This window comes from Chitinimonas sp. BJB300 (genome assembly GCF_002735695.1).
Lineage (GTDB): Bacteria > Pseudomonadota > Gammaproteobacteria > Burkholderiales > Chitinimonadaceae > Chitinimonas.
Genome location: NZ_PDZH01000016.1, coordinates 1 through 48854, shown reverse-complemented (window position 1 = coordinate 48854; position 48854 = coordinate 1). Strand labels below are relative to the sequence as shown.

Here is a 48854-nt window from a genome sequence, read left to right as displayed (position 1 = left end):
CCATCGCCGACAAGCCCGTTGCTGTCGCCGCACCAAACGTGCTCAGCAAATAGTCGGTGTACAAATCGAGTTCTTTGTTCTTCATGGCGACAGGTTATCGTATGCACTGCGTAACATCAGTTATTAATAGAACGCCGATTGCTCCTGGGAGAATCCCATGCGTCTCATATCGTTTCTAATGCTGTTAATGCTTGGTACCGCATTGGCAGATGACCTTGCTGATATCAAACAACATGGCAGCATCAGAATAGGCGTAAAGGATTCATCTCCTCCCTTTTCCCAATACGACCCTGCCACCAAAACAGTTACAGGCTATGACATCGAATTCGCAATGGGTATTGCCAAGCGACTTGGGGTAAAACCCGTACTGCATACTATCGAATCGTCGGATCGCATACCGATGCTCAACAATAAAACCATTGATATCATTGTTGCCGACTTTTCCAAGACACCCGAACGTACAAAGCAAGTTGATTTCAGTGTTGGCTATTACATTGCTGAAGAACGAGTATTGGGCAAAATTGGCCGCTTTAAAGCAGAAGAAGACATGAAAGGTGCTGTCGTAGGTATTACAAACGGATCAAGCCTAGCAACGGGGATGCCCAAAGACTTCCCTGACACAAAGTTAGTTTTGGTCTCCGACAAGCCTGACTTGGTTAAGCAGTTAAACGCTGGTTTGGTGGATGGAATTGCATCTTCTACACCCGTATTAAACAGTCTTATATCCCAGCTACAGCCGACTAATGCCTATGAATTGTCTAGCTTTCCGCTCTACGTCAAAGCCAGCGCAGTGGGTATCCGGTTGGGGCAAAAAAACCTAGTAAACGCGGTCAATGACGCGTTAATTGACATGGAAAAATCAGGCGAAGCCGTACGTATTTACGAGCGCTGGTTTGGAGCAAATAGCAAAAACCCTATGCCACGTATTTTCAAAATACAGCCATAAACCTACTTGGCTTGAAAAAAGAAAAGCTTACTCATCTCGCTTTGTCTCAAGCACCTTTTCAATACAAACATATGCAAACGCCCCACTTAGCGTGGGTCGTTTCATGTGAAACCTTTACCGTAGATTACTTAACCACAGCAGCCAGTTCCCCCTTCTTGTACTGGTCCGACATTTTTTCCATGCTGATTGGCTTGATCTTGCCGGCTTGGTCTGCCGAGCCGAAAGCCTCGAATCGCAGCTTGCAGATATCCTTGGCTGCCACAGTGGCTTCCTTGAGGAATTTACGCGGGTCGAACTCACTCTTTTGCGTCGCCAGGAAACGGCGGATAGACCCGGTCATGGCCAAGCGAATATCGGTATCGATATTGATCTTACGTACACCATGCTTGATACCGGTCACAATCTCTTCCACCGGCACGCCATAGGTTTCCTTCATCTCGCCACCATACTGGCGGATGATTTCCAGCCATTCCTGCGGTACAGAACTGGAACCGTGCATGACCAAGTGCGTGTTTGGAATACGTGCGTGAATGGCCTTGATGCGGTCAATCGCCAGAATATCGCCCGTAGGCTTGCGGGTGAACTTATAAGCGCCATGGCTGGTGCCAATGGCAATGGCCAACGCATCCACCTGGGTCTTTTTGACAAAGTCAGCCGCTTCGTTGGGGTCGGTTAGCAACTGGTCGTGGCTCAACACGCCTTCAGCACCGTGGCCGTCTTCCTTTTCGCCCATGCCGCTTTCCAAGCTACCCAGGCAGCCCAGTTCTCCCTCTACGCTCACGCCTATCGCATGAGCCATCTCGACCACTTTACGCGTTACATCCACGTTGTATTCGTAGCTGGATGGTGTCTTTGCATCTTCCATCAACGAGCCATCCATCATCACACTGGAAAAGCCCGAACGCATGGCCTGTATGCAAACAGCCGGCGAAGCACCATGATCCTGATGCATGACCACCGGGATATGCGGATAGGCTTCGGTCGCCGCCAGAATAATGTGGCGCAAAAAGGCTTCGCCAGCATACTTACGGGCGCCGGCCGAGCCTTGCATGATCACCGGACTATTGCACTCGTCGGCCGCCTGCATGATGGCAAGGACCTGCTCCAGGTTGTTCACGTTAAAGGCAGGCAAGCCATAGCCATTTTCGGCGGCGTGATCGAGCAACTGGCGCATTGAAACGAGGGACATAGTAAGAACTCCGGGAATTTGTTATTAAGCCTGCGGAATTTTAAACGAAATGTAGTGGTGTAATCCTTACTACATTTCGTTTGGCCGGTGCTTGCCTGCTATTCATCGACAAAAGACATACACCGGCGGCAACAACTTATGCGTGCTGACCAAGTATTTCCACCGCAGGCAGTGTCTTGCCTTCCAGGAATTCCAAGAAGGCACCCCCACCGGTAGAGATATAACCAATCTGCTCGGTGATCCCATACTTGGATACAGCTGCCAGCGTGTCGCCCCCACCAGCAATGCTGAAGGCAGGGCTGGCAGCAATGGCACGGGCCAAAGTCTCGGTGCCTTTACCGAATTGGTCAAACTCGAACACACCAACCGGACCATTCCAGACAATGGTGCCGGCCTTGGCAACCACCTCTGCCAGCACCTTGGCTGAATCAGGCCCGATGTCGAAAATCATGTCGCTGTTGGTTACCGCGGCCAAAGGCTTGATAACCGCTGGCTCATTCGAATCAAACTTTTGGCCCACCACCACATCGGTAGGCAATGGCACATCCCCACCACGCGCACGTATCTTGGCGATTACGCTGCGTGCCTGGTCCAGCAAGTCAGGCTCGGCCAACGATTTGCCAATCTGACGACCTTCGGCCAGCAAGAAGGTATTGGCGATACCGCCACCGACTATCAACTGGTCGACCTTGTCGGCCAGCGACTCAAGAATGGTCAACTTGGTTGAGACCTTCGAGCCCGCCACAATGGCCACCAACGGTCTTGCCGGCTGCGCCAACGCTTTGCCCAATGCATCCAGCTCGGCAGCCATCAATAAGCCCGCACAAGCCGCTGGGGCAAACTTGGCAACGGCATGGGTAGAGGCTTCCGCACGGTGTGCCGTGCCAAAGGCATCGTTGACGAACACATCGCACAGCGCTGCATAGCGCTGGCCCAGCTCATCGCTATTCTTCTTCTCGCCCACGTTGGTACGGATATTTTCCAGCAGCACCAATTCGCCCGCCTTGATTTGAAACCCGGTCCAATCGGTAATCACTGGCACATCACGCCCAATCAGCTCACCCAGGCGCTTGGCAACCGGAGCCAATCTGTCTTCCTCGGCAACCGTACCTTCGGTCGGGCGACCCAGGTGCGTCATCAGAATCACGCCTGCACCGGCCTTAAGGCAGTGTTCGATCGTGGCAAGCGATGCACGAATACGGGTGTCGTCACCGATCTTGCCATCCTTGACCGGCACATTCATATCAACGCGAATCAGGACTTTCTTTCCAACAAGGGCAAGGTCGGTGAGTTTCTTGAAGTTCATGGTGGGCTTGAGTAGGAAGTGGAAAAACAGAAGTCTAGCGTGCAGCGTAGATGTAAGCAGGCTCCTGCTACTACAGAAGCGCCTATTCACTCGTGCATTGGCATTTCAAACACAAACGCCACGGCAAATCACCATGGCGTTGTGTAGGATAAGCCCGCGTTACTGGGCTTTCATCATGGCGCGCGCAGTATTAAGCATCTGCACCGAAAACCCCCATTCGTTGTCATACCATGCGCTGACCTTGACCAGATCGCTGCCACTCACTTTGGTCAGCGTCGCATCAAAAATCGAGGCCTCGCTCGTATGGTTGAAGTCGATCGACACCAAGGGCAAATCGTTGTAACCCAGTACCCCCTTCAATGGTCCACCACCAGCAGCATCACGCATTACGGCATTGATCTCTTCCTTGCTGGTGTTACGCGCCGCATTAAAGGTCAGGTCAACCATCGAGACATTGATGATGGGCACACGCACCGCAAATCCATCGAGCTTGCCGTTCAGTTCCGGCAATACCAAGCCAACAGCTGCTGCTGCGCCCGTCTTGGTCGGAATCAGGCTTTGTGTGGCCGAACGCGCACGACGCAGGTCTTTGTGGCGTACATCGGTCAGAACTTGGTCATTTGTGTAGGCATGAATGGTGGTCATCAAGCCTTTTTCAATACCAATGCAGTCATTCAATACTTTGGCGACTGGCGCCAGGCAATTGGTGGTGCAAGAAGCATTCGAGACTACGGTCATATCACGTGTCAGCACACCATGATTGACACCATAAACAACCGTCGCATCCACATCCTTGTCGCCTGGAGCAGAGATCAAAACCTTCTTTGCACCCGCATCAAGATGTGCCTGGCACTTGGCCTTGCTGGTGAAAGCGCCGGTACATTCCAAAACCAGGTCAATGCCTAAATCACCCCAAGGCAATTCAGCCGGGTTGCGCGTGGAAAAGAAACGGATGTTTTCATCGTTGATGCGCAGCCAGTCTCCATCAGCGCGCACATCGGCGTTGAATCTGCCATGTACCGTATCGAAGCGCGTGAGGTGTGCATTGGTATCGATATCACCTGAAGCATTGATAGCGACGACTTTGAAATCCTGGCCGCGGTTCAGTTCATAAATTGCACGCAGAACATTGCGGCCGATGCGTCCGTAGCCATTGATGGCGATGCGGATGGACATACTAGGATTCTCCTTACTGGGCAGCCAGATGTAGTCGGCGCCAATTAAACTACAAAGGGCGCGATTGTAACCGTCTGCTTATATGAAAGGGGACTACAAACGAGGCAGGAACGGCATTATGGCATTACGGCATGCGGGAAATCCTGATTCCCTATCGCAAGATAAAGCCCCACAGAACCCCTATACACAAGCAAATGAAAAGCCCTGCAAATTGCAGGGCTTTCTATTGCAGTAAAACTAAAAGATGGTTACAGCACTAACTTAGCAGCAGCCACCACATTCTCGACTGTGAAGCCGAACTCCTTGAACAGCAGCGGAGCAGGGGCAGATTCACCAAAGGTATCCATGCCTACCACAGCACCTTCCAAGCCAACATACTTACGCCAGAAGTCTGAAACTCCCGCCTCCACTGCCACTCGTGGCACACCATGAGTCAACACCGATGCCTTGTAAGCTGAATCCTGGCGGTCGAACACATTGGTCGAAGGCATAGAGACAACGCGGGCACGAATCCCTTCGCTGGCCAGCTGCGTTTGCGCCTTCAGCACCAACTCCACTTCAGAACCGGTAGCAATCAATATCACCTGCGCAGCACCACGATCAGCATCGCGCAGCACATAGCCACCCTTGGCAATGTTGGCGATCTGTTCTGCGCTACGTGGTACGAACGCGAGATTCTGACGGCTCAGCACCAAGCTGCTCGGGCGGGTCTTCTGCTCAACAGCCATCGCCCAAGCCACCGCCGTCTCAGTGGTATCGCAGGTACGCCACACGTCCATATTGGGGATGTAACGAAGGGTAGCGGTCTGCTCCACTGGCTGGTGGGTCGGGCCATCCTCGCCCAAGCCAATCGAATCGTGCGTGAATACAAAGATCGGATTGATCTTCATCAGCGCGGCCATACGCAAAGCATTACGGGCATATTCACTGAACATCAGGAAAGTACCACCGTAAGGGCGCAATCCACCATGCAAGGTCATGCCATTCATGATGGCGGCCATGCCAAATTCGCGCACACCGTAGCTGATGTAATTGCCATTGCCTTGGCCATCGATCCACTTGCTGCCTGACCAGTTGGTCAGATTAGAACCCGTCAAGTCGGCAGAGCCCGCCAAGAATTCCGGCAATTTGGGGGAATAGGCTTCCAGGGCAATCTGGCTAGCCTTACGAGTAGCCACGGTTTGAGCCGCATCATTGATCTTGGCAATAGCAGCAGCCTTGAACTCGGCCCAGTCAGCCGGCAAATCACCCGCCATACGGCGTTCAAATTCAGCTGCCAATTCAGGGTGGGCAGCGCGGTAAGCAGCAAAACGATTGTTCCAATTGCCTTCAGCTTCGGCACCCTTCGCCTTTGCATCCCAACCGGCATAAACCTCGGCTGGCAGTTCGAACGGTGTATGAGGCCAATTCAGCGCTTCGCGGGTAGCGGCTACTTCGGGGGCACCAAGCGCGGCGCCATGCACATCATGGGTACCAGCCTTGTTGGGCGAGCCCTTGCCAATCACCGTCTTGCAGCAGATCAACGTTGGCTTGCTGGTCTCGGCCTTGGCAGCAGCAATCGCCCCCAATACGGCATCGACATCATGTCCATCCACACCGGCAATCACATGCCAGCCATAAGCTTCAAAGCGTTTCGGAGTGTCATCGGTAAACCAACCTTCGACATGCCCGTCGATAGAGATGCCGTTGTCGTCCCAAAACGCCACCAGCTTGCCCAGCCCCCACGTACCTGCCAGCGAGCAAGCCTCGTGCGAAATCCCTTCCATCAAGCAGCCATCACCCATAAAGGCATAGGTGTAGTGGTCAACAATCTCATGGCCCGGCTTGTTGAATTGCGCTGCCAACAGCTTCTCTGCCATGGCCATGCCGACTGCGTTGGCAATACCCTGACCCAAAGGGCCCGTAGTGGTCTCAATGCCCGGCGCGTAACCATATTCAGGATGGCCCGGCGTCTTGCTATGCAATTGGCGGAAGTTCTTCAGTTCTGCAATCGGCAAGTCGTAGCCGGTCAGATGCAGCAGCGAATAAATCAGCATCGAACCATGCCCATTGGACAACACAAAGCGGTCGCGATCGGCCCACTTGGGATTCTGCGGATTGTGCTTCAAATGGCTGCCCCACAAGGCCAATGCGATTTCAGCCATACCCATCGGCGCACCAGGGTGGCCTGAGTTGGCTTGTTGCACAGCATCCATGGATAGGGCGCGAATTGCGTTGGCGAGTTGGGTACGTGAGGCAGCCATTGGGATCTCTTTTCCAGTCAAACGAACACGCCATCGGCGCTAACCGCCCCCTCGCCCACCTTGAAAACCAACGTAGAGAAGGAGCCAGTGTGAAGAAAACAAACGACCCTTAGTTAGAGAGTAGGTCGTACAAAATCGGCCGCATTATCGCTTCTCATGCCAACACGGGCAAGGCAAACCGTTGATAATGCGTTGGAATTCCCCAAAGGCTCGTAACTTTACTACGCAAGAATTCGCCTTGGGATGATAGTGCACTACACACCCATCACCACCTATCCAATCTAAGGGACGCATAATTATAGCTAATAGCGTTAGTGCCTTTACGCAGAGGCTAGGGCAGCCCTAATTAACAGCATATGTACGGACAAGGTTTATGGTGAGTTATCTGTGTAAACCCTGTCACATACACGTGTATCAACATGGAAAATGGGTTTGCGATTACTAAATCTGACGAGTATCATGCGCGCCCACTTCTTAATAATATAAGAAGTTAATAACTATTGACTTTGGGATGCTGCTAATGAAAAAAATGTTACTGGTTGCGAGTGCTTCCGCTGTTGTGCTGTTGTCTGGTTGCGCTTCGATTTTGAACGAAGAGACTCAAAAAATTAATGTAGCAACATCGAATGGCCAACCGGCTAAAGTTTCGATCGATGGTAAAACTTTCGATGCGCCAGGTGTAGTTACAGTTAAGCGCCAGAAATTGGACAAAGTTCTGGTAGCCGAAACACCCAACTGCACCAAAGAAACATCGCTGGAAAAGAAGGTTGATTCCAAATTCTTTATTAATATCTTGAGTGGTGGCGTATTTGGCTCTACCACTGACTATGCCACAGAGAAAATGTGGTCATACCAAGACAGCGTGGTTGTATCCTGTAAGTAATGAGACAGGCCATGTTTTGGAAAAGCGGCTTACTAGCCGCTTTTTTTTCCTCACTGATCTGGTTATCTTTCCCTGCCCTGGCGCGAGGAGAAGATACGGTTGTTCAGCGTTTGCAGACCAATGCCATTACGTTACATCTTGATCAAGATCCGACCTGGCTTGCGCTACTGCATATAAGCGGCGGCAAAACTCGCATCTTTGACAAGAGCTTTGTGCTTAGTCACCCCAATTTTTCAGCTAAGCAAGAACTATTACAGACACTCGCTTTGCTGTACGACCCTAATGTAGAAAATACAGGCAGTCAGTGCCGCTTCCCCGCGCGTTATACATGGCTGAAACAAAAACTCAATGCACCTAACCTACCTCTCGAATCCTGTGAAGCATTGCAGCACTTTCGCAAACGCGCGCCAGTAGATTCAGTTGCCGTTGTATTTGCCTCCGAAAATCTTACCCAGCCGTCAAGCATGATGGGGCATTTACTTCTAAAGATAGCGGGAATGAATGAGGAACAGATACCTGTAGAACACGCTATTTCTTTTTTTACGGATACAGGCACGTTTAATTTACCCAAGCTGTTCTATGACAGCTTAGTGATAGGAAAACGAGGCTATTACACGCTCTCTCCATATCAAGAAAAAACAGAGCGATATGTACTCGGTGAACAGCGAAATATATGGGAATACGGGCTCAACCTCTCACCCGAGGTACGTAATCTGGTTCAGCTGCACCTGTATGAACTCAAACAAACTGAATTGACTTATTTTTTTGATAGCTATAACTGCGCCACACTGGTGAATTTTATCCTTGCCGTAGCAGCACCATCGTTACGCGAGCCGAAAGGTTGGTGGTTAACTCCTAATGATGTGATCAAGTCGGTATCTGAACAAGGCTTGGTGCAGCAAACCACCGTCCGTGCATCAAGTCGCTGGATAGTGCGTATGCTCAACGAAAATATGCCTAGCGACAGGACAGCGCTTGTACGCCACGCCGTAGAGCAACGAGAGGTAAATAGCTTTACCGAATCCGAAATAGTAGTACCAAGCTTCTTTGATCTAGAACTTGCTAATGCTTATAACAACTACCTGTTCGAGCAATCTCAGATGCCACGCCAGGATTGGCTTTCTTATGCCAATAAACTGGATAAAGTAAAACATCGGCTATTTCCAGGCCAAACACTAGATGCAAGTGAGTATAAAAAACCAACTGCTACGCCTCAAGACGCTCAAGTCTATGCCGGTTTTTTATATGGAAAACACGCTCGTATTTTGAAGTTTGGGATATTGCCGACATCTCATCAAATTGAAGATGATAATCGACAGTATTTCAGCGAAAACGAGCTACGCTTGTTTGAACTAAATTTAAGCTATGACATTGATCGCCGCCGAATAAAGCTGGATGAACTAACAATCTATGCCGTGCAATCGCTCATTCCATATGATACTTTCACGAAAGGTTGGTCTGGGCGGTTCAGGCTAGGATTATTACCACAGTATAATCAGCAGCTAGAAAGTAAAGCTGTTCCAATCGCTACTGGGGGGCTTGGACTTACTACGCGTATTAACCGCGATATTGATGTATATGGCTTGCTAAGCGTAGGTGCCGGATATGCAAACCAGGCATTCTATGGTTACCTGAATCCAGAAATTGGTTTCATCGCCCGTGAAGTGCATGGTATGAAGTCGCTTATCTCTTATACGCAAAATCATAACCAGCGTAACAGTGGCGAAAGATTTGATGAGTGGGCCTTTCAACAATATTTTCCCATGGGTAAAAATCATGCTGCCAGCGTTAAATATATAGAGCGTAAAGGTACCAGTCTTATCAAACGGGAAGCCGAATTACGATTAAAGTATTACTTTTAACTCAATGCAGAAACCTCTTTAAAATATCTCAAAATATTGCTGTAGTAGACTATTTTTCTTACATTTCCCTTCCTTAGCCGCACCCTAAGATTTACTGGGATGCGGGCATCTACTTGTCGGATTTCTTTACATGCTCAAGAGACAAAAACCGTTCGTCAGACATAAGGCGCTGACTTTAATAAGAAAATATTTTCCGGCATAGATAATGCTTTTTACATTGAAATGACTTCAATTAAAAAGGCTTTTCTTTAAAATGAGACTGTTTACACACCTATTTACCGTGGCGCTTACACTTGTTTGCGCAAGCACCAATGCAGCCGCCATTCGTGATAGCAACTTATTTAATGACGTTGCACTAGCTGCCAACGACGACAATTCTACCGGCCTGGTGGATATTGGATTTAATGTTGACTTCTATTCAATGAAAAATATGGGTCAACTGTATGTTAATAATAATGGAAATGTTACCTTCCTCAACAAATTAAGTGCATTTAGCCCATCTGGTTTAGGCAACATAAGCTTCCCTATTCTTGCGCCATTCTTTGCCGATGTCGATACACGCGCAACAAACTCTGGGGTAGTACGATATGGCACAGATACTATTGCGGGCCATAAAGTATTTGGTGTTAATTGGATTGACGTTGGTTATTTTAATAGGCAAGGCAATAAACTCAATTCCTTCCAGCTGATTTTGACGGATCGATCAGAAACGGGTTTAGGGAATTTCGATATCGAATTCAATTACGATAAAATCCTCTGGGAAACAGGTAGTGCAAGCGATGGTATCAATGGAATTGGCGGTAAACCGGCTACGGTGGGGTATACCGATGGGGGAACTAACAATTACGAATTCTTTGGCTCGCGTACTACTCGGGCGTTCTTGGATGATAATCCAACCGGCCTAATTCATGGCAGCTTGAATTCTGATGTGAACGGTCGTTATATTTTCAATGTACGAGACGGCCAAGTAACTCATGTTCCGGAGCCAACGACCGCGGCGCTATTAGGCTTGGGTTTACTGGCAGGTTTTGCATTTCGCCGCAAAAGATCTTAATTCGTTTCTGCATTGAAAAAAGACGCCTTATTAGGCGTCGTTTTAGTGTTTTTCACAGATACGCTTAGAACCTGTCTAAAGTCTCGCGAGCTAGGGCAAGATAAGGCGAAAACAGCCGAGGAAGCGGAGTTTACAAGTGGTAAATGAGCATGCCGAGGGTGTTTTCAACGCCATATTGCCGACGCACAGCAGACTTTAGACAGGTTCTTAGATGTTCATTCCCGGCAATTGCTGGTTTGGATCGACCTTGAACCTTTCAGGCTCGGTTACAGGCAATCAATAGGGCACCTCGAATAACTATGCTTTTTGATGATAGTTGGCACACAAGTTATTGATATCATTGAGCATGGATTTGTAAAAATGGGGTTTTTCGAGGTGCCCAATAGTACTTCATTCTATTCCGGAGACAGGATTGAACCATTAATTTCTAGGACTGAACATATAAGTACAAAAGCAGTAATTCCGAAAGGCGAAACCAGTCAAACAGCGATTGGTTTCGCCCAATCCAGCAAGTTACGTCAACAATACCTAGCCATCAATACGAGTGGTCTAGATGATGGCAGCGAGGCGGGAGCCCTGGTTGATGGCGCGTTTGGCGTCCAACTCAGCCGCGACATCCGCGCCGCCGATCAGGTGTACCGTCTTACCTGCGTTCTTCAACGCGGCCTCCAATTCGCGTAGTGGCTCCTGCCCTGCGCAAATCACCACATTGTCTACCGGCAACAGCTGGGCCAGGTCTTTGATACGGATATGCAAGCCAGCGTCGTCGATTTTCTCGTACGTCACGCTGGAGAGCATTTCGACCTTCTTCATTTTCAGACTCTGGCGGTGAATCCAGCCTGTCGTCTTACCCAGACCATCGCCAACCTTTGATGCCTTACGCTGCAAGAGCCATACCTCGCGTGGCGAGCCATGGGGCCGTGGGCCGGCTGCCGCCAAGCCGCCTTTCTCGGTCAGTGTATTGTCGATGCCCCATTCGCGTAGGAATGCATCAGTGTCGAGGCTGGTGGGTGTGCCTTCGTGAGTCAGGTATTCAGCTGCATCGAAACCAATACCGCCTGCGCCAATGATGGCTACCCGCTTGCCCACCGGTTTGTCATGCCGCATTACATCCAGATAACTCAGCACTTTGGGGTGGTCGATGCCCGGAATATCGAGCCTGCGCGGTTGGATGCCGGTGGCGAGCACCACTTCGTCGAAGGTGCCCAGGTCGGCAGAGGTGGCGCGGTGGTTCAGGCGAATCTTCACCCCGGTCTGGTCGAGCTTGCGCTTGAAGTAGCGCAGCGTCTCGTGGAACTCTTCCTTGCCCGGTACTTTCTTGGCCACATTGAACTGGCCGCCTAGCTCATGGCTGGCTTCAAACAAAGTGACATCATGTCCACGCTCGGCCGCTACCGAAGCGAACGCCATGCCCGCCGGGCCAGCACCGACCACGGCCAGTTTTTTCTTCTGTGCAGTTGGGGTGTAGTTCAGCTCTGTCTCGTGGCAAGCACGCGGATTAACGAGGCAGGTGGTCATCTTGGCTTGGAAGATATGGTCCAGGCAGGCTTGGTTGCAGCCAATACAGGTATTGATGTCCAGCGCACGGTCTTCCGCCGCTTTCTTCACCCATTCGCTGTCGGCGAGGAATGGGCGGGCCATGGAGATCATGTCGGCATCGCCACGGGCCAGTACCTCTTCAGCGACATCCGGCATATTGATACGGTTGGTCGTGATCAGCGGGATATTGACGTGACCCTTGAGCTTCTTCGTTACCCAAGTGAACCCTGCGCGCGGCACCATGGTGGCGATGGTGGGAATACGCGCTTCATGCCAGCCAATGCCGGTATTGATGATGGTGGCGCCTACGGCTTCGACCGCCTTGGCCAGCTGAATGGTTTCCGCCAGTACTGATCCATTGTCGACCAAGTCCAGCATCGATAGCCGATAGATGATGATGAAGTCGGTGCCGACCCGCTCACGCACCGCTTTCACGGTTTCGACCGGGAAGCGCATACGGTTTTCGAAGCTACCCCCCCAGCGGTCAGTACGCTTGTTGGTCTTTTCGGCGATGAACTGGTTGATCAGATAGCCTTCGCTACCCATCACTTCCACACCGTCGTAGCCAGCCTCTTTGGCCAAGACAGCGCAACGGGCGAATTCGTCTATCGTCTGCAGGATTTGTTCGTCGGTCAGCTCAAGTGGCTCGTAGAAGGCAATGGGCGAAGTGATGGGTGACGGCGCAACCGGCTTGGGTTGAAAGCTATAGCGGCCTGTGTGCAGCACTTGCAGGCAGATCTTGCTGCCGGCGGCATGCACGGCATCGGTGACGATCTTGTGATGTGCCACTTCATCGGCGTTATGCAGCATTGCGCCGCCTTCGTATACCCGACCCGCTTCATTTGGCGCGACACCGCCGGTCACGATCAATCCCACGCCACCTGCCGCACGTTCGGCATAAAAGGCTGCCATGCGCTCAAACCCATTGGGGGATTCTTCCAGGCCGGTGTGCATCGAACCCATCAACACTCGGTTCTTCAGTGTGGTGAAGCCAAGGTCGAGCGGGGCGAGCAGATGTGGGTAGGGTGCGTGAGGCATGTCGGGCTCCAGTACGGTAAGGTTGTCGCCGGTACATAGCCGGCGTATGTCATTGCAAGATTTGTTTACTGCTACGGCTGTTACGCGTTGACTTGTCTCAGGAATTGGCTCGATGCGACTGCACTCCGTGCATCCACAGCATGTTTGGTCGTTTTCAGCTGTGGACTTATGAGCGGCTGCCAAAGTGTGTCGCGGTTGGTGGCCTTGAAAAAGCCGAAATGGCCGATGCGACCAAGCCCCATATCCTGTGGTTTTATCTGCTGTATCTGCACCTCGCTGCGTTTGTAAAAGCTATGCAGCGAGGCGATATTACGTGCCGACATCATCTCGTCATCGCTAAAGCTGAATGCGGTGATGGATACCTCCACAGCGGCAAAACGTTGACGGATAGGTTCACCTTCCACACCAACCGCGTAGTCGCGATGCAGGCACCAACGCCGCCATTGTTGCATCACCCGGGCGGGTAAATCACCCACCATCCCCAGACGGCGACCGGGGAAGTAACCAAACAGAGGGGTGAGCAGCGGGGCAAAACCAAACCACAATAACCAAGCTTTGCGTTTGAGGGTTAGGGCATTTTCGCGCCAATACCCACTGCCCGCTGCGATGGTTAGGATGCGATCAACCAAGCCGATATTGGGTGTCAGACCAGGCAATTGACCTCCCAGACTATGGCCGATCCATATTACCGGTTTGCCTGGGGCTTGCTGGGCTGCCCAATCGACCATGGCGGCGCAGTCATGTTCCGCCCAGCCAACTACATCGATATCCAGCGCGTTCAGCGGCCCCTGCCGCGAATCGCCCATGCCGCGGTAGTCAAAACTCAGCGTAAGCCAGCCTTGCTCCGCCAGCCATTGGGCAAATGGCGCATAAAAGCGCTGTGGTACCCCCATGGCCGAAACCAAAAGCACCGTTCCTTGGAGAGGACGAGTGGGTTGGTAACGACGTGCGGCCAGCGCATAGCCATCCGCTGTCAAAACCGTAAGTGTCGATACGTTATCCATCATATCTCCGTGCCAGAGTTGATTAGCCTGGGGTCAAGTCATTGATATACAAGATACTTACTAATCAGTAAGTAGTCAATCGAGCACTTGATTGATGCGTTATTGCCAATGATTGACGTTAACGTCAAATAAGCAGAGCATTTGCTCGACAATGCGCCTAAAATGCGCGCGCATTCCTGACAAAGCTTATTCGCCCTTCCTGCGCCCAGCCAAAAGCGACAACGCAGGACAAGCCACGACCGCTGCCAATAGAGCAGCGGCCTTCAGCCAAAGAAGGAGACACAATGGGAAACGCTATCTCCCTGAATGATAAATATGCGTTGGCCAAGGGCCTTGCATTCATGACGGGTACCCAGGCCTTGGTGCGCTTGCCGATGTTGCAACACCAGCGTGATCTGGCGGCGGGTTTGAATACCGCAGGTTTTATATCTGGCTACCGTGGTTCGCCATTGGGCGGGCTTGATCAAGAACTGACGCGGGCCAAGAAATACCTCGATCCACACAAGGTGGTCTTCCTTCCCGGTGTAAATGAAGACTTGGGTGCGACTGCTGTGTGGGGCTCACAGCAAGTCGGTTTGTTTCCAGGCGCGAAGTACGACGGTGTTTTCGCCATGTGGTACGGCAAAGGGCCTGGGGTCGATCGTTCCGGCGACGTAATTCGCCATGGCAACGCGGCGGGCTCTTCAGCCCTTGGTGGTGTACTGCTGATAGCGGGGGATGACCATGCGGCCAAGTCTTCCACCCTTCCACATCAGACCGACCACGCGTTTGATGCCTTTATGGTGCCGGTGCTAAACCCAGCTGGTGTGCAGGAATTCCTGGATTTTGGCATCCACGGTTGGGCCATGAGCCGCTATTCCGGCTGCTGGGTAACGCTGAAGGCCATCTCGGACACCGTTGAATCTTCCGCGATTGTCGAGATCGACCCGGATCGTGTCCAACCCATACTGCCTACCGATTTCAAGATGCCGGCTGGTGGGCTCAATATCCGCTGGCCCGACCCCCCTCTGGTGCAGGAAGAGCGTCTGCTGCACCACAAGCTGTATGCCGTATTGGCTTATGTGCGGGCCAATAAGCTGAACAAGATTGTTGTCGATTCGCCTAAACCGCGGCTGGGCATCATGACGGCGGGCAAGAGCTACCTCGACGTCATGCAGGCGTTGGACGACCTTGGCATTGATGAAGAGCTGGCTGCGGATATTGGCTTGCGCATATTCAAGGTGGGCTTGACCTGGCCCTTGGAAAGCGAGGGCACCCATGCTTTTGCCGAGGGGCTGGATGAAATCCTGGTGGTGGAAGAGAAACGTCAGGTGCTGGAATACCAGCTTAAGGAACAACTCTACAACTGGCAGGAAGATGTACGCCCGCGTGTGATCGGCAAGTTCGATGAAAAGGGCGAATGGACGTTGCCGGAGGGCAACTGGTTGCTACCGGCTGCCGGTGAGCTTACCCCGGCGATGATTGCGCGCGTCATTGCCGCCCGCATCTCCCGCTTCTACACCAGCCCGGTTATTGAAGAACGGCTGCGCTTTCTCGACGAAAAAGAAAATGCCCTGAAAAAGCCGCGCGACATCATTCTGCGTCAGCCTTACTTTTGTTCTGGCTGCCCGCATAACACATCCACCAAGTTGCCTGAAGGCTCGCTGGCTCTGGCCGGTATTGGCTGCCACTACATGGCGATGTGGGTGACGCCGGGCACCAAGATGTTCAGCCAGATGGGCGGCGAAGGCGTTACCTGGGCAGGCATACAGCCGTTTACCAATACCGAGCATGTCTTCGTCAACCTTGGTGATGGCACCTACTTCCATTCGGGCATTCTGGCGATACGCCAAGCCGTTGCCGCCAAGCTGCATATCACTTACAAACTGCTCTACAACGATGCGGTAGCTATGACGGGCGGCCAGCATGTAGATGGCACGTTGACGGTGCCGATGCTGACTCGCCAATTGGAAGCCGAAGGGGTGAGCAAGATCGTCATCACCTCGGACGAACCCGAGAAATACAACGGCGTGCAGGGCTTGGCTGCCGGCATTACGGTGCACCATCGCGACGAACTGGACCGCATCCAGCGCGAACTGCGCGAGACACCGGGCGTCACCATCCTGATCCATGACCAGACCTGCGCCGCAGAAAAGCGTCGTCGTCGCAAGCGCGGCAAGATGGTCGACCCACCACGGCGTGTGGTGATCAATGAGCGTGTTTGTGAGGGGTGCGGCGATTGCTCCAAGCAGTCCAACTGCTTGTCGGTGATTCCGGTCGAAACCGAATACGGCCGTAAGCGCAAGATCGACCAGTCCAGTTGCAACAAGGATTTCAGCTGCCTCAAAGGCTATTGCCCCAGCTTCGTGACCCTTGAAGGTGAAGTTAAACCCAAGCGGTCGAAACTGGGTGCAGAAGCCTTCGCCAGCCTACCGGCCCTGCCAGAACCCAGGCTGCCTGGACTGGAGCGGCCTTGGAGTGTGCTGGTGACGGGTGTTGGTGGTACCGGTGTGGTGACCATTGGTGGCGTATTGGGTATGGCGGCGCGTATTGATGAGATTGGTACGACGGTGTTGGACCAAACGGGCTTGGCGCAAAAGGGCGGGGCAGTAACGACACACCTGCGTTTTGCGCAGGAACAGGACAAGCTGCATGCCGTGCGGATATCGGCAGGCGACGCCAATGTGGTGCTGGGGTGCGACATGGTGGTGACAGCCACCAATGACTGCTTAGCCAAGATGCGGCGCGATTTCACCTTTGCATTGCTCAATGGCTTTGAGGCGTCGACGGGTGACTTCACCAAAAACCCGGACATGAAGTTCCCCTCGCATTCGATGCTCGATACAGTCAAACAGGCAGTCGGGGAGGGACATTTTGATCAAGTTGACGCCACGCAAATTGCTACAGCATTGATGGGGGATTCTATCGCCACCAATATGTTTATGCTTGGTTATGCTTGGCAAAAAGGGCTGATCCCGGTGTCGGGCGAGGCCATCATGCATGCAATCGAACTTAACGGGGCGGCTGTGCAAATGAACCAGCAAGCGTTTGTCTGGGGACGCCATACAGCCGTGGACAGGATACGGGTCGAGAAGATTGCCTTCCCGCAGGTACGTCAGGCAATCAAGCTGGCCAACCAGACGTTGGATGAATTTATTGCCCGTCGGGTTGCCGATCTGACGCAGTACCAGGATTCGGCGTACGCCTCCCGTTACAGTTCAATGATAGATAAGGTGCGATTGGCGGAGCGCCGTGCTGCGCCGGAGTCTGAACTATTGACCTGGGCTGCCGCCCGCGCGTACTTCAAGGTATTGGCGTACAAGGACGAGTATGAAGTGGCACGTCTTTATACCGATGGCGAGTTCCATAAGCAGCTGGCCGAACAGTTTGACGGTAATTACAAATTGAACTTCAGCCTGGGACCTACTTGGTTACAGTGGCTGGCCAAGAATGGCCAAGCCAAGAAGTTCAAGCTGGGTAGCTGGATAATGGGCGCTTTTGGTATGCTGTCTCAGATGAAAGCCTTGCGTGGGACTGCGCTGGATGTATTTGGCTACGCCGAAGACCGTAAAATGGAGCGTCGCCTGATCGGTGAATTTGAGCAGAGCCTGGATGCAGTACTGGCGGGCTTGAATAGTGAGAAATTGCCGGCTGCTGCTGAAATTCTGAGCTTCGTCCAACAGATTCGTGGCTATGGCCATATCAAGTTGGCCGCCTATGGAACTGTGAAACGGGAGTGGGAGGACAAGCTCAAGCAGTACCAAAGCAATGCTGCCTCGGTAGCAAGTGTAGTTAAGCCTGTGCCAATCCGGTTGTAGTCATCTTTCGTAAACAAACAAACGCCACCCAATTTCTCGGGTGGCGTTTTAACCTTTACTACACTGTTCTCTTATAAAACAAATTTGAGATCGTCATCGGCCTGGGTTGTTACCTTTGGCTATTTTCGAATGAGCAAGGCTATCCTGCATATCGCGGCGGTAATTAATGAAGTCCATGTCGACAGTTGGTGCGCCAAGACGTACCGCTAAGCCTGCTATCTGGCCGCGATAATGGGCGCAGTCGGTCGCAAAGTGAGTCAACACGTCGTGAATCCAATTGTGCTGTTCAACACCGGCCGATGTTTTGAAGTGCAATTCTCCGACGAAGTACGACTCTGGCTGGGCTTCTACCCAATGCTGGGTTTGCCGCATTGTTTGTTTTAACGCCAACTTTAACTCTCGCCACTCATCAAAAAGCTGCTGGTCGAGTTTGTAGTCCTTGGGTTCGCCTTGTAATCGCCCTAGCCATTTCAAATTGATCACCAAAAGGTGATTCACTGTGCCATGAATGCTTCGGAAGGGTAGCCCTTCTTCGTGTTTGCGTACTTCATCCGACAGCTTGTCACAACTCGCAAGCAGTTTGTCATTGGCCCAGTGTTGATAATCAACCTGGTAAAGAAAGTGGTTTTTCCATGAAATCATCGGCGCTTCCTCCTCGAAGCTGGTTACAGCTTAGGCTGTTCTTTGAAATGCTGCTAAAAAACGCATGTCCATATAAAAGCGGCCGTTGCATCAGTGCAAATATGAGGAAGTAGGGTCGACAAATGCCCTTTGAAGCTGTTCAAAGTCTTGCGAGCTAGGGCGAGACAAGGCGAAAACGACGGAGGAGGCGGAGTTTACGAGTGGTAAATGAGCATGCAGAGGCTGTTTTTAATGCCGTATCGCTGACGCGCAGCAGACTTTGAACAGATTCTTACGTTTCCCTGAGCTTCTCTTCTATGAGGGCATGCAGCTGAGTGAAGTCGGGCTCTCCCAGATACCGTTGAACAATATTGCCCCGCTTGTCGATCAATACGGTGGTCGGGGTCAACTTTACATCGCCGAACTGCTTGGCCAGGCTGCCGTCCACATCAAGCGCCACGAAGAAGGGGAGTTTGGCTTTTTCGGTATAGGCCGCGACATAATTGGGTGGGTCATAGCTCATGGCGACTGCGATTGTCTCGAACCCCTGGGCGGCGTATTTATTGTGGGTTTCAATCAGCTTGGGCATTTCACCCATGCAGCCACCGCAGCTGGTGGCCCAGAAATTGACCAATACCACCTTGCCTTTCAGCGCAGCTTGCGTGGTTTGCTGGCCCTTGATCGAAGTGTATTGCACCGCGGGGGCTTGGGTCTGAGCGGTATTGCCAACATAAAGGATAGTGCCAAGCGCGGCGGCAATACCGGCGGCGACGAAGACTTTCAGCAGTGGTTTCATAGCGGGTCACCCAGGCGGGTAGCGGTTCGGCAGTAGTGCCTTAACCGGGGCAAAAGTTGCACAAGCGGCTATTGTATTGATTTTCCGATACTTTCGCTCTGAAGGTATAATCCGCGCCCCTTCCTGCTAGCGATAAAGCGGGTACACCTTTTTAGCGAGTACAGACGATGGCAATCCAATGGTTCCCCGGCCACATGAACAAGGCGAAGAAACAAATCGCCGACACCATGGCCAAAGTGGATATGGTCATCGAAGTACTCGACGCCCGCTTGCCACACATCACCACCAATCCACTAATCCACGAGTTGCGTGTACATCGCCAGCGCCCCAGCTTGAAAGTACTGAACAAAGCTGATTTGGCCGACCCGAATGTGACCGCCGCATGGGTGCAGCATTTCAAGCAGGAAGCCAATACGGCGGTGATTACGCTGGATGAAGCCGGCAAGGCGCGCGACATGGGTAAGTTGCTCAAGTTGTGCCGCGAGCTTGTGCCTCATCGCATTGGGGGCGAAAAGCCGGTGCGGGCGATGATTCTCGGTGTGCCCAATGTAGGGAAGTCCACGCTGATCAACAGCCTGGCCAAGCGCAAATTGGCCAAGGTGGCCGACACGCCCGGCGTAACGCAATCGCAGCAACGCATCGAACTGCCGGACGGCACCATTTTGGTGGATACCCCTGGCATGATGTGGCCGAAGATTGCTTCGAACAACGACGGCTACAAGTTGGCGCTCTCGGGCACTATCGGCCGTAATGCCTTCGATGCGGTGGATGTAGCCTGGTATGCCATGGGTTGGTTGGCGCTAAATGCCCCTGCCAGCATTGGCAGCCGCTATAAGCTCAAAGACTTGAGCGAACCCGGCGATGTGCTGTTCGAGCAGGTTGGGCGGGCGATGGGTTATATCCTGCCCGGCAATCGAGTTGATGACCAAAAAACTGCTGAACGCATCCTGACGGATTTTCGTGCCGCTACCCTCGGGCGCATTTCGCTGGAACGGCCTAACGACAGCCTGGATATGGATCTGGGTGAGGAAGTTGATGCACAAGCCGAAATCGGCACTGAATCAAGAGATGCCGAATGACATTATCTCGCTGGCCTAGTCGTCGAACGTTGGTCCAGTTATCGGTTGCGACGGTGCCGATAGCTGACGGACCACGGTTGCAAAAATCGACTAGAATCGGCTCATCCTTTACCGTCCTCGATTCCCGCTATGGAAGCTGAACTGCAGAATCTGGAAGACCGCATTAACAGCCTGGCCGCAATATGCCAGCAGCTGCGAACGGAGAATGTCGCCTTGCGCCAGGAAGTTCTGGTGCTGAAGGGGGACAATAAGCGCTTGGTTGATAAGGTGGAAATCGCAAAGTCCAAGGTCGATGCCCTGCTGGAACAACTGCCGGAGGAAGCTGAATGAGCGAGCTCAAGCAACTGGATGTCACAATCATGGGGCGCGAGTTCCGAGTGGCATGCCCGCCAGCGGAAGAGCCTGCCCTGATGGAGGCGGTGAACTATCTTGATATGAAGATGCGGCAACTGCGTGATAGCGGCAATGTGATGGGCATCGATAAGATCGCCATCATGGCTGCGTTGAATATCACCCATGAATTTATGAACACCCGTGTAGCGGGGGGTCTGGACATGGCCGACTTTAAGCGTAGAATCGGCCGCATGCAGCAGACTATCGATCAGTCGCTGAAGGAACAGCAGAAACTGTTCTGAATTTTTTGGCAGATTTACTGCCTTGCTCTTTCAAAGTTTCCCTGCGGCGTTCGTTCCGGTTCGATATTCTTTGAACCAATATATTGCCCTAGGTTGTATGGCTGGCCGCGCCTGTTGTGCGCATCGTTTATCCGATGTGCCTGATGGCGTGCCGCTTGCGACCACTTGAACCTTTGGTTCAAGATGTGAGCCGGGACGGCGCCCGCGGGGATCCCCACCCCGCAATCCTCCAAAAATTCCATGACCGATAAAGCTAACCTCCGCCGCGAACTACGCCGGAGACGTATGGCTGTGCCCGCCAGGCAGCGTAGGCTAGCCGAAAACAAGGTAGCTCGACGTGCGTTGCACTTTCTGCGGCCTGGGCAAGCGGTGGCGGCTTATGTAGCGATGGGCTCAGAACTATCGCTGGCTGCATTGATTCGGCTCGCCCTGGCGCGGGGTTGTTCGGTCTGGTTACCTGTACTGCCTAGTCGAGGCCGGTGCATGCGGTTTGCAGACGTGGCGGATTCCCGTGGGGTTTGGCGGCGCAATCGTTATGACATCAAAGAATTTCTTTCCACGCGCCGTTGTCTGCCACGCCAATTGGCAACGGTATTCCTGCCCCTGGTCGGATTTGATCTTCAGGGAGGGCGGCTTGGCCAAGGTGGCGGCTATTACGACACGACATTCGCTTTTCGCAACCAAGCGGTAGCGCTGCGAAAGCCCCGTATGGTAGGCGTTGCCTTTGAATGCCAGCGTGTGGTGCAGGTCCATCGAGAAGCGCACGATGTGCTATTGGATTGGGTGATCACTGAGAAGACAAGCTATCGTTGTGTACCCTCTAGACACTCGACCTGATTCGCGAGGCTTTGCGTTGGCGCAGCCAGAGGCATCCGCTACGATAACTGTTTTTACCCAGGGCCACGGTATGCGCTATTGGTTAATGAAGGCAGAGCCGGAAGAACTTGGTATTGCTGATTTGGCCGCACTGCCAACACAAACGGTGGGCTGGTGCGGCGTGCGCAATTATCAAGCGCGCAATTTCATGCGTGACCAGATGCAACAGGGTGATAGGGCGTTGTTCTACCATTCGGGGGTTAAGGAGCCGGGCGTAGCAGGCATCGTCGAAGTGTGTTCTTCGCCTTATCCCGATCCGACGCAGTTCGACCCCAAAAGTCATTATTACGACCCGAAGTCCAAACCAGAAGCCCCTCGCTGGCAGCAGGTTGATGTTCGATACATCAAGCGGACCCGTTATCTGCCGCTGAGCGCTATGCGTGCTGAACCCGATCTGGAAGGCATGCTGCTGCTGGTACGCGGTAACAGGTTGTCGATTACACCGGTCGAGCCGGCACATTGGAGGGCTGTCATGCGGTTGTTGGGGGAAGCCCCTTGAGCTGGTTGGCGATCAGTGCCTTTCTGGCGACGGGCTGTGCGGCTGGCTTTCTGGCAGGTCTCTTGGGAGTAGGCGGTGGTTTGATTATTGTGCCGGCACTGGTGGCGATTTTTGAGGCCAACCATTTTCCACCGGAACATACTTTGCATATTGCGCTGGGTACTTCATTGGCCAGCATCATTTTCACCTCTATCTCCAGCTTGCGGGCCCACCATGGCCGAGGTGCAGTGCAATGGACCACGGTAAAAGGCATGGCGGCTGGGTTGGCGTTGGGAACATTTGGTGGGGCTTGGTTGGCGGCAAAAATTCCCTCCTTGGGCTTGAAGTGGTTTTTTGTCTTCTTTGCCTACGTGGTTGCAGCGCAAATGTTGTCGGGTTTCAAGCCCAAGCCCAGCCGGCAACTGCCCGGTAGCAGTGGTTTGGCATGCGCAGGGGGTATTATCGGTACTGTCTCAGCCTTTGTAGGCATTGGGGGCGGCTCTATGTCGGTTCCATTCCTTACGCTGTGCAATATGCCTCTGCCAGCAGCCATTGGTACGTCTGCCGCGTTGGGGTTGCCTATCGCACTGGGTGGGTTGGCAGGCTATGCCTTCAATGGCGTTGGCTTAAGTCATCTACCCGCCTACAGCTTGGGTTTTGTCTACTTACCCGCCTTGATAGGCATTGTTGTAGCCAGCTCGCTAGTTGCCCCTCTGGGCGCGACCATGGCGCATCGATTACCGGTTGCCCGGCTCAAACAATGCTTTGCCGGTCTGTTGATATTGATCGCCAGCCGAATGCTCTACAGTCTGGTTGCTTGATATGTGTCTGATAGGTTTTGAATGGCAACCGGGTACAGACACACCCCTGAGGGTTGTAGCCAATCGTGATGAATTCTATGCTCGCCCTACTGCTGCGGCGGCTTGGTGGCCCAAGGGAGATATCCTGGCTGGGCGAGATCTGGAGGCTGGCGGCAGCTGGATGGGTGTCAGCCGCAATGGCCGTTTCGTGGCACTAACCAATTATCGCGAACCGAGCGCCACGCAGTTTGACGCACCATCCCGCGGCCAGCTGGTTGTGGATTTTCTGCGTGACCCGCGCAATGCCAGTCAATATTTGTCGGGATTGCGCGCGATAGCCAGCCGTTACAATGGCTTCAATTTGTTGGTTTACGATGGGCGGCAATTGCTGGGTTATGAGAGCCGTACGGATCGTGTGTTGCGTTTTGGTCGGGGCATCCATGCCCTATCAAATGCCTGTTTTGACACACCCTGGCCTAAGTTGAGCAAAATCAAAGCCGGCTTTGTCGAGGCTGACCACGATACCACGGCCTTGTTTGCGATATTGCAAGACGCCGAAGTGGCGCCAGATTCACAACTGCCGAGTACAGGCGTTCCTTTGGCTTTGGAGCGTGCGTTATCAGCAATTTTTATTCGAACGCCCTGCTATGGTACTCGTTGCTCCAGTTTGCTGATGCTGGGCCGGCAGCGCGCCGAATTTACCGAACGACGTTTTGAATATGGAGAGTTCGTGGAAGAAAATCGCTTTGAGTTTGCATTTTCCGGGTTGACCTAAACTGACTTCTGGTTGAATCTGCGTTGTATGTCGCACGAACATCATGATCACGCTCATCACCATCATGCTGCCAGCCGCAAGCGGATGCTGATCGCGCTTCTTTTGACCGCTGGCTATGCCGTTGTCGAAGCATTCGGTGGTCTTTATACCGGCTCGCTTGCCCTCTTGTCGGATGCTGGGCATATGTTGACGGATGCTGCGGCGCTGGGCTTGGCGTTATTCGCCCAATATGTTGCCCGCAGACCGGTGTCCGCCAGCAATTCGTATGGCTATGCGCGTGCGGAAGTCCTCGGTGCGCTGATCAATAGCCTGTTCATGCTGGCGATGGTGGGGTGGATCGCATTTGAGGCGCTGGGCCGTCTGTTTAACCCCAAGGATGTCGATGGGGTCGGCGTGATGGGAATCGCGAGCATTGGCCTGGTTGTGAATTTGATCGCAGCTTGGTTGTTATCGAGCGATAGCCACAATATGAATTCACGAGCTGCGCTGATGCATGTACTGGGCGATCTGCTTGGCTCGGTCGCGGCAATTTTGGCAGGCTTGGTGATATGGGCTACTGGCTACAAGCCGATTGATCCAATTCTGTCGCTCTTGGTCGTGCTGCTGATTTTGCGTTCAACCTGGGCATTGGTGCTTCAATCAAGCCATATGTTGATGGAAGGGGTGCCGGCCCATCTGGATATGCAGGCAATCGGACAGACACTGGCCGAACAGAAAGGCGTGCAGTCAATCCATGACCTGCATGTCTGGCACCTGGGGCCCACGCGGGTGGCATTGTCGGCGCATATGGTGATCGAGTCCCCTGAGAGTTGGCCTCGCCTGCTGGCAGCGATTCAGGGACTGTTGGCCAAAGACTACGGCATTGACCATGTCACGTTGCAGCCGTCCTGGCTTGGAATGCCGCCCCGCGGTAAGGTCATCCCCCTGGCCGCGCTGACGGGAGGGGATTCTGAACACGATGGGCATGGTCACGCTGAGCCCGTCAAATCCCACCAAGAAGGGCATGGTCACCATAAACATGATCATGGGCATACCCACTAGCGTCTTGTCCGACGCCCGGCGTTGCGGGCACCAGGAGACCCATCCCTGGGTTGCTCCAGCATAGCTTCTGTACCGTTATTCGACTTTAAGCTGCGTTAGCGATGCTTGACTCAATGTGGGCCAGTTATCCTCAATACGCTTTACCCCGCCCTTTGCACGCAGCTTGCCCCAGCCCCGTTCAAAGTGGGCTAGCGTTGTTTCGGCTTGTGGATGCGTCAACGAGAATACTGCGTAGATGGGCAGCGTGCTGATTTCACCGTAGTGCGCAACTTTATCCGCCAAGTCATGTTTATTGATCAGGATATGGGCCACTCGTGCATCAACCAAGGTGAAGGCAAGCCGTCCGGCAGCGACATTGCGTAGATTGGTTGCTTCGCTTTGGCTATGAACTTTGATGATATTCCTATCATTCAGTAATTCGGCTGGGTATTCATAACCCATCGCGACACCTACGCGTTGGCCACGCAGATCGGCATAATCGATTTTCTTCTGGGGTAGCCCGGCCGGGCCCCAGGTCAGCATGCGGATGTGGGTCAGGGGACGTGTCGACCATAGATAGTCTTGCTTACGGTCTGGTGTTTTGGCGGTATCGAAGGTCGCGACGTATTTACCTCGTTTGACGGATTCCAGGCAGCGATTGTAAGGCTCGGGCCTGAATTCGACATCAAGACCTGCTTCGGTGAAGGCAGCGCGCATCAATTCCACTGTCAACCCGACGGATTTTCCACGTTGCCCGGCTGAGTACGGGTAAAAATCATCTTCAGCGCATAACAAAACCTTGTTACTGCCCCAACAGGCGGTTGAGCAAAGCAACGCGCCAAGCGTCCATCTTGTTACAACTTGCACTGATTTCATCCTTCAGCGTTGATTTTTGAAACTAATTCCTTGAGTACTACTTCAGCGCGGTCATTGCTAACCTGACAAGTCCCCGCTGCATGGTGGCCGCCACCGCCATATTGCAAGCACAGTTCCCCGACATTGGTTTTGCAGGAGCGATCAAGAATGGACTTACCAATCGCGAATACGGTGTTCTGCTTTTCCCGGCCCCACATGACATGGATGGAGATATTTGTCTCAGGGTACAACGCATACACCATGAAGCGGTTGGCTGCGAAGATGGTTTCTTCATTGCGTAGGTCCAGCACCGCCAGATTAAGGCTGGTGGTAGTACAGCGCATGATTTGGTCCTTGGCACGCGGCTCGTGTTCAAAATACAGCTCTACGCGCTCGCGCACGTCCGGCAGGCTGAGAATGTCCTCAATGCCATGGGTGCGGCAGTACTGGATCAGGTCCATCATCAGCTGGTAGTTACTGACGCGGAATTCGCGAAACCGGCCCAGTCCTGTACGCGCATCCATCAGGTAATTCAGTAGCACCCAACCTTCGGGGCTCAAGATTTCGTCAGCCGTAAAGTCGGCTGAGTCCGCCTTGTCAACAGCCTCCATCATGTCATCACTGACTCTGGGAAACGCCTTTCTACCGCCATAGTATTCGTACACCACCCGGGCAGCAGAGGGGGCGGTAGGAATAATAATGTGATTATCGTGCTTTTCGTTGCGCAACGTTTCGGAGAGATGGTGATCGAAGGCCATGTGCAGGCCCGGAACATACGGCAGGTTGGTGCTGATATCGCGGGGTGTCACGGAGACCTTGCCATCCTGCATATCCTTTGGATGCACGAACAGTATGTCGTCGATCATATCGAGTTCGTTCAATAACACGGCACATACCAGGCCATCGAAGTCACTGCGGGTGATCAGGCGGAATTTGGATTCAGACATGTGCGCACTCCCTACCGTAAGTGAGACCGAGCCGGCCGATGCCGGCTGTTGAGATCAGCTGATTTGTTGCTGTTGCTTCACCACCGTCATGGCCGTTGCTACCAAACTACCGATATCAGCAGCATTGGCAGGCAAGATCATGGTGTTACCTTCTTTAGCGATATTGCCGAAGGCATCAATATAGCGCTCGGCTACCTTAAGATTAACCGCCTCATAGCCGCCGGGCTGACGAATTGTCTGTGCGACCATATGAATAGCCTCCGCCGTAGCCCGGGCAACCAGGCGAATGGATTCTGCTTCCCCTTCGGCACGGTTGATGGCAGCGGCTTTATCGCCCTCAGACTGGTTGATAGAAGCTTGGCGTTCCCCTTCTGAGTTCTGAATGGCTGCTTCGCGTTGGCCCGTTGCGATATTTATCTGCTCCTGCTTGCGACCTTCCGAGGCGGCAATAAGGGCGCGCTTTTCCCGCTCGGCGGTAATCTGTGCCTGCATGGCATGCAGAATTTCCTTTGGCGGGGTCAGGTCTTTGATCTCGTAGCGTAGTACTTTGACCCCCCAGTTGGAGGCGGCTTCGTCCAGTGCGGTGACTACCGTACGGTTGATATCGTCGCGCTCTTCGAAGGTCTTATCCAACTCCATCCGGCCTACGACTGACCGCAAAGTGGTCTGCGCCAGCTGGGTGATGGCCAACTCAAAATTGCTGGAACCATAAGAGGCTTGTTTTGGGTCGGTTACTTGAAAGTAGAGGATACCGTCCACTTGAAGCTGGGTATTGTCTTTGGTGATACAGATTTGACTCGGTACATCGAGCGGTACTTCACGTAGATCGTGCTTGTAGGCGACACGATCAACAAACGGCACCACCACATTCAGGCCTGGTTGCAGTGTGCCGTGAAAGCGCCCTAACCGTTCTACCACCCATGCATGTTGTTGTGGGACGACCTTGAGCGATTTCACTGCAAAAATCACGGCAACTACAAACAGGACCAGTGCTATTGTCGGCATCTACTTCTCCAGAAACTGCTTAAAATCTTAAAGCATCGTGTTATGCGGCAGGAGGCATAAGCGCCACCAGCAGTGTGTTTCCTCGTTGACCAATGATATACAGCTCCACGGGAAGATCCTGGTCTGTGATAGCGGTGGCCAACTCGGCATCCCAGCCTGCGCCACGATAGCGTACACGTAACTGGGTGGCTGACTTCCAGTGTTCCACTTCAACCCTTTGACCCAAATCCAGCGATTGCGGCCCAGTTGGGCGACTGATGGGATTACGGCGCAACCACAGTGTGCCCGCAACGGCGCACAACGCTGCTGCCAGCAACTGTATGGGCAAGCTAAAACCTGCAAGTGCAACAATGCCGCCTATACCCGCGGCGATGCCACATACCAAAAGGTAGAAGGTGCCAACCAACATTTCGGTGCCGGCCAGCGCCAAACCCAATACAAACCAGATGATGTAGTTATCCATGCCTTCATTCACTACGGTTAATGCTTGAAAACGCTCCTGTTATAGCTTGAGCAGCTCTTTCCAACCAGCCCCTGGCGCACCAGCTGGCCGTTTTAAACGGTTTTGTCGTACAATACAGCCCCTTTGCCTTTGATATTCAGTTACTTAACGACAGGTTTGATCATGCTGTACCCAGAACGTTTCGATGTAATCGTCATTGGCGGCGGTCATGCAGGCACTGAAGCCGCGCTTGCTGCTGCCCGGATGGGCAGTCGCACGCTGTTGCTTAGTCATAATATCGAGACATTGGGCCAGATGAGCTGTAACCCCTCGATTGGTGGAATCGGCAAGGGGCATCTGGTCAAGGAGGTCGATGCATTGGGTGGCGCAATGGCGCTTGCGACTGATATGAGCGGTATTCAGTTCCGTACCCTGAATGGTTCCAAGGGGCCGGCTGTGCGTGCTACCCGGGCCCAGGCTGACCGGGTAATGTACAAGGCTGCCATTCGTTCCATGTTGGAAAACCAGCCCAATCTGACGTTGTTTCAACAAGCCGTCGATGACCTTGTGGTTGAAGGTGATCGGGTAATTGGTGTCATCACCCAAATCGGCATTCGTTTTGAAGCCCCGACAGTTGTCTTGACGGTAGGTACATTCCTCGCCGGCAAGATTCATGTCGGGCTTGAGAATCATACAGGGGGCCGTGCGGGAGACCCAGCTTCGGTTACGCTGTCCTCACGGTTACGTGAGTTGCAGTTGCCGGTAGGGCGGCTCAAGACAGGTACGCCGCCCCGTATCGATGGCCGCAGTATCGACTTTTCGGTAATGGAGGCACAGCCGGGTGATGAGCCTACGCCGGTGTTCTCGGCGCGAGGCAGCCGGGCCATGCACCCGCAACAGCTGCCGTGCTGGATTACCCATACCAACCAGCGGACGCACGACATTATCCGATCGGGGTTTGATCGTTCACCCATGTTTACGGGCGTGATAGAAGGTGTTGGCCCGCGCTATTGCCCGTCGATTGAAGACAAGATTAACCGCTTTGCGGACAAGGATTCACACCAGATATTCCTCGAGCCAGAAGGCTTGCACACCCATGAGTTCTATCCGAACGGTATCTCCACAAGTTTGCCTTTCGACATTCAATTGGCTGCCGTGCGCTCCATCCGTGGTTTGGAGAATGCACATATTCTGCGGCCGGGCTATGCAATCGAATATGACTATTTCGACCCGCGTGCGCTGAAAGCCACTTTCGAGAGCAAAGCGATTTCTGGACTCTTTTTTGCTGGCCAGATCAATGGTACGACAGGTTATGAAGAGGCCGCCGCACAGGGCTTGTTTGCTGGCTTGAATGCCGCACTTCAGGTACAAGGCAAAGCGAGTTGGACGCCCGCGCGTGATCAAGCCTATCTCGGTGTATTGGTCGACGATCTGATTACCCGTGGTGTTTCCGAACCGTATCGGATGTTTACCAGCCGGGCAGAGTTCCGATTGCAGCTGCGAGAAGACAATGCCGATCTGCGTTTGACTGAGGCAGGCCGTCGGCTTGGTTTGGTTGGCGATGAGCAATGGGCATTGTTCAGCCGTAAGCGGGATGCTTTGGCGGCTGAGTTGGAGCGGCTCAAGGTGACCTGGGTCAATCCGCGTCTTATCACGCCAGAAGAGGCACAGCGTGTATTCGGCCAGCAGATTGAACGCGAATACACCTTGGAACAACTGCTACGCCGGCCAAACGTCGATTACGCCAGCCTGATGAGCTTGCCAGTTGTAGGTGAGGCCGTGGCAGACCCTCTGGTTGCGGAGCAGGTGGAAATCCAGATCAAGTACGCAGGCTATGTGGAGAGACAGAAGGATGAAGTCGCCCGCCGCAGCGATATCGAAGATGTGCGCTTGCCCTCGGAGATGGACTACGGCAAGGTGCCTGGACTTTCCAAAGAAGTACAGCAACGATTGATTCAAGCTCGCCCAGAGACCCTGGGTCAGGCATCCAGATTGCAAGGCATGACACCAGCCGCCATTGGCCTGCTGCTTGTGCATCTGAAACGCGGCTTCAAAGCCACCCCGGACAACGACACGACAAAAAAGACCGCATGATCGGGACAAAACAAGAACAGCAATTAAAAGAGGGCCTGGCAGTATTGGGCCTCACATTGGACGACGCTAAGGTCGCCCGCTTGCTTACCTACTTGGCGTTACTGCTGAAGTGGAACAAAACATATAGTTTGACGGCAATTACAGAGCCTGAGCGCATGGTTTCTCACCATTTGCTCGATAGCTTGGCTGCGCTAGCGCCTATTGCCGCTGTGCAACCACGGCGGCTGCTTGATGTGGGTAGCGGCGGCGGCCAGCCCGGCATCCCCTTTGCCATTTTGCAGCCGGATTGGAAGATTACCCTGCTGGACAGCAACCATAAAAAGACGACTTTCCTGCGTCAGGCAGTGATTGAACTTGACCTACAGAATGTGCAGGTTATCTGTGACAGGGTTGAGAATGTCCCGCTTGATGGCGGTTTCGACCTGATAACCTCGCGTGCGTTTGCCGACTTGACGGACTTTGTTCGTCTAACAAAACATTTACTGGCGAATAATGGCCGTTGGGCTGCCCTAAAAGGGGTGCAGCCATTTGAGGAAATCGCTTCTTTGCCTGCTGATATTAATAGCCATGTTATGCCGCTGGATGTGCCGGACCTGGGTGCCGAGCGCTGCATTGTCTGGATGGAGGTGCGCGCATGAGTCGCGTCATCGCAATCACCAACCAAAAAGGGGGAGTGGGTAAGACCACCACCACGGTAAATCTCTCTGCCGGCTTGGTCCTGAAGGGAAAGCGGGTACTGCTGATCGACCTTGACCCTCAAGGCAACGCCACCATGGGTTCTGGCGTGGATAAGCAGGAGTTGGGCCGCAGTGTTTATCATTTGCTGCTGGGGCATGCCGAGTTGGCGGATGTACGTATCAATACCGAGCACGGCTTTGATATTCTTCCTGCGAACCGTGAGCTTGGTGGTGCCGAGGTTGAACTGATTGAAGTCGATCGGCGCGAACTACGTTTGCGTGAAGCGTTGTTGGCGGTGCAGGCTGAATACGATTACATCCTGATTGACTGCCCACCTGCGCTTAATATGCTCACCGTAAATGGTTTGGCTGCTTCCGATGGAGTCATTATCCCCATGCAGTGCGAGTATTATGCGTTGGAAGGCTTGACTGACTTGATCAACACCATGCGGCGTGTTCGGCAGGCGCTCAATCCCAAGATCGAGATTGATGGCTTGTTGCGTACGCTGTATGACCCGCGTTCTACTTTGGCGCAGCAGGTTGTAGCTCAGCTGAATCAGCATTTCGGTTACAAGGTGTTTGAGACGGTGATTCCGCGCAATATCCGTCTCGCAGAAGCCCCCAGTTTTGGCCGCCCTATCTTTGCTTATGACAAGTCCTCGCGTGGGGCGCAAGCCTACCGTGCGCTTGCAGAAGAGCTGATCGCACGCTTTAAATAAACCCGCGCCGAAGGCGCAGCCTGCCCCTTGTTTACCAAACAGGGTTAAGTGTGAATGTGTGGTCATGAGTACGGTGACGCACTGATCCCAGGTATGACCCTTATGGAAGTCAAATACATGGCCAAGTTCAAAGGTCTCGGTCGCGGTCTGGATGCCCTGCTGGGTAGTGCCGCGGCATTGGAAGAGAAACTCCAGGCGTTGCCTGTCCACTATCTGCAGCCAGGTAAATACCAGCCGCGCACCCATATGGATGAGCATGCGCTGGCTGACTTGGCTGAAAGCATTCGTACGCAGGGCGTGATTCAGCCGATTCTGGTGCGTGAAATCGGTATCGATCGCTATGAAATCATTGCTGGAGAAAGGCGTTGGCGGGCAGCACAAAAAGCAGGGTTGACTGAACTTCCTGCCGTTATTCGGAAGGTCTCGGACGAAGTCGTGCTGGTGATGGCGCTGATTGAAAATATCCAGCGTGAGAACCTGAATCCGCTTGAAGAGGCCGTAGGTTTGCAACGGCTGATTGAGGAGTTTGGCATGACGCACGAGGCTTGCGCCCATGCAGTCGGCAAATCGCGCTCTGCTGTGACCAACCTGCTCCGCTTATTGAATTTGGCAGACCCTGTACGAGAAATGCTGATGTATGGGGCGCTTGATATGGGCCATGCACGGGCGTTACTGGCGCTGCCGGTGTTGAAGCAGATTGAGATAGCAAAATTAGTTGCCGGTAAGGGCCTGTCGGTACGCGAAACGGAGAAGCTGGTTCAAACTCTATTGGCAGGCCAAGCTACGCCTATTGTTGTCTTGCAAAAGCGGGTTGATCCGGATTTGGCGCGTTTGCAGGAGGATCTATCTGATAAGTTAGGTGCCAAGGTGCAGATTGCAACGGGGCGCAAAGGCCGTGGCAAGGTGACCATAGAATATGGTTCTTTGGACCAACTCGATACGCTTCTGGCTTTGTTGCGCCACTAGATTGCCAGTGTTGATATCAATTCTTATTGAGCGATCGCATACTGATCGCTCAATATCCCACCCGTTTGAACGCTAGAATTTTCAGAAAAAACAGATGATTACGCCCTGCTGTCGGGCGCTCGGCTTGACCTATGCACCAAGAGAACGCTAACATCCGCGAGTTTTCTCAACCCCTCTCTCCATCCGAGAAGTTGAGAAAGCAGATTCGCGCCGTGCTGCTCGTGATGTCGGCCCTGACCGGGGTTGTTGCTACGACAGCATTTTTTATCGTCGATATCAAAGCGATGCTCGCTGCCTTGTTTGGCGGCTTGAGCCAGATCGTAGCGGTATTTGCCTATGGCCGAGTCAGCCGATTCGAAGGAATTCCGGCCCCGAAGGCGCTCTTTGCCCAGTTCTTAATGGCAGAGATCGTCAAGATTGTAGTGTCTCTGGCGCTATTGCTTGCCGGCTACATCATCTTTGGGGCGAATGCACTGTGGTTTGCCGGTGCATTCGTGGCCGCTCTGGCGGCCTATTTGCTGGTACTTATTTCCAAATAAAACACTACCCACACCTATGTCGGCTGAACATAACGCACCTGCTAACGCGACAGAATACATCTCGCACCATTTGATGAATCTGCGCGCCAACCCGGCACTTACTGATCCCACAGATCCTAGTCACTTCCATCTTGATACCTTCTGGATCGCCTTGATCCTGGGTTTCGTCTTCGTCGGTATTTTCGGCTTGGTAGCGCGTCGTGCTTCGGTGGACAAACCATCCAAGTTCCAGTTGTTTATCGAGCTGATCATCGAGCTGGTCGATAGCAACGTGAAGGATATCTTCCACGGTAAGAGCAAGATCGTTGCACCCCTGGCCCTGACGGTGTTTGTCTGGGTCACGCTGATGAACGCGATGGATTTTTTGCCGGTTGACCTGCTGCCGAAGATCGCAGCTGAGTTTGGTATCCAATACCTGAAAGTGGTGCCGACTGCCGACATCAACCAGGGCCTGGCTATGTCGCTGTCTGTTGTGTTGTTGTCCGTTGTTCTTGGCATTCAAGCCAAGGGCTTGGTTGGCTTTGTTGTCGAATTCTTCACCGCCCCCTTCCATGCTGAAGGTACGGTCATGAAGATCATCCTGATTCCTATCAATGGCGCAATGCAGCTGATCGAATATGGCTCACGTGGCCTGTCATTGGCTCTGCGGTTGGTTGGCAATATGTTCGCCGGCGAATTGGTATTTATGTTGATCGCCCTGTTGGGCATGAGTTGGACCGGAGCAAATCCAGGCTCCATTCTTGGTCTGTTGGGCCAAGTTGTGGCTGGCTCTGCCTGGGCAATCTTCCACATCCTGATTGTGATTCTGCAAGCCTACATCTTCATGATGCTGACCATTGTTTACTGTGGCCTGGCCGTTGAAGAGCATTAAGCCTTGCTGAAGCTTTATTGATTTTGTCGCACCCTTTTTTCGTAAATCACCATCCTTACTTAGGAGTATCAAATGGAACACGCAGTCCTGATCGCTAACGTTCAGCAATTCACCGCTATTGCCATCGGCCTGATGATTGGCTTGGCAGGCGTTGGCGCCGCTATCGGCGTGGCATTGGTTGGTGCCAAGTTCTTGGAAGGCGCTGCTCGCCAGCCTGAGTCTGCTGCTGCCCTGCAACCTAAGCTGTTCGTTATTGCCGGTCTGGTTGATGCCATCTTCATTATCACTGTTGCCGTTGCCCTGATGTTTGCCTTCGGTAACCCATTGGTCGCTCTGATCAAGTAAGCAACCCTTTCTCCATCAAGGGGTTAACACATGAATATTAACGCGTCCTTGTTCGGGCAAGCGTTGGTCTTCGCGATCCTGGTGCTGGTCACCTGGAAGTTCATCTGGCCGCCGCTTATCGCGACGCTGGAAGAACGTGCCAAGCGCATTGCAGACGGCTTGTCCGCTGCTGACCGCGCCAAGCACGATCTTGAGCTCGCCGAAAAGCGTGCTGCAGAAGAACTGCGCAAAGCCAAGTCGCAAGCGACCGAAATCATCGCCCAAGCTGAGAAGCGCGCCAGTCAGATCGTTGAGGAAGCCAAAGACGCAGCTCGCGTCGAAGGTGATCGTCTGATCGCTGGTGCAAAGGCTGAAGTCGACCAGCAAGTTCATCACGCCAAGGAAACCCTGCGTCAGCAAGTTTCTGTTTTGGCTGTGGCCGGCGCAGAGAAGATCCTGCGCAAGGAAGTGGACGCTGCTCGTCACGCCGACCTGCTCGCTTCTCTTAAAGCGGAACTGTAAACGCTCATGGCTGAACTCATAACCGTCGCAAGACCCTACGCCGAGGCTGCATTCCGGCTGGCGAAGGAAGCGAACAGCCTGCCGGCTTGGTCGGAGGCGCTGGCTGTATTGGCTGCCGCCGCGCAAGACCCGCTGGCAGTCGAGTTCGCCGCCAATCCGAAGTTCTCCGCGAGCCAGGTACAAGCGCTTCTGACCGAACTGCTTGGCGCGCGTGCTACGCCACACATAAGCAATTTCGTTTCTACCGTGTTGGAAAGCCGCCGCTTTGTCCTGCTGCCCTATATTGCCGATTTGTTCGAGCAATTGAAGGCTGTTGCAGAGGGTTCGGTTACAGCGCACATCGAGTCGGCTTTTGACCTGAGCGGTACCCAGTTGGACGAAATCAAGTCCATCTTGGCCGACCGTACCGGTAAGAAGGTCGAGACCACCGTCAGCATCAACCCCGATCTGATCGGTGGCGTGCGCATGACTGTGGGTGATGACGTCATCGACGCCTCGGTGCGTGGCAAGCTTGCTGCGCTCTCGGCCCGCCTCGCCCACTAACGCCTAGCGTAGTGAGCGAGTAATCATTTTGGAGTGCAAACAATGCAATTGAATCCGTCCGAGATCAGCGATCTGATCAAGAGCAAGATTCAGAACCTGTCCGCAGGCGCAGAAAGCCGCACGACTGGTACCGTGGTTTCGGTGTCTGACGGTATCGTTCGCGTGCACGGCTTGTCTGAAGTCATGCAGGGCGAAATGCTCGAATTCGTGGGCAATACTTTTGGTCTGGCCCTGAACCTGGAGCGTGACTCTGTTGGCGCCGTAGTACTGGGTGACTACGAGCACATTTCCGAAGGTTCGGAAGTAAAGTGCACCGGTCGTATCCTTGAAGTGCCGGTTGGTCCGGAACTGCGTGGCCGTGTGGTGAATGCATTGGGCCAGCCTATTGATGGCAAGGGCCCGATCAATGCGACCCGCTCCAGCCCGATCGAAAAAATCGCCCCTGGCGTTATCGCCCGTCAATCCGTTTCGCAACCATTGCAAACAGGTATCAAGGCGATTGACGCCATGGTGCCGGTTGGTCGTGGTCAGCGTGAATTGATCATTGGCGACCGCCAGACCGGCAAGACCGCTGTCGCGCTGGATGCCATCATCAACCAGAAGGGTAACGGCGTTACCTGTATCTACGTTGCTATCGGCCAGAAGGCTTCGTCGATTGCTAACGTGGTGCGCAAACTGGAAGAGCATGGTGCGCTGGATCACACCATTGTGGTTGCCGCTTCGGCATCTGAATCGGCTGCAATGCAGTACCTGTCGCCCTACGCTGGTTGCGCCATGGGCGAATACTTCCGCGATATCGGCGAAGATGCCCTGATCGTGTACGACGACTTGTCCAAGCAAGCCGTCGCCTATCGTCAGATTTCGCTGCTGTTGCGTCGTCCGCCGGGCCGTGAAGCGTATCCAGGCGATGTGTTCTACATCCACTCGCGTTTGCTGGAACGTGCATCGCGTGTCAATGAAGACTACATCGAGAAGATCACCAACGGTGCCGTGAAGGGCAAGACCGGTTCTTTGACCGCCCTGCCTATCATCGAAACCCAGGCTGGTGACGTGTCCGCCTTCGTGCCGACCAACGTGATCTCGATTACCGACGGCCAGATCTTCCTGGAATCGGACTTGTTCAACGCGGGTATTCGACCCGCCATCAACGCCGGTATCTCGGTGTCGCGCGTTGGTGGTGCAGCCCAGACCAAGGTCGTCAAGAAGCTCGCCGGTGGTATCCGTACCGCATTGGCCCAGTACCGTGAACTTGCTGCCTTTGCCCAGTTCGCTTCTGACCTGGATGAAGCCACTCGCAAACAGCTTGATCGCGGCCGCTTGGTGACTGAACTCCTGAAACAAGGCCAGTACGCCCCGTTCAAGGTGTCGCAGTTGTCGGTGACCCTGTACGCGGTTGAAAAAGGTCTGGCGGATGATGTGCCGGTTGAAAAAGCCTTGGCTTTTGAAGCCGCCCTGTATGCCTACGTGAAGGCCAACCATGCCGAAATCATCGCTGAGATGGACGGTAAGGGTGAGCTGTCTGGCGACAACGACAAGAAATTGGCGGAAGCCATCAAGTCGTTCAAAGCCAACGGCGCTTTCTGATTTGATCTAACGAGAGAAAGGTCAAGTCATGGCAGGCGGCAAAGAAATTCGCAATAAGATCAAGAGCGTGCAAAACACGCGCAAGATCACCCGCGCCATGGAAATGGTGGCTGCGTCCAAGATGCGCAAAGCCCAAGCTCGGATGAAGGCGGCTCGTCCTTACGGTGAAAAAATCCGTAATGTGACCGCCCATCTGGCTCAAGCTCTGGTGGACTATGCCCATCCTTTCCTGACCAAGCGTGCGCAAGTAAAGCGTGCCGGCATTATCGTGGTAACCACCGACAAGGGATTGTGCGGCGGCCTCAACACTAACGTGTTGCGCGCCTCGCTGAATCAGATGAAAGCTTGGCAACAGGCTGGCATTCAAGTCGATGTCACAGCCATTGGTAACAAAGGTTTTGGCTTTATGCAGCGCGCTGGTGGCCGTGTGGTCTCGCACGTTACGCAGCTCGGTGATACGCCGCACCTCGACAAACTGATTGGCCCGGTCAAGGTCATGCTTGATGCCTACATGGCCGGCCAGATCGACGAATTGCATATCGTCTACACCCGCTTCATCAACACGATGCGGCAGGAGCCGGTGGTAGAGCAGTTGCTGCCGGTGCCTGCAGACCGTATGAAGCCGGTTAGCCAGCACCCGTTTGAGTACATTTACGAACCGGGGCCGGAAGTGGTAATTGACGATTTGCTGATTCGTTATATCGAGGCGCTGGTGTACCAGGCAGTGTCCGAAAACATCGCTTCCGAACAAAGTGCGCGGATGGTGGCCATGAAGGCTGCTTCTGATAACGCCGGAACGGTGATTGATGAGCTCAAGCTGGTCTACAACAAGACCCGCCAAGCGGCCATCACCAAGGAACTGTCGGAAATCGTCGCCGGTGCAGCAGCGGTTTGATCGCAGCGCGGAACAGTATTTAACATTAAGGAATGCAACGATGAGCCAAGGTAAAATCGTGCAAATCATTGGTCCGGTGGTTGACGTGGAATTTCCACGCGACGGCTTGCCCAAGGTATTTGACGCGCTGACGCTGGCCAGCCCGGAACTGACGCTGGAAGTGCAGCAGCAGTTGGGTGATGGCGTAGTCCGTGCAATCGCCATGGGTTCGACCGATGGCGTGAAGCGCGGCCAGTCCGTGCTGAACACCGGTAACCCGATCTCGGTGCCGGTCGGCAAGGCTACGCTGGGCCGTATCATGGACGTGCTAGGCAACCCGGTGGATGAAGTCGGTCCTGTGGTTTCCGACGAGCGCTGGGCTATCCACCGCAAAGCGCCTAAGTTCGACGAACTGTCGAGCTCTGTGGACTTGCTGGAAACCGGTATCAAGGTGATCGACTTGATCTGCCCGTTCGCCAAGGGCGGTAAGGTGGGTCTGTTCGGTGGCGCCGGTGTGGGCAAGACTGTGAACATGCTTGAACTCATCAACAACATCGCCAAGGCTCACTCGGGTCTGTCGGTGTTCGCTGGTGTGGGCGAGCGTACTCGTGAAGGTAACGACTTCTATCACGAGATGGCCGACTCAGGCGTTATCAAGCTCGATAACCTGCCTGAATCGAAAGTGGCCATGGTTTACGGCCAGATGAACGAGCCTCCAGGTAACCGTCTGCGCGCTGCGTTGACTGGTCTGACCATGGCTGAGTACTTCCGTGATGAGAAGGACGCCAACGGCAAGGGCCGTGACGTGTTGTTCTTCGTGGATAACATCTACCGTTACACCCTGGCGGGTACCGAAGTGTCCGCTCTGCTGGGCCGTATGCCTTCCGCCGTGGGTTATCAGCCTACGTTGGCCGATGAAATGGGTCGTCTGCAAGAGCGCATTACTTCGACCAAGACCGGTTCGATCACTTCCATCCAGGCCGTTTACGTCCCTGCCGATGACTTGACCGACCCGTCGCCAGCCACGACTTTCGCCCACTTGGACGCAACCGTCGTGCTGTCACGTGATATCGCTTCGCTGGGTATCTACCCTGCTGTGGATCCACTTGACTCGACATCGCGTCAACTCGACCCGCAAATCGTGGGTGAAGAGCATTACTCGGTGGCCCGTGGCGTGCAGCAAACGTTGCAGCGCTACAAGGAACTGCGAGACATTATCGCGATTCTGGGTATGGATGAACTGTCGCCGGAAGATAAGCTGGTCGTGGCTCGCGCCCGTAAGATTCAGCGCTTCTTGTCACAGCCTTTCCACGTTGCCGAAGTATTTACCGGCGCACCGGGTAAGTATGTGTCGCTGAAAGAAACCCTGCGCGGCTTCAAGGGCATTCTGGCTGGCGAATACGATCATCTGCCGGAACAGGCCTTCTACATGGTCGGCGGCATCGACGAAGCTGTCGAAAAAGCCAAGACTCTGGCATAAGGTAGCGAGATATGGCCATGACCATGCATGTGGACGTAGTAAGCGCTGAAGAGCAGATCTACTCCGGTACTGCCGAATTTTTGGCGGCGCCAGGCGAGATGGGCGAAATCGGCGTGCTGCCGCGCCACGCTCCGCTGCTTACCCGTATCAAACCGGGTGTGCTGCGTATCAAGGTCGCCAATAGCAACGACGAGGAAGTGCTGGTCTATGTGTCTGGCGGCATCCTTGAAGTACAACCGCATGTGGTGACGGTTTTGGCCGACACTGCGATTCGCGGTAGCGACCTTGATGAAGCGAAAGCGTTGGAAGCCAAGAAGCTGGCCGAAGAAGCACTGAGCAACCGTTCGGGTTCGATTGACTACGCCTCGGCTCAGGCCGAACTGGCGCAGGCTGTCGCCCAGCTGGCTGCGATCAAAAAGTTGCGTAACCGCGCTTGATCAGTCTTCTGGTTGTCAAATAAAGGGGCAGCCTTCGGGTTGCCCTTTTGTTTTGCGGTTGCGCCTAATGAAACCTAGATTATACGGTCCTGGTTTCCCTTTTCAGCCCACGCTACGATAATCCGGCTCTACTTCAATTTTCGTTTGCGGGCTTTTCATGTCATTAAACGTCATCATCCTCGCTGCCGGCCAAGGCAAGCGTATGAATTCCAAGCTGCCAAAGGTGCTGCAGCCTATTGCAGGCATGCCGATGTTGGGCCACGTGGTGGAGGCTGGCCGTGCCCTGTCTGCCGAGCGTATGGTGGTGGTGTATGGGCATGGGGGTGAACAGGTAAAGGCAGCCTTTGCACGCCAGCCTGACATACGTTGGGCGCATCAAGCCGAGCAATTGGGTACGGGCCATGCGGTTGCACAGGCGCTACCGGATTGTAGCGAGGGGGTAGCGTTGATTTTGTACGGCGACTGCCCGTTGATTACAGCATCGACCTTGCAAACCCTACTGGCAGCAGCAGGGGACAACAAACTCGCTGTTTTGACAGCGGTGATGGACAACCCGACGGGCTATGGCCGCATGGTTCGGGATTCGGCAGGTCAAATTGTCCGTATTGTCGAGCAGAAGGATGCCAGTGATGCTGAGAAGGCGATCCGGGAGATTAACACCGGTTTTATCGCAGCCCCACTTACCTATTTGCGCGAATGGCTTCCCCGCTTGAAGAATGCCAATGCGCAAGGTGAGTACTATCTAACTGATGTGATAGCGATGGCGGTAGAAAACGGTGTTGCGGTCACTGGTGTGATTGCGGCAGATGTTTGGGAGCCCGCTGGCGTGAACGACAAGCGCCAGCTTGCCGAGCTGGAACGGGTTTATCAACGCCGCCAAGCCGACAAGTTATTAGCGGGTGGTGTTACGTTACTGGACCCGAGTCGCTTTGATTTACGCGGTACTGTGGAACACGGCCAAGATGTGGAAATCGACGTCAATGTTATTCTGGAAGGTAAGATCAAGTTCGGCAACGGCGTAAAGATTGGCCCGAACGTCTACCTGAAGAATGCGACGTTGGGCGACGGCGTTGTCGTCAAAGCCAATACCGTGATTGAGGACAGCATAGTTGGGGCTGGGTCCGACCTGGGCCCCTTCGCCCGTATCCGACCTGACTCGGTGCTGGGCGAGAAGGTGCATATCGGCAACTTCGTGGAGATCAAAAAAGCCACGCTGGGTAATGGCACCAAGGCTGGACACCTCTCGTATCTGGGCGATGCGGTAATTGGCGAGCGGGTTAATATCTCTGCCGGTGTGATTACCTGCAATTACGACGGCGCAAACAAATTCGTTACCACGATTGGTGACGACGCCTTTATTGGGACGGACAGCCAGCTGGTAGCGCCCGTTACTATTGCGGATCGTGCCTATATCGGTGCGGGCTCTACGATTACGAAAGATGCGCCAGCTGATGCGCTGACGGTTTGTCGGGCGCGCGAGCAAAAGTCGCTGCTTGGGTGGAAGAAACCGCAGAAAATCACCAAGGCCTAGAGGCTATTACCCAACTTTATGGACGTATGCAGCGTTCGCATGCAGGTTCCATGCGCTATAAAGCAGCATGCAATGGCCGCAATCGCGGCCGTTGTCGTTTTTGCTATCGCGTTTGTTACAGGCAGTTAGCTTGCAACCCTGAAAATGGTTAGTAAGCCTGCAGAGCTGCGCTTGTATGCCAAATGTATAATTTGAAATCAATTGGCAATGACGAAAACATACTCACGGCATGTCAAAGTCTGCCTAGACTTGCAAAAAATACTTTTCAGGAGTGAATCCCATGTGCGGAATTGTCGGCGCGATAGCGCAGCGTAATGTTGTTGCTCATCTAATTGATGGCCTGAAGCGGCTGGAATATCGCGGCTACGACTCATCGGGCGTGGCAGTACTGGTTGATGGTGCACTGCAGCGGGTGCGCCGTGTTGGCCGCGTGGCTGAGATGGAAAATGCCGTCCAAGCGGAAAGCCTGCAAGGCAAGCTGGGGATTGGTCATACGCGGTGGGCTACCCATGGCGGGGTGACCGAACCCAACGCTCACCCACATATTTCCAAGCAAGTTGCGGTGGTGCACAACGGCATCATCGAGAATCACGACGAGCAACGCCAACGTTTAAAGGCGCTTGGCTATGTCTTCGAATCCCAAACCGACACCGAAGTCATCGCCCATTTGGTCGAACACTACCTCAAGGAAACCGGTGAGTTGCTGGCGGCTGTGCAAAAAGCGGTGCGAGAATTGCACGGTGCCTACGCTATTGGCGTCATCGCCATCAAACAGCCCAACCTGCTGGTTTGTGCCCGCATGGGTTGCCCATTGCTGATTGGCTTGGGTGAAGGCGAAAACTTTATCGCATCGGATGTCTCTGCTGTACTTGCCGCCACCCGTAAAGTGATCTTCCTGGAAGAGGGTGATGTTGGGGCGCTTACAACCAATAGCGTATGCATCTTTGATCAAGCAGGTGAGGAGGTTGAACGTGCCGTGCGCTTGTCGGAAGTCTCATTGGCTTCGCTGGAGCTTGGTCCGTACCGCCACTTCATGCAAAAGGAAATCCACGAACAACCCAAAGCCCTGGCCGATACAATTGAACAGGTGTTGGAACAAGGCTTCAGCCCCGCGTTGTTCGGCGATACAGGGGGCGAACTGCTTAGCCAGGTGCAAGGCGTGCAAATCCTCGCCTGTGGTACCAGCTTCTACGCAGGTTCGGTTGCTAAGTACTGGATAGAAAGCATTGCCAAGCTACCCTGCACCGTCGAAATCGCCAGTGAATATCGGTACCGCGAAGCCGTTGCCAATCCCAAGTATCTGATTGTCACCATCTCGCAGTCTGGCGAAACGCTGGACACCATGGAAGCACTGAAATACGCCCAATCACTTGGCCACAGTCTCAGCCTGTCGATTTGCAATGTACAGGAGTCAGCCATTCCTCGTGCCAGCAAGCTGGTGTTCTATACCCGTGCCGGGGCCGAGATTGGCGTTGCCTCCACCAAGGCCTTCACCACTCAGCTGGCAGCCTTGTTTACCCTGGCGGTAACATTGGGCAAGCTCAACAATCGCTTGAGTAACGACCAAGAACAACGCTATTTGGACGATCTGCGCCAGTTGCCCGGCAGCGTGCAGCATGCGTTGAACCTTGAACCGCAAATCAAACCCTGGGCAGATCGCTTTGCGCCCAAGCAGCACTCGCTCTATCTGGGCCGTGGTGTTCATTACCCCATTGCTATGGAAGGTGCGCTCAAGCTCAAGGAAATCACCTACATCCATGCTGAAGCTTATGCCGCCGGTGAACTCAAGCACGGGCCACTAGCCCTGGTGGACGAAGACATGCCCGTTGTGGTGATCGCCCCTAACGACGCACTGCTGGAAAAAGTGAAGTCGAACATGCAGGAAGTTCGTGCCCGTGGCGGTGAGCTTTTCGTCTTTGCTGATCTCGACAGTGGCTTTGGCGAATCGGAAGGCGTCCACGTCATCCGCACCCCACGCCACGTTGGCGTGCTCAGCCCAGTTGTACATGCCATTCCCGTCCAGTTATTGGCCTACCATACCGCGCTGGCACGTGGTACCGACGTCGATAAACCACGTAACTTGGCCAAGTCGGTTACGGTTGAATAGCGTTAGGTCACTAAACGCGTGTTCTGAGTGGAAACAGGGCGCGTCGACGGGGTTGCCGTGGACGCGCCCTTGTTACATCAACGTGGAATTGTGTAATTCGCTGGCACCCAGGTGAATCCCGACGTTTCCTTGCGCAGATGGCCGATGCCCGGGAAGGCGATATGCGCGGCCGCGACCCAGTATTGCTTCGCCGCCGCGTCGGCAATTACGCGTTTGCGCTGCTTCGCCGCGGCCGGGCTGTCGATGTCGAACTGGATTGTCACCGCCGGTTTGGGGAGTTGCACATGCTGGGCGTGGACGGTGTCGCCCCAGAATTGCAGTTGCTGGCCTTTGCTTTCCACCACGTAGAAGGTATGACCTGGCGTATGGCCTGGTACGGCAACACTGCGTACGCCAGGGAACAGCTCGGTATCCCCGGCAAAGGTCTTCAGGCGGTCGGCGGCGGCATAGGGAGCAAGCGCTGTGGTCGCTTCGGGGAAGCTATGTTTATGGCGTTGTGCCGCTTTGGCCTCGTTGGCGGGATTAAGCCAGAACTCGGTTTCGCGCTTGTCGGTGTAGATGGTGGCGTTAGGGAAGACCATCTTGCCGTCCAGCGTCAGGCCGCCCGAATGGTCCCCGTGGACATGGGTCAACAGCACGGCATCGACGTCTTCGGCGCGATAGCCCGCTGCTTGCAGGCTGGCCAGTAGCCGGCCGCCGCCTTTGCTGCCAAACAGCCGGCCAGCACCGGTGTCGACCAGTAGCAATTGCGACCCGGTGTTGATCAAGTAGGTGTTTATCGATGTTTCCACCTCGCTGCCCAGATTGGCGCGTGCCTGGAGGTTGCGGATCTGTGCTGGCGTGGTGTCGGTCAGCAGTTTTTCCAGTGGCAGCGTGATGGTGCCGTCAGACAGGGCGGTAATCTCGAAATCCCCCAACATCATGCGGTAGTAGCCGGGCGCCTGTGTTTTGACCTGAGGTACGGCGGCGTGGCCAATTTGCGGCACGAGCGTCAGACCGACCGCTGGCAATGCCGACAAGGCAGCGATCAGGGTAGAGCGGAGCACGGTAGTGTTCAAAGCGGTCATGGACTCATCCTCTTGATTCGGTTGTTGTGCGGGCCATCTGCTGGCGTTGGGCCTTGCGTCGGCGAGTGCCGCAATGATCCAATCAGCGCCTCCATTATTCAAATCGATTGAAGAGATAATAATCATCAAGGAAATCGATTTAAGACGGGTCGATCTCAATCTATTAGTGACCTTGCTGGTGTTGTTGCGCGAACGTAGCGTATCGCGGGCTGCCGAGAAGCTGTATCTGGGCCAACCAGCTGTTAGTGCCGCTTTGGCGCGTTTGCGCACCCTGTTCGACGATCCGCTACTGGTGCGAACTGCTCAGGGTATGGTGCCGACGGTCAAGGCGCTGGAACTTGAAGCCGCGCTGAAGCCAGCCCTTGCCAACATCCAGTCGGTGCTGTTTGAGCCGACCGTGTTCGACCCGACCAAGGCTGAACGGACTTTCGTACTCGGCATGCCCGACTGGATTGAAATCTGCCTGATGCCACGGCTTTTCACACGGCTGCAGCAACTGGCACCGGGACTGCGCATCGCCGTGAAGACCTCCGATCCGTTTCAGGTCCAAGCGATGCTGGACCAGGACGAGATAGCGTTGGCGATTCTGCCTTCGTCTTCCACCTTCGATAGCGACACGCCGCCATGCTATGCCCAGCCGCTGCGGAAAATGGGGTTCGCGTGTACCTACGACCCGCAACAGATCGGACTGGCGTTGCCGCTGACGCTCGAACAATTCCTCGCATTTCCGCATCTACTGGTCACCTACCGTGTCGCCAACGAAGGCGTGGTGGGACCGTGTCCTGTCCGAACAGGGCCTAACGCGCCACGCGACCTATACCACGCCGCATTTTGGGGTTTTGCCCGACCTGCTACGGCATTTACCGGTCTTGGCCTGCGTGCCTGAGGTGCTGGCGGAGCAATTTCAGCCTCGCGACATCGCCCATACCCCTGGCGCTACCCAGCTTCACCGTTGACCTGATTTGGCATGCCACCCGCGACTGTGATCCGGCTTTGTTCTGGCTGCGGTCGCAGATCGAAGCAGTAGCAGCGGAGGCAATCTGATAGAGGCGGGGGCTGCCAGTATTTATTCAGCGGAGTCGGGAGAGATCACTTCCCACTTCCCAAGCTGGGTCAGCCCCGCCTTCTTTGCCAATGCAATGGACGCGTGATTATCAATTTGGCAACGGTATTGTGGCTCATACCCCAAATTGCAGGCATAGCAGCTGATTGCACGTACCACCTTACTCGCGTAGCCCTTACCACGGAACGGTGGTAGCGTAAGCACGCCAAGGTCTGCAATTTTCTGGCCTTCCCACGGGTACATACTTGCGGCGCAAACTAGGCGCTCGTTCTCGAAGGCGCCAAAGACCGCCCAGTGGTCAAGTTCGACATAAGCGTCGCCCAGGTCTTGCTCGGAGGCTGAGGACTGGAATTCGGCGAATATAGCCTCATCTGCTGCGCTCAATTGACGAATCGTGTGTAATGGTGTTTCCTCAAGCAAGACTCGCTTTGCCGTTTCTGAAAAATAGAAAACGTAGTCTGCGCCGTGCAGCTCCACGTACCCCTCACGCAGCTTCTGCCGTAACACCTGTTCAGACAGGTTCTGGTCTCGATACAGATTCAGCTTGTCTATGAGTACTGGTGTCAGGACCGCACTGATTTGACCGTCAGCGGTCTCTAGCAGCATCGCGCGCCTGTCTTCACTCAGTGCTGGTTTTATGGCAACCGTTAAATTGTCTTTACGACACAGGACTTCGCCGCTCAGAAAGGAGGTCTGCCAATAGAAACATACAGATGAATTCGCGCTTGTACTGCCCTCTATTGAGTCCGTAATTCAATTCCAAGAATGATTGAGGCATCATGAGGCGAATAACAGAGGTATATTGAAACCATCCATTAGATGATATGGAGAGGATCGCCCGGGTCACAGGTACGCAACCCTGGTTGTGATGGCACGATGACTAATCCAAGTCCCTCCCCCCCTTCTGAGGCTGCAGCTTTATCCAGCGATAAGCGCTTTCGCATGCTCGCGGACCTTATGCCTCAGATCGTTTGGACGGCTGATGCCGATGGGCGTGTGAATTACGTTAACAAGCGCTGGCATTCCTTCTCGGTGGTGGGGCTGGGGGGCGATGAGTCGAGCTATCCATTCGAAAGTTCGTTGCATGCCGATGATTTGGCGGCTTGGATTGCTTGTTGGGCTACCTCATGCGCAGACAATACGCCGTTTGAACTGGAAGCCCGGTTATGCCGCGCAAGTGATGGCTCATGGCGACGACATCTTCATCATGCGGTGCCGATTCGATCGTCCGCCGGTGTGACGTTGCAATGGTTTGGCACCAGTACAGATATAGACATCTATGGTATTAGCCAAGCAAGCTCAGATGCTCAAGATTTACTGGAAGAGCGCGCTAATGCTGCACTTGCGCTGAGCAACCATCTACTGGATGCGATGCAGGAGCGTAGCGAGGCGATTACCAAGCTGGAGCAGCAAACGCTGCATCTGAACGAGGTCATTACCACCCAGTCGCACTTGGCTCAGGCGGAACTGGAACTGGAAGGTTTCATGATCATCGTCGTAGAACGAATGCTCATGCTTACGCCGGCGACGGGTGCCGTGGTTGAGTTGGCCGAGGGTGACCAGATGGTCTACCGGTCTGCCAGCGGCACCGTCCAGCCCTATGTTGGGTTGCGTTTAAAAATGGAAGGTAGTTTGTCTGGCCGGTGCGTACGCACCGGCCAGATGCTGGAGTGCACCGATTCTAGTACCGACCCACGGGTTGACTATGCGGCGTGTCAAAAGGTGGGGGCTGCCAGCATGGTAGTTACGCCTCTCGTTGATCGGGGCCAGGTGGTTGGGGTACTTAAAATCCTGAGTAACCGAATCAATGCATTTTCCCTGACCGATATTCAGACCTTAAAACTGATGGCCGGGCTGATTGGGGCTGCAATCAGCCATCAACAACAGTTCCAGCTTAACCAGCAATTACTGGTAGAACGAACTCAGGCGATGATAACGCTCGCCAATGAAGTGGAGCTGCGACGCCAGTCTGAGGAAACCCTGCGCGCGAGTGAAGCACGTACGAGACTGATTATTGAAAGCTCAGGAGAAGCCTTTGTAGCCATTAATAATGATGGAGTAGTCACCGATTGGAATCGGCAAGCGGCTTTGGTATTTGGTTGGACCAGCCAGGATATGCTGGGCCATCGTTTGGAGGACAGACTGATACCCAAGCACCAGATAGATGTGTTTATGCAGGCTCTGTTGCTTGCTTCAGGCAACCAAGCAACAGTACAGCGCTTGGAGTTGATTGCCTGTACCGGTGATAGGGGTGAGATACCGGTTGAGATGACGCTCTCGGGGGTGCGTACCGGCGAATACTTTTTGTACAGTGCCTTCCTGCGAGATATCAGCGAGCGCCGCAGCCACGAAGCCATGTTGCGCCATCTGGCCGAGCATGACGTGCTGACCGGCCTGCGAAATCGGCGGGCTTTTGAGGCAAAGTTGCAAGTACATGGTGCTGAAGATGGCGGTGTGAAACAGTCTGCGCTTCTGTTTCTGGATCTGGATGGATTCAAAGCGGTGAATGATCGGCATGGCCACGAAGCAGGGGATGCGTTACTCAAGCAGGTAGCTAGCCGTCTCGGTGCTTGTGTACGGGAAAGCGATACGCTGGCACGCCTGGGTGGTGATGAGTTCGTTATTCTGCTGGCCGGGCTGGCTGATGGCGAGCGCGATACACAGCGTATCGCACAGGCCATCGTGAAGCGGCTGGCTGAGCCATTTGACCTGAATGGCATCGTCGTCAAGGTCAGTACCAGCATCGGTATTGCCATGAATGAAGGTGACGCCAAAATCGATGGGGCGACCTTATTGCAGCGTGCCGATGCTGCTATGTATGACGCCAAGTCTGGTGGAAAGAATCAATACCATGTCTGGACCCAGGACGAGCACTGATTATTCGTGTGTAAGAACCTGACTAAAGTCTCGCGAGCTAAGGCAAGACAAGGCGAAAACAGCCAAGGAAGCGGAGTTTACGATTGGTAACTGATGTTACGCAGTAGCTGCGAGAAGCAGCTGTAACTGATCATAAGCCGCGCGGGAGGCGTTGATCAGTAACTTGCGGCAAAGTGCGAATGGGTTCTTCTGCGTCTTGATGCTCAGGCATTC

The 48854-nt window shown here is 53.9% G+C and carries 44 protein-coding genes and 1 other RNA gene; 31 read left to right on the top strand and 14 right to left on the bottom strand.

Annotated elements, in window-relative coordinates:
- Positions 1 to 157: 157 nt before the first annotated feature.
- Positions 158 to 946: a transporter substrate-binding domain-containing protein gene (locus tag CSQ89_RS04535; RefSeq protein WP_099404996.1), complete on the top strand. Its 789-nt coding sequence runs from the start codon at positions 158 to 160 to the stop codon at positions 944 to 946.
- 124 nt (positions 947 to 1070) lie between these two features.
- On the opposite strand, the gene fba is transcribed toward CSQ89_RS04535, so the two are convergent.
- The 4 genes from fba to tkt all read right to left on the bottom strand — a co-directional run bounded on the left by fba (position 1071) and on the right by tkt (position 6860).
- On the bottom strand, positions 1071 to 2135 hold the full coding sequence (gene fba, locus CSQ89_RS04530) for a class II fructose-bisphosphate aldolase (RefSeq protein ID WP_099404995.1): 1065 nt from the start codon (positions 2133 to 2135) through the stop codon (positions 1071 to 1073).
- 136 nt (positions 2136 to 2271) lie between these two features.
- Positions 2272 to 3441, bottom strand: coding sequence for a phosphoglycerate kinase (locus tag CSQ89_RS04525; RefSeq protein WP_099404994.1), 1170 nt, complete (start codon positions 3439 to 3441; stop codon positions 2272 to 2274).
- A 159-nt stretch (positions 3442 to 3600) separates the two neighbouring features.
- The gene (gene gap, locus CSQ89_RS04520) at positions 3601 to 4617 is read right to left on the bottom strand and encodes a type I glyceraldehyde-3-phosphate dehydrogenase (RefSeq protein WP_099404993.1); all 1017 of its coding nucleotides are present in this window, start codon (positions 4615 to 4617) and stop codon (positions 3601 to 3603) included.
- A gap of 248 nt (positions 4618 to 4865) precedes the next feature.
- The gene (gene tkt, locus CSQ89_RS04515; protein ID WP_099404992.1) at positions 4866 to 6860 is read right to left on the bottom strand and encodes a transketolase; all 1995 of its coding nucleotides are present in this window, start codon (positions 6858 to 6860) and stop codon (positions 4866 to 4868) included.
- Positions 6861 to 7380: 520 nt separating this feature from the next.
- Between tkt and CSQ89_RS04510 the strand changes: the two genes are divergently transcribed.
- The 3 genes from CSQ89_RS04510 to CSQ89_RS04500 all read left to right on the top strand — a co-directional run bounded on the left by CSQ89_RS04510 (position 7381) and on the right by CSQ89_RS04500 (position 10659).
- A complete protein-coding gene (locus CSQ89_RS04510) occupies positions 7381 to 7743 on the top strand; it encodes an adenosine deaminase (RefSeq protein WP_099404991.1) in 363 nt (120 codons plus the stop codon).
- An 11-nt stretch (positions 7744 to 7754) separates the two neighbouring features.
- Positions 7755 to 9605 (top strand): lipoprotein N-acyltransferase Lnb domain-containing protein, encoded by a 1851-nt coding sequence (locus CSQ89_RS04505; RefSeq protein ID WP_158228901.1) that lies wholly within the window; start codon positions 7755 to 7757, stop codon positions 9603 to 9605.
- Between the two features lie 253 nt (positions 9606 to 9858).
- Positions 9859 to 10659: a nidogen-like domain-containing protein gene (locus tag CSQ89_RS04500; protein ID WP_099404989.1), complete on the top strand. Its 801-nt coding sequence runs from the start codon at positions 9859 to 9861 to the stop codon at positions 10657 to 10659.
- Between the two features lie 549 nt (positions 10660 to 11208).
- Here the strand turns inward: CSQ89_RS04500 and CSQ89_RS04495 are convergent.
- On the bottom strand, positions 11209 to 13236 hold the full coding sequence (locus CSQ89_RS04495) for an NADPH-dependent 2,4-dienoyl-CoA reductase (RefSeq protein ID WP_099404988.1): 2028 nt from the start codon (positions 13234 to 13236) through the stop codon (positions 11209 to 11211).
- Between the two features lie 80 nt (positions 13237 to 13316).
- Complete coding sequence (locus CSQ89_RS04490) at positions 13317 to 14243, bottom strand: alpha/beta hydrolase family protein (RefSeq protein WP_099404987.1); 927 nt, start codon at positions 14241 to 14243, stop codon at positions 13317 to 13319.
- Between the two features lie 281 nt (positions 14244 to 14524).
- Between CSQ89_RS04490 and CSQ89_RS04485 the strand changes: the two genes are divergently transcribed.
- A complete protein-coding gene (locus CSQ89_RS04485) occupies positions 14525 to 18037 on the top strand; it encodes an indolepyruvate ferredoxin oxidoreductase family protein (RefSeq protein WP_099404986.1) in 3513 nt (1170 codons plus the stop codon).
- Between the two features lie 93 nt (positions 18038 to 18130).
- On the opposite strand, the gene CSQ89_RS04480 is transcribed toward CSQ89_RS04485, so the two are convergent.
- Both CSQ89_RS04480 and CSQ89_RS04475 read right to left on the bottom strand, forming a co-directional pair.
- The gene (locus CSQ89_RS04480; protein WP_099404985.1) at positions 18131 to 18679 is read right to left on the bottom strand and encodes a DinB family protein; all 549 of its coding nucleotides are present in this window, start codon (positions 18677 to 18679) and stop codon (positions 18131 to 18133) included.
- A gap of 271 nt (positions 18680 to 18950) precedes the next feature.
- On the bottom strand, positions 18951 to 19454 hold the full coding sequence (locus CSQ89_RS04475) for a TlpA family protein disulfide reductase (RefSeq protein WP_099404984.1): 504 nt from the start codon (positions 19452 to 19454) through the stop codon (positions 18951 to 18953).
- Between the two features lie 167 nt (positions 19455 to 19621).
- Here CSQ89_RS04475 and ylqF point away from each other — a divergent pair, with 167 nt between their 5' ends.
- The 9 genes from ylqF (at position 19622) to CSQ89_RS04430 (ending at position 25138) form a co-directional block, all read left to right on the top strand.
- Positions 19622 to 20533 (top strand): ribosome biogenesis GTPase YlqF, encoded by a 912-nt coding sequence (ylqF, locus tag CSQ89_RS04470; RefSeq protein WP_099404983.1) that lies wholly within the window; start codon positions 19622 to 19624, stop codon positions 20531 to 20533.
- Between the two features lie 129 nt (positions 20534 to 20662).
- Positions 20663 to 20863, top strand: a complete 201-nt coding sequence (locus CSQ89_RS04465; RefSeq protein WP_099404982.1) for a hypothetical protein — start codon at positions 20663 to 20665, stop codon at positions 20861 to 20863.
- The gene (locus CSQ89_RS04460; protein ID WP_099404981.1) at positions 20860 to 21168 is read left to right on the top strand and encodes a cell division protein ZapA; all 309 of its coding nucleotides are present in this window, start codon (positions 20860 to 20862) and stop codon (positions 21166 to 21168) included. The genes CSQ89_RS04465 and CSQ89_RS04460 overlap by 4 nt, the downstream gene beginning before the upstream one ends.
- A 35-nt stretch (positions 21169 to 21203) precedes the next feature.
- Positions 21204 to 21383: non-coding RNA, 6S RNA (ssrS, locus tag CSQ89_RS04455), on the top strand.
- Between the two features lie 25 nt (positions 21384 to 21408).
- Positions 21409 to 22005 carry a 5-formyltetrahydrofolate cyclo-ligase gene (locus CSQ89_RS04450; protein ID WP_099404980.1) on the top strand — a complete coding sequence of 199 codons (597 nt, stop codon included), beginning with the start codon at positions 21409 to 21411 and terminating at the stop codon, positions 22003 to 22005.
- Between the two features lie 70 nt (positions 22006 to 22075).
- Entirely contained in the window at positions 22076 to 22543 is a 468-nt protein-coding gene (locus tag CSQ89_RS04445; RefSeq protein WP_099404999.1) for an EVE domain-containing protein, read from the top strand.
- The gene (locus CSQ89_RS04440; protein WP_199065220.1) at positions 22540 to 23343 is read left to right on the top strand and encodes a sulfite exporter TauE/SafE family protein; all 804 of its coding nucleotides are present in this window, start codon (positions 22540 to 22542) and stop codon (positions 23341 to 23343) included. Before CSQ89_RS04445 ends, CSQ89_RS04440 begins: the two co-directional genes overlap by 4 nt.
- A gap of 1 nt (position 23344) precedes the next feature.
- Positions 23345 to 24097, top strand: coding sequence for an NRDE family protein (locus tag CSQ89_RS04435; RefSeq protein ID WP_099404979.1), 753 nt, complete (start codon positions 23345 to 23347; stop codon positions 24095 to 24097).
- A gap of 27 nt (positions 24098 to 24124) precedes the next feature.
- Positions 24125 to 25138, top strand: coding sequence for a cation diffusion facilitator family transporter (locus CSQ89_RS04430; RefSeq protein ID WP_099404978.1), 1014 nt, complete (start codon positions 24125 to 24127; stop codon positions 25136 to 25138).
- Positions 25139 to 25213: 75 nt separating this feature from the next.
- On the opposite strand, the gene CSQ89_RS04425 is transcribed toward CSQ89_RS04430, so the two are convergent.
- Genes CSQ89_RS04425 through CSQ89_RS04410 form a run of 4 tightly spaced genes read right to left on the bottom strand, consistent with a single transcriptional unit; the run spans position 25214 to position 28387 of the window.
- Entirely contained in the window at positions 25214 to 25993 is a 780-nt protein-coding gene (locus CSQ89_RS04425; RefSeq protein WP_099404977.1) for a substrate-binding periplasmic protein, read from the bottom strand.
- Positions 25990 to 26919: an exopolyphosphatase gene (locus CSQ89_RS04420; protein ID WP_099404976.1), complete on the bottom strand. Its 930-nt coding sequence runs from the start codon at positions 26917 to 26919 to the stop codon at positions 25990 to 25992. Before CSQ89_RS04420 ends, CSQ89_RS04425 begins: the two co-directional genes overlap by 4 nt.
- A 54-nt stretch (positions 26920 to 26973) precedes the next feature.
- Positions 26974 to 27924, bottom strand: coding sequence for an SPFH domain-containing protein (locus tag CSQ89_RS04415; protein ID WP_099404975.1), 951 nt, complete (start codon positions 27922 to 27924; stop codon positions 26974 to 26976).
- A gap of 40 nt (positions 27925 to 27964) precedes the next feature.
- The gene (locus tag CSQ89_RS04410; RefSeq protein ID WP_099404974.1) at positions 27965 to 28387 is read right to left on the bottom strand and encodes an NfeD family protein; all 423 of its coding nucleotides are present in this window, start codon (positions 28385 to 28387) and stop codon (positions 27965 to 27967) included.
- 162 nt (positions 28388 to 28549) lie between these two features.
- Between CSQ89_RS04410 and mnmG the strand changes: the two genes are divergently transcribed.
- From mnmG to glmS, 15 genes are all read left to right on the top strand, one after another.
- Complete coding sequence (gene mnmG, locus CSQ89_RS04405; protein ID WP_099404973.1) at positions 28550 to 30460, top strand: tRNA uridine-5-carboxymethylaminomethyl(34) synthesis enzyme MnmG; 1911 nt, start codon at positions 28550 to 28552, stop codon at positions 30458 to 30460.
- The gene (rsmG, locus tag CSQ89_RS04400; RefSeq protein WP_099404972.1) at positions 30457 to 31098 is read left to right on the top strand and encodes a 16S rRNA (guanine(527)-N(7))-methyltransferase RsmG; all 642 of its coding nucleotides are present in this window, start codon (positions 30457 to 30459) and stop codon (positions 31096 to 31098) included. The genes mnmG and rsmG overlap by 4 nt, the downstream gene beginning before the upstream one ends.
- Complete coding sequence (locus CSQ89_RS04395) at positions 31095 to 31856, top strand: ParA family protein (RefSeq protein WP_099404971.1); 762 nt, start codon at positions 31095 to 31097, stop codon at positions 31854 to 31856. Before rsmG ends, CSQ89_RS04395 begins: the two co-directional genes overlap by 4 nt.
- Positions 31857 to 31973: 117 nt before the next feature.
- Positions 31974 to 32822: a ParB/RepB/Spo0J family partition protein gene (locus CSQ89_RS04390; protein WP_099404997.1), complete on the top strand. Its 849-nt coding sequence runs from the start codon at positions 31974 to 31976 to the stop codon at positions 32820 to 32822.
- 131 nt (positions 32823 to 32953) lie between these two features.
- A complete protein-coding gene (locus CSQ89_RS04385) occupies positions 32954 to 33361 on the top strand; it encodes a hypothetical protein (protein WP_139022966.1) in 408 nt (135 codons plus the stop codon).
- A gap of 16 nt (positions 33362 to 33377) precedes the next feature.
- The gene (gene atpB, locus CSQ89_RS04380; protein WP_099404969.1) at positions 33378 to 34232 is read left to right on the top strand and encodes a F0F1 ATP synthase subunit A; all 855 of its coding nucleotides are present in this window, start codon (positions 33378 to 33380) and stop codon (positions 34230 to 34232) included.
- Positions 34233 to 34304: 72 nt separating this feature from the next.
- Positions 34305 to 34577 (top strand): F0F1 ATP synthase subunit C, encoded by a 273-nt coding sequence (gene atpE / locus CSQ89_RS04375; RefSeq protein ID WP_072429553.1) that lies wholly within the window; start codon positions 34305 to 34307, stop codon positions 34575 to 34577.
- Positions 34578 to 34607: 30 nt separating this feature from the next.
- Complete coding sequence (locus CSQ89_RS04370) at positions 34608 to 35078, top strand: F0F1 ATP synthase subunit B (RefSeq protein WP_099404968.1); 471 nt, start codon at positions 34608 to 34610, stop codon at positions 35076 to 35078.
- A 6-nt stretch (positions 35079 to 35084) separates the two neighbouring features.
- Positions 35085 to 35621, top strand: a complete 537-nt coding sequence (locus CSQ89_RS04365) for a F0F1 ATP synthase subunit delta (RefSeq protein ID WP_099404967.1) — start codon at positions 35085 to 35087, stop codon at positions 35619 to 35621.
- A 42-nt stretch (positions 35622 to 35663) separates the two neighbouring features.
- Positions 35664 to 37205, top strand: coding sequence for a F0F1 ATP synthase subunit alpha (atpA, locus tag CSQ89_RS04360; RefSeq protein ID WP_099404966.1), 1542 nt, complete (start codon positions 35664 to 35666; stop codon positions 37203 to 37205).
- Positions 37206 to 37233: 28 nt separating this feature from the next.
- Positions 37234 to 38100: a F0F1 ATP synthase subunit gamma gene (gene atpG, locus CSQ89_RS04355; protein ID WP_099404965.1), complete on the top strand. Its 867-nt coding sequence runs from the start codon at positions 37234 to 37236 to the stop codon at positions 38098 to 38100.
- A 40-nt stretch (positions 38101 to 38140) separates the two neighbouring features.
- On the top strand, positions 38141 to 39559 hold the full coding sequence (gene atpD / locus CSQ89_RS04350; RefSeq protein ID WP_099404964.1) for a F0F1 ATP synthase subunit beta: 1419 nt from the start codon (positions 38141 to 38143) through the stop codon (positions 39557 to 39559).
- Positions 39560 to 39570: 11 nt separating this feature from the next.
- On the top strand, positions 39571 to 39996 hold the full coding sequence (locus tag CSQ89_RS04345; RefSeq protein ID WP_099404963.1) for a F0F1 ATP synthase subunit epsilon: 426 nt from the start codon (positions 39571 to 39573) through the stop codon (positions 39994 to 39996).
- Between the two features lie 157 nt (positions 39997 to 40153).
- Positions 40154 to 41527 carry a bifunctional UDP-N-acetylglucosamine diphosphorylase/glucosamine-1-phosphate N-acetyltransferase GlmU gene (gene glmU / locus CSQ89_RS04340; protein ID WP_099404962.1) on the top strand — a complete coding sequence of 458 codons (1374 nt, stop codon included), beginning with the start codon at positions 40154 to 40156 and terminating at the stop codon, positions 41525 to 41527.
- A 280-nt stretch (positions 41528 to 41807) separates the two neighbouring features.
- On the top strand, positions 41808 to 43634 hold the full coding sequence (gene glmS, locus CSQ89_RS04335) for a glutamine--fructose-6-phosphate transaminase (isomerizing) (protein WP_099404961.1): 1827 nt from the start codon (positions 41808 to 41810) through the stop codon (positions 43632 to 43634).
- A gap of 77 nt (positions 43635 to 43711) precedes the next feature.
- Here glmS and CSQ89_RS04330 read toward each other — a convergent pair whose 3' ends face one another.
- Positions 43712 to 44701: an MBL fold metallo-hydrolase gene (locus CSQ89_RS04330; RefSeq protein ID WP_099404960.1), complete on the bottom strand. Its 990-nt coding sequence runs from the start codon at positions 44699 to 44701 to the stop codon at positions 43712 to 43714.
- 73 nt (positions 44702 to 44774) lie between these two features.
- Here CSQ89_RS04330 and CSQ89_RS04325 point away from each other — a divergent pair, with 73 nt between their 5' ends.
- Positions 44775 to 45587, top strand: a complete 813-nt coding sequence (locus tag CSQ89_RS04325) for a LysR family transcriptional regulator (RefSeq protein ID WP_199065217.1) — start codon at positions 44775 to 44777, stop codon at positions 45585 to 45587.
- Between the two features lie 180 nt (positions 45588 to 45767).
- On the opposite strand, the gene CSQ89_RS04320 is transcribed toward CSQ89_RS04325, so the two are convergent.
- Complete coding sequence (locus CSQ89_RS04320) at positions 45768 to 46370, bottom strand: GNAT family N-acetyltransferase (RefSeq protein ID WP_233202960.1); 603 nt, start codon at positions 46368 to 46370, stop codon at positions 45768 to 45770.
- A 213-nt stretch (positions 46371 to 46583) separates the two neighbouring features.
- Here CSQ89_RS04320 and CSQ89_RS04315 point away from each other — a divergent pair, with 213 nt between their 5' ends.
- Positions 46584 to 48641, top strand: a complete 2058-nt coding sequence (locus tag CSQ89_RS04315; protein WP_099404958.1) for a diguanylate cyclase domain-containing protein — start codon at positions 46584 to 46586, stop codon at positions 48639 to 48641.
- The last annotated feature ends 213 nt before the right edge of the window (positions 48642 to 48854 follow it).

Bases quoted from the DNA above. Each gene is read 5' to 3' on its own strand.
- CSQ89_RS04535 (WP_099404996.1), top strand. From the start codon at position 158: ATGCGTCTCATATCGTTTCTAATGCTGTTAATGCTTGGTACCGCATTG.
- fba (WP_099404995.1), bottom strand. From the start codon at position 2,135: ATGTCCCTCGTTTCAATGCGCCAGTTGCTCGATCACGCCGCCGAAAAT.
- CSQ89_RS04525 (WP_099404994.1), bottom strand. From the start codon at position 3,441: ATGAACTTCAAGAAACTCACCGACCTTGCCCTTGTTGGAAAGAAAGTC.
- gap (WP_099404993.1), bottom strand. From the start codon at position 4,617: ATGTCCATCCGCATCGCCATCAATGGCTACGGACGCATCGGCCGCAAT.
- tkt (WP_099404992.1), bottom strand. From the start codon at position 6,860: ATGGCTGCCTCACGTACCCAACTCGCCAACGCAATTCGCGCCCTATCC.
- CSQ89_RS04510 (WP_099404991.1), top strand. From the start codon at position 7,381: ATGAAAAAAATGTTACTGGTTGCGAGTGCTTCCGCTGTTGTGCTGTTG.
- CSQ89_RS04505 (WP_158228901.1), top strand. From the start codon at position 7,755: ATGTTTTGGAAAAGCGGCTTACTAGCCGCTTTTTTTTCCTCACTGATC.
- CSQ89_RS04500 (WP_099404989.1), top strand. From the start codon at position 9,859: ATGAGACTGTTTACACACCTATTTACCGTGGCGCTTACACTTGTTTGC.
- CSQ89_RS04495 (WP_099404988.1), bottom strand. From the start codon at position 13,236: ATGCCTCACGCACCCTACCCACATCTGCTCGCCCCGCTCGACCTTGGC.
- CSQ89_RS04490 (WP_099404987.1), bottom strand. From the start codon at position 14,243: ATGATGGATAACGTATCGACACTTACGGTTTTGACAGCGGATGGCTAT.
- CSQ89_RS04485 (WP_099404986.1), top strand. From the start codon at position 14,525: ATGGGAAACGCTATCTCCCTGAATGATAAATATGCGTTGGCCAAGGGC.
- CSQ89_RS04480 (WP_099404985.1), bottom strand. From the start codon at position 18,679: ATGATTTCATGGAAAAACCACTTTCTTTACCAGGTTGATTATCAACAC.
- CSQ89_RS04475 (WP_099404984.1), bottom strand. From the start codon at position 19,454: ATGAAACCACTGCTGAAAGTCTTCGTCGCCGCCGGTATTGCCGCCGCG.
- ylqF (WP_099404983.1), top strand. From the start codon at position 19,622: ATGGCAATCCAATGGTTCCCCGGCCACATGAACAAGGCGAAGAAACAA.
- CSQ89_RS04465 (WP_099404982.1), top strand. From the start codon at position 20,663: ATGGAAGCTGAACTGCAGAATCTGGAAGACCGCATTAACAGCCTGGCC.
- CSQ89_RS04460 (WP_099404981.1), top strand. From the start codon at position 20,860: ATGAGCGAGCTCAAGCAACTGGATGTCACAATCATGGGGCGCGAGTTC.
- CSQ89_RS04450 (WP_099404980.1), top strand. From the start codon at position 21,409: ATGACCGATAAAGCTAACCTCCGCCGCGAACTACGCCGGAGACGTATG.
- CSQ89_RS04445 (WP_099404999.1), top strand. From the start codon at position 22,076: ATGCGCTATTGGTTAATGAAGGCAGAGCCGGAAGAACTTGGTATTGCT.
- CSQ89_RS04435 (WP_099404979.1), top strand. From the start codon at position 23,345: ATGTGTCTGATAGGTTTTGAATGGCAACCGGGTACAGACACACCCCTG.
- CSQ89_RS04430 (WP_099404978.1), top strand. From the start codon at position 24,125: ATGTCGCACGAACATCATGATCACGCTCATCACCATCATGCTGCCAGC.
- CSQ89_RS04425 (WP_099404977.1), bottom strand. From the start codon at position 25,993: ATGAAATCAGTGCAAGTTGTAACAAGATGGACGCTTGGCGCGTTGCTT.
- CSQ89_RS04420 (WP_099404976.1), bottom strand. From the start codon at position 26,919: ATGTCTGAATCCAAATTCCGCCTGATCACCCGCAGTGACTTCGATGGC.
- CSQ89_RS04415 (WP_099404975.1), bottom strand. From the start codon at position 27,924: ATGCCGACAATAGCACTGGTCCTGTTTGTAGTTGCCGTGATTTTTGCA.
- CSQ89_RS04410 (WP_099404974.1), bottom strand. From the start codon at position 28,387: ATGGATAACTACATCATCTGGTTTGTATTGGGTTTGGCGCTGGCCGGC.
- mnmG (WP_099404973.1), top strand. From the start codon at position 28,550: ATGCTGTACCCAGAACGTTTCGATGTAATCGTCATTGGCGGCGGTCAT.
- rsmG (WP_099404972.1), top strand. From the start codon at position 30,457: ATGATCGGGACAAAACAAGAACAGCAATTAAAAGAGGGCCTGGCAGTA.
- CSQ89_RS04395 (WP_099404971.1), top strand. From the start codon at position 31,095: ATGAGTCGCGTCATCGCAATCACCAACCAAAAAGGGGGAGTGGGTAAG.
- CSQ89_RS04390 (WP_099404997.1), top strand. From the start codon at position 31,974: ATGGCCAAGTTCAAAGGTCTCGGTCGCGGTCTGGATGCCCTGCTGGGT.
- CSQ89_RS04385 (WP_139022966.1), top strand. From the start codon at position 32,954: ATGCACCAAGAGAACGCTAACATCCGCGAGTTTTCTCAACCCCTCTCT.
- atpB (WP_099404969.1), top strand. From the start codon at position 33,378: ATGTCGGCTGAACATAACGCACCTGCTAACGCGACAGAATACATCTCG.
- atpE (WP_072429553.1), top strand. From the start codon at position 34,305: ATGGAACACGCAGTCCTGATCGCTAACGTTCAGCAATTCACCGCTATT.
- CSQ89_RS04370 (WP_099404968.1), top strand. From the start codon at position 34,608: ATGAATATTAACGCGTCCTTGTTCGGGCAAGCGTTGGTCTTCGCGATC.
- CSQ89_RS04365 (WP_099404967.1), top strand. From the start codon at position 35,085: ATGGCTGAACTCATAACCGTCGCAAGACCCTACGCCGAGGCTGCATTC.
- atpA (WP_099404966.1), top strand. From the start codon at position 35,664: ATGCAATTGAATCCGTCCGAGATCAGCGATCTGATCAAGAGCAAGATT.
- atpG (WP_099404965.1), top strand. From the start codon at position 37,234: ATGGCAGGCGGCAAAGAAATTCGCAATAAGATCAAGAGCGTGCAAAAC.
- atpD (WP_099404964.1), top strand. From the start codon at position 38,141: ATGAGCCAAGGTAAAATCGTGCAAATCATTGGTCCGGTGGTTGACGTG.
- CSQ89_RS04345 (WP_099404963.1), top strand. From the start codon at position 39,571: ATGGCCATGACCATGCATGTGGACGTAGTAAGCGCTGAAGAGCAGATC.
- glmU (WP_099404962.1), top strand. From the start codon at position 40,154: ATGTCATTAAACGTCATCATCCTCGCTGCCGGCCAAGGCAAGCGTATG.
- glmS (WP_099404961.1), top strand. From the start codon at position 41,808: ATGTGCGGAATTGTCGGCGCGATAGCGCAGCGTAATGTTGTTGCTCAT.
- CSQ89_RS04330 (WP_099404960.1), bottom strand. From the start codon at position 44,701: ATGACCGCTTTGAACACTACCGTGCTCCGCTCTACCCTGATCGCTGCC.
- CSQ89_RS04325 (WP_199065217.1), top strand. From the start codon at position 44,775: ATGATCCAATCAGCGCCTCCATTATTCAAATCGATTGAAGAGATAATA.
- CSQ89_RS04320 (WP_233202960.1), bottom strand. From the start codon at position 46,370: ATGCTGCTAGAGACCGCTGACGGTCAAATCAGTGCGGTCCTGACACCA.
- CSQ89_RS04315 (WP_099404958.1), top strand. From the start codon at position 46,584: ATGATATGGAGAGGATCGCCCGGGTCACAGGTACGCAACCCTGGTTGT.